The organism is Oribacterium sp. C9 (assembly GCF_002007235.1).
Lineage (GTDB): Bacteria > Bacillota > Clostridia > Lachnospirales > Lachnospiraceae > Oribacterium.
Genome location: NZ_MUHW01000010.1, coordinates 57,672 through 115,342, shown reverse-complemented (window position 1 = coordinate 115,342; position 57,671 = coordinate 57,672). Strand labels below are relative to the sequence as shown.

Sequence of the window (57,671 nt, the reverse complement as noted above, 5' to 3'; positions counted from 1 at the left end):
CTCATGTTAAAGGATGTTTCTTTATATGAGGCAAAGCAGTATAAAAATCAGATCGAAAAGATAGATGGTGTCGATCAGGTGGTTTGGTGTGATACTACTACTCAGATTTATGGCTCATCAGAATTCATCGATTATGACAAGATAGATGATTACTATGATGATGGATATGCGGTAATGGATATCACTTTTGTAGAAGGTGATACCTCAAAACGTACCCACAGAGCTATAAGTGATATAGATAAGCTCATAGAGGGCAGAGGCTCACTGGTGGGCATGTCCCCTACCAATAAATTTATAGAGGAAAATGTCAAGAAGGAGATGGCACAGATAATGGTCATCGTCGTTATACTTATCTTTTTCATCCTTCTTTTCACCACCACTTCATGGTTTGAACCGATTCTTTTCCTTACAGTCATAGGATGCGCCATAGTCATCAATAAGGGCTCTAATATTTTTCTAGGTGAGATATCCTATATTACAAACAATATCAGCGATATCCTTCAGCTCGCCACATCCATGGACTATTCGGTTTTCCTTCTTCATGCGTATGAGAGACAGAGAGAAGCAGGTCTCAATAAGGAAGAGGCTCTGAAGGTAGGTCTGATGGGAACCATAACCACCATACTCGCATCTTCACTGACAACTTTCTTTGGATTCATAGTTCTTGTTTTCATGAGATTCAGCATCGGATGGGATATGGGAATCGTTATGTCAAAGGGTATCATCTGCTCTTTGTTCATGGTCATATTCCTTATGCCGTCTCTTCTTTTGAGCTGGTCTGACAAGATAGATCAAATGAGACATAAGCCGTTTTTACCAAGCTTCCATGGTCTCAGTGTCGTAGTTAATAAGATAAGTCCGGTTCTTCTTATCGTTTCACTGGTGATCGCAGGTCCGATATATATAGCTCAGGGTATGAATGACTTTAAGTACGGTCCGGACGCCACAGGTGCAGGTCCCGGAACCTCAATGTATGAGAATTCTGCCGAGATAGATGAAAAGTTCGGTCGTTCAAACCTCCTAGTAGCTATCTTTCCTGACAATGACCGTATAAAAGAAAAAGAGCTATGCGATGAGCTTAAGGATCTCCAATATGTTAAGAAGGTAATGGGTATGGAATCCTATCTTCCGGAGGGTATGCCGGAAAACTTTCTTCCCGGTTCAGTTACAGAGCTGTTCCATAAGGACGGATACGCAAGACTTCTTATTTATATAAAGACGAAGCCGGAGTCAACAACTGCATTCAGATACAGTCAGGAAGTGTCAGATATTATCAACAGATACTATCCCGGAGAAGCATATATTACGGGAAATACTCCTACAACCATGGATATGGAGGAGGTACTTATCCCTGATTACAATCTGGTAAATGCATTGGCGATGTTAAGTATATTTATAGTAGTTGCTATTTCATTCAAGTCGGTGGTTATGCCTATAGTTGCCATGGTACCTATCATGATGGCCATATATGTTAACATGTCGCTCCCTTATCTTTCAGGAAGTGAGATAATATTTATCGCCTATGCTGTGGTGTCCTGTATACAGCTTGGCTCCACCATCGATTATGCCATATCCTCAACAGAAAGTTATCTTCAGTCCAGAGGAAGGGAGTCGGATAAGAGGATCGCGGCACGTATGATGACAGAACTCAGTTTTCCGTCGATACTCACTTCCGGAATCATCCTGATAGTATGTGGATATGCTATCAGCATCAAATCCTCCATTCCTGCCATAGGTCAGGTAGGACATCTGGTAGGAAGAGGCGCGATCTTCTCCGTGATATTTGTTACATGTTTAATGCCTACATTACTCAAGATAGCAGACAGACTTATAACAGGAACCTTCCTTTCCAGACATGAAAGACGTAAAAAGATGCTCAGGCAGTTTAAGCAGTACCTTCATGATAAGCGAGCAATGAGAAATGCTGAAAAGAACAAGTACAGGGAAGTTGAAGATATTTCGGAAGAAATGATGAGACAAAACAGACAGAAGAATAATGATTTTATGGAAGAGGAGTGAAGACAATGAGAAAGCATTTGACCAAAAAGAGGGTTAAAAGGATAGCGGCTGATGCTGTGCTTTTGAGCTGTCTTTCTACAAATATACTACTTACGCCTATGAAAGCTTATGCGGCAAGAGCCAGAGTAGAAGTGGATGAGACAATGTATCTGAATCTTGACCACTATGGTGCCGTGAATAAGGCCAATGTAGTTAAGGGGATAAATTTTAACGGAGTGGACAGCTATACTGACTTTGGTGATTATATAAATATCACCAACATGTCAGATGGACAGAAGCCGGATTTTAAGAATGGATCTGTAACCTGGCAGAAGTATAATGCGGGAAAATTTTATTTTGAAGGCACATTGAAGCCTGAGTCAGTGGAGATTCCGTGGAAGTTCGATATAACATATAAGCTTAACGGTGTAGTGACAGATGCAGATAAGATAGCCGGACAGTCAGGTCTAGTGGAAATGGATATAGATGCCTATCCCAATGACAAAGTGTCGGATTATATGAAGAATAACATGATGCTCATAGTGGCTGTGCCGGTGGATGTACAGAAGTGTTATTCGATTGATGCGCCGGATTCTCAGACAGCGACTCTCGGTCAGTACTCAGGTATAGTTTTCGAGGCATTGCCGGGCAAGGAGGGACACTTCACTTTAAGACTTGGCACAGATAAGTTTGAAACAGTGGGCGCCATCTTTATGATGAGCCCGGGAACAGTGGGAGATCTTTCCAAGATAAAAGAAATAAAAGAGATCAAGGATGATTTCAGAGATGATACCAATGCCATCATGGATGATTTTGATGATGTGCTGGATGGTGTGACCAATGTACAGTCACAGCTGGATCTCACCAATAAGATGCTTGCAAATCTTCAGTCAGGTAAGGATATACTCCATGACAATGTACAGGTTATCTTTAATGGCAATGATGTTGCGATACAGGATCTGAGAGATCTTCAGAGCACCCTTGAGCCTGTCAATGAGGATCTCAAAACCACACAGTGGATGGTCTATGATATCAATTCAAACCTGAATAACCTGGATAAGGATCTCATGGATGCAAGCTCAAAGCTCAATACCTTAAACAAACGTTTAAAGCAGCTAGGATCTTCAATGGGAGGATCAGGCTTATCTAATATGGAGATAGATGCTCTTTCCGAGGATCAAAAAAAGGCTGTTAACAGCCTTAATAATGTACTTAAGGGCGTCAATAAAGCAACAAATAATGCGACAGACCCTGATAATATGACACGGTTCAAGGCAAGTGCTTCCGAGATAGCCATAGATGCGGCAACGGACAATACGAATAATATCCATGGAATCAGTGGAACCGGAAGACTGAGTAGCAGTGAAAAAAGTCTCATAGCTGCAGTTTCCGAGGTCATGGGTGATAAGCTCTCAGGTATTGATGCTGAGAGTCTTGCATCAATAATAGCAGTGGCTGATTCTGCTGCAGTATCTGGTGATTCAGATAGTGAAAAAGCGAAATATATAGCATTTGTAAAAATGTATAAGGATCAGATTGCTGATCCTGAATTTGCGGCAAAGGCAAAAGAGGCGGGATATGATGTAAGTAAGGGTAAGAAATATGCCGATATAATGAAAAGCCCAACTGCTGCGCAGGCAACAAAAGCAACGACCTATGTCGATACACTTGATTCGCTTATTTCACTCAAGAAAAACTCAAAGACTCTTGCAAATGAGACTATAGCTACAGATGAAGAGGTCGGCAGTCTGGCCGAAAATCTGCATTCTCTTACAGACGCTATAACTGCACTTGAAGGAGCGGATAATGAGCTCTTCACATCAGATGAGGTGCAGCAGCTGATCAATGCGATCAATAATGTTATTTCGGATCTTGACGATATCATGAATTATGGAGGTGCTGTTGCATTTCAGGCTGCAAGGACTCTTAACACAGTAAGAACAACAATTGCCGATATAGACGGACTCATTGGAATCATGAATGCCTATTACGAGGATGTTCAGAAGACATTTGAGGATTCAGAGAATGTTATCATGCAGATGGAGAAGACTTCACAGGATGCGGCATCAGCTCTTCAGAATGTCAATAATGTCCTCAGGGCGGCAGAACCGGCACTTAATGCAGCAGCAGATGAAGGGCTTGAAGTAGGCAGACAGGCTGTTGAAAATACAAAGGATATTGTGGACAGCACAAAGCATCTGAAGACTACCGGTCGTAAGTTAAGAGATACCATCAACAATAAGCTGGACGAAGAGGAGGCTGATAACAATTTCCTGAATATGGATCCTGATGCTCCGAAGGTTTCACTAACAAGTTCAAACAATCAGGAGCCAACGTCCATATCCATCGTCTGTCGTTCAGAGGAAATCTCGGCAGATGATCCTGAGGCGAAGGTTCTGGATAGTGAGATATCTGATCCGGGAACAACACTGCTTCAGAGAATAAAGGCAGTATTTGCAAAATTGTGGAGCGGTATCTGCTCGGTTTTCGGAATAGAATAAGGAGGGCATGATGAAAAAGAGTTTACTTAGAGTAATGGGTGCGTGCATGGCTGTAAGCATTGGCACCGCCATCCCTGCATTTGCCATGGTGAAAAATATTGAGATCAATGCTGTTCTTGACTCGATTTCAGAGACTGATGCGGGAATATGCTTTTTTCCGGAATATGAAGTAAATGATGAGGAAGATGTAGACACAGTTATAGTTGCAGATGCCACAAGCATAAAGAATAATAATCCGACTATTCCTGCCACCATCAATGTGACTATAACAAGCGGCTCGGGTGCCCTCGACGATGATCTGAAGATCACAGGAACAGGTATAAGGACCACATATGTGGATACGGTTTCTGTAGACAATACAGAGGCAAGAGGCAGACTTCTGGTCTATCCTTTTTATGAGCTGACTGCTCCTCAGAATCTGATCATCGATACCACAAACAGTCAGGTGAGATGGGATGATGTCAAGTACGCAGGAAAGTATGAGGTGGTCATAAGCTATGTCGATAAGAATGGTAATGTTAAGACGAGCCATCATACAACATCCAAAACCTACTACAGCATAACAAGCGCGTTGACCGGGGCATATAACGGGCAGTTTGGTGTTGCCGTAAGAGCCGTTCCTACAGATGAGCAGGGATACATGGATGCGGTAATCGATGCTTCAGGCAGGGCCAATTGGACAGGTATGGATGTGTCACTGGCGGATGAGTATGAGGTTCGTATTAGTTATTCAGATGCAAACGGCAAGAAGATAACAAAAAAGTATCGTACATCTGAAACCAGCCATGATGTATCGGGATATGTAAATTCCGCACAGGCAGGAACACTTAAGGTTACTGTCAGAGCCATTCCAAAGAGAAATGATGCAAAGTATTACAATATAGCCATATCAAATTGGGCAAATGTCGGAAGCTATGCAGCGGATACCAGTGATTATGATGTGGATGACAAATGGGATTTCCTCAGTGATTACAAGTCAACTGTGGATGGAACTTTTGCTACCAATGTAAAGAGCAACGGAACATATAACAGTGTTCCCGCAGGATCAATAGGTTCCGGAGATGCCAATGCATTTTGGAAGAGAACCGCGTATAAATGGCAGTATATCGTTGACGGTGTGCCATTCAATCAGGGATGGAGACAGATAAACGACAGATGGTATTATTTCGATGCTGACAGCTATATGCATACAGGATGGCTGGAGCTGAACGGTGCGTGGTACTATCTTGAGTCCAGAGTTGGGGCTTCTGCAGGTGTTATGTGTACAGGTACACGGGAAATAAACGGAAAGACATATATTTTCGGAAGTGATGGTGTGTGCATAAATCACTGATTCCATAAAGAGTTCTCCTCACGGAATGACAAGGTGTCGAGTACTGAAAACAACTTAAAATATGAGTTAAAGGCATGGTGTCTGGATGAGATGTATCATCCGGCACCATGTTTTTTTATGATGGTGATGGTATGATCGTAAAGGACAAAAGAGTATCACAGAATTTCAGACATAATTTTTCACTATATAAATAATATTAACAATTATATAATTTAAAGATATACTAGTGTGGCTAGATATAAAAAAAGAAAGGGCAAAGGCGTCTGAAGAATATGAAAACTGAAAATAAGCGTTGGTTTTTAAAGGGACTGAAAAATGGAGTACCGATAGCGGCAGGATATTTTGCTGTATCCTTTGCACTCGGTTTTACTGCAGGAAATGCCGGACTTACGGTATTTCAGGCCACTCTTGCGAGTCTTCTTTGCAATGCTTCTGCCGGTGAATACGCCGGTTTTACAGTTATAGCATCAAAGGCCGGATATGTGACCATGGCGGTTATTACGGCCATCGTCAACGCGAGGTATCTTCTTATGTCTGCGGCGCTTTCTCAAAAGCTTCCGGAGGATACTAAACTTTCCCACAGATTATTAGTTGGTTTCTGGATAACGGATGAGATATTCGGAGCCTCTGTTACTGTTCCCGGAAAGCTCAATCCTTTTTATAATTATGGACTAGCCATTTGTTCTCTTAGCTTTTGGGCACTGGGGACAGGATCGGGAGTTATAGTTGGAAATATAGTTCCTCCTGATATAGTAAGTGCTTTGGGGGTACTGCTTTACGGTATGTTCCTTGCTATAATCATTCCACCTGCCAGAGATGATATCATCGTACGTGTGCTGGTATTTTTATCCATGGCTGCCAGTCTTATATGTTCAAAGCTTCCGTTTATTTCAGGTTTAAGTGACGGAACCAGAATAATCATACTTACCGTGATCATATCAGGTGCAGCAGCAGTACTGTTTCCTGTTAGGGACAGTGAGGATACAGAAGTTAAAGAGATTGAGAAGGCTCTGAATACAGAAAATAGTGGAGAAATGAGAGAAGACAGTACTTCCTATTTGAAAAATGAGATAAAGGAGGCAAAAAATGCATAACAACTATATATATATTCTGGTTATGTTCGGTGTATCATTTTTGATACGTGTGCTTCCTCTGACACTTATTCGAAAAGAAATAAAGAATGTAACTGTAAGATCCTTTTTATATTACGTTCCCTATGTTACACTTGCCGTTATGACATTTCCGGCTATCATGCATGCCACTGCAGAACCTTTGGCGGGGCTTGCGGCACTTGTTATAGGAATAGTCGTTGCGTGGTTCGGTGGAGGACTTTTTCCTACAGCCATCATATGCAGTCTTACGGTTTTTGTTCTTGAACATTTTATATAATGTTTCTCACGGAGGGATATGGCAGAAGAAATAAAAAAAGCTAAAAAAAAGGGGAGAGACGCGGGACTGGATCTCATAAGAGTGGTCGCCTGTTTACTTGTTGTAGGTACCCATGTTGATGTCATGGGAACAGGAGACAGTACGAAGCTTTTTATCAGATTACTTTTCGCAGATGGTGTGACCTTGTTTTTTATTCTCAGCGGCTTCTTTTTTTTCAGAAAGGGATTTGTTGAAACCTTGAAGAGGGCCCTGTCAAGCATAGTTTTTCCGGGTATCGCGGTCATGCTGTTAAGTTATCAGTTTTCTCCTTTTGTGAGAGATGAAGAGAACATAATATACTGTTTTACACACCTGAACTTTGATGTATGTGGATTTCTGACAGATCTTTTTTCCTGGGGAGGAAATATACGGGAGAGTATGGCGGCCCATTTATGGTATATATTTACCTATCTCCAGCTGGTGCTTGCATATCCGTTATTGAAGCCTTTATATTCAGAGAATGTCAGAGGAATAGACATTAACGAAAAAGACAGGTTCAGGAAATACAGATGGTTCATCATAGGATTTATCTTTATTAACCAGATCCTGATGGATCTCAATATGACCGGACTTATCAGTTTTTCACCGGTACAGATCTCACCTTTTATGCTTTACACCGCACCGGCTATGCTTCTTTTGACAGGGGCTGAGATAAAGGATCTAAAGAGATATTTGGACAGACCTGAGGCAGTACAAAAAAGAAAGCAGGTAAGGATCATATCAGCGGCTGTGCTGGTTATCGCATTTGCATCGAGATTTTTCTTACAAAGACAGGTATTTATCCTGAACAGTTCACAGGATTTTTATTTATACTGGAACTGTGCCTTTGCAACCGTGCAGAGTACGGCATTTGTGATATTTATTCTGAGCTTTGATTATGAAAAAAATAAACCGGTGAATTTCATCGCGAGAGCAGGAAGATACACCTTCTGGATATATCTTCTTCACTATGGAATCTACTATTTTATCTTTTTCAGAAAGGGACAGGATTGGAGCTTCGGTATCATTGATATGACGAATGGGTATGATACCATTTGGAAAGAAATACTTCATATACTGATACGTGTTCCTACTGTATTTTTACTGTCCCTTCTGGCTAGTTATGTTATCGAAAATATAAAGAGGATGATACAAAAGCTCCCATGAAGTTAACAACTTAGCTTCATGGGATTTTTAATTTTAAGTATTTATCAGGTTTTTAACTGGGTATATATATCACGTTTTGACACTCCGCGATCCTTTGCCACAGCCTTCATGGCATCCTTTTCAGATAGACCCTGTTTGAGATAATGCTCCATATGTTCCTCCAGCGGCATCTCGTTCCAGTTTGCCTCCGATTCAGCTGCTATGTCAGAGGGATCACGCCCTTCGATGACAAGTACATATTCTCCTCTGGGATCTTCAGTTTCGTATTTTGCTACGGCTTCGCCGATGGTGATCCTGATGGCTTCCTCATGTTTTTTTGTCAGTTCACGGCATAAGGAGATGCGGCGGTCATCCCCAAGAGTCTTTGAAAGATCCTTAAGAGTGGCCTTTAATTTGTGCGGAGCTTCATAGAGGATCATGGTACGTGTCTCGGTGCGAAGCTCTTCCAGTATCCTTGCTCTCTCTTTTTTATCTGCTTTTTCTGTAGGGAGAAATGCCTCAAACGCGAATCTTCTGGTGGGAAGGGCGGATATGGTCAATGCTGTGATCGCAGCAGCGGGACCAGGAAGTGAAGTGATGGTGATGCCGGCTTCAGCAGCCTGATGAACAAGTTCCTCGCCCGGATCGGATATGCATGGTGTTCCGGCATCTGTGATTATGGCAACATTTTTACCGTTTAGCATATCATTTACAAGGGCTTTTGCCTTGTCGTATTTGTTAAACTCATGATATGCAGTCATGGGAGTGTGGATGTCGAAATGATTTAAAAGCTTTATAGAATTTCTGGTATCTTCAGCGGCTATGATATCTACCGATTTAAGACAGTTTATGACTCTGAAGGTGATGTCTTCCAGATTTCCGATGGGTGTTGCGCACACATATAGTGTTCCTGCCATAGTTTTTTCTCCTATAATATAAGAATCTCTAAAGAATAGAGTAACAAGCATAAATACCTTTTAAGCATAGCACATAAACTAGGATTTTTTTGCGTAAAGATTAAGATTTACGCACTGTACTTGAAATTGCAATAAAGCTTTGATATATTACAGTCTGTATTTTTTGAGAGGCTCGAAAGGGTCTTTCATTTTATATTGTAAAAAAGATATAAATATTAATCGGTTTGTTTGAGGAGATTAATTTATGAAAAAGTTTATTGCTATGATTATGCTTGCAGCTACAGTGCTTGCTGTTGTTGGTTGTGGTAGTAAGTCAAAGAATGATAGAGAGTCAGCTAAGACAGAGACGGCACCGGATGGAAGTGTTGTTCAGGAGACTACAATGGAGGAAACAAATCCTGAAAACGGTCTTCCTCTTTCAAAGCAGCCGGATCCTAATGCACCGATTTATGATACAGTTGTTGTTTACGCTATAGTTAATCAGAAGATGTCACAGGTCATGGATTCTGTAGACGAGCTTACAGAGCAGTCACTGCTTGATAAGCTTATTGAGCTCGGAACAGTAGGTGCCTCAACAAAGCTTGTAAGCTTTGAGACAGAGGAGACCGGTGAGACTCAGGAAGCTGGACCTGGTGCAGAGGCATCTACAATTGCCATCAAGAAGGGTACACTTGTACTCAGTGATTTTTCAGCAGGTGAGGGTCTTGATGAGGAGACTGCAAAGCAGGCTGTGGCTGATACATTCACACTTAACTTTGAACTTTCAGGCTGTGATGTTACAATTCAGTAAATAAAGATAAAGCTCGCAGAGGCATCCCAATAAGGGGTGCCTCTTTTCACGTTTCTACGAGCGATCTATTTTAATAATAGCGCGACAGCGCGAAATCGAATCCACTAAGTGGGTGAGATTGCAAAGAACATGGACCATACCCGCACCTCCGGATGGCCAAACTTGCTTTTTAAGGATTCATAATTTATATTTATAAAGTTAAGGCATTGATGTGCATGACACATTAAATAATATGATCAGGCCGCCTTCCATTAGGGCTGCCGGAAAGAGTGAATTATGGAAAAGAAACCGTACTATATTACTACAGCCATTGCTTATGCATCAGGAAAGCCACATATCGGAAATACATATGAGATCGTACTTGCAGATGCAATTGCTCGTTATAAAAGATTTCAGGGCTATGATGTAAGATTCCAGACAGGAACAGATGAGCATGGTCAGAAGATCGAGTTAAAGGCTGAGGCTGCAGGAATTACACCAAAGCAGTATGTTGACAATACAGCAGGTGAGATAAAGACAATCTGGGATCTTATGAATACTTCCTATGATAAGTTCATCCGTACAACTGATGAGTATCATGAGAAGCAGGTTCAGAAGATGTTCAAGAAGATGTATGACAAGGGTGACATCTATAAGTCTGAGTACGAAGGATGGTATTGTACACCTTGTGAGTCATTCTGGACTGATTCTCAGCTCGTGGATGGAAAGTGTCCTGACTGTGGAAGAGATGTGGAGAAGGCACGTGAAGAAGCATATTTCTTCAAGATGAGCAAGTATGCTGACCGTCTTATGAAGCACATAGAAGAGCATCCGGAGTTCATTCAGCCTGTTTCACGTAAGAATGAGATGGTAAACAATTTCCTTAAGCCGGGTCTTCAGGATCTCTGTGTATCCAGAACATCCTTTAAGTGGGGAATTCCTGTAGATTTTGATCCTAAGCATGTGGTTTACGTATGGCTTGATGCCCTTACAAACTATATTACAGGTCTCGGATATGATGTAGATGGTAACAATGATGCCATGTTCGCAAATTACTGGCCATGTGACCTTCATCTTATAGGAAAGGATATCATTCGTTTCCATACACTTTACTGGCCTATCTTCCTTATGAGCCTTGATCTTCCGCTTCCTAAGCAGGTATTCGGTCATCCTTGGCTTCTTACCGCAGCAGGTAAGTCACAGGAAGGGATAAAGATGTCAAAGTCCAGAGGAAATGTGATCTATGCCGATGATCTTGCAAGACTTTTCGGTGTAGATGCAGTACGTTTCTTCGTTATCCATGAGATGCCTTTCGAAAATGACGGTGTTATTTCATGGGAGCTTATGGTAGAGCGTTACAATTCAATGCTTGCCAATATTCTCGGAAATCTCGTAAAGCGTACGATCTCCATGTCAAACAAGTATTTTGACGGAGTGGTAGAGAACAAGGGTGTGGTCGAGCCTGTTGATGAGGATCTCAAGAATGTTATCCTCAATGCCGTAAAGACAGCAACAGAGAAGATGGATCAGCTCAGAGTAGCCGATGCCCTTACAGCTGTATTTGATATTTTCCGCAGATCCAATAAGTATATCGATGAGACAGAGCCATGGGTTCTTTCAAAGGATCCAGAGAAGGCTGATCGACTTAAGACAGTTATGTATAATCTCACAGAGGCTCTCAATATCGGTGCATCTATGCTTGAAAGCTTTATGCCTGAGACAGCCGGGTCTATCCTTAAGGAGATCAATGCTGAGAAGCGTGAGCTTTCAGATATGGATAAGTGGGGACTTTTCAAGTCAGGAACAAAGGTTACAGCAGAGCCTGCAACACTTTTCGAGCGTAAAAAGGAAGAGGATGTTATGCAGGAGGTAGAGAAGATCGAGGCTGCTCAGATCGCTGCTTTTGAAGCTTCACAGGCAAAGGAGAACGGTGGAGAGGATACTTCCTCAGAAACATCCGATACATCAGAAGGTGACGGAATGCCAGAAGATATAGATGAGAACGGTGACTGTCTCCCTGATACAAGGATCGCTGATTTTGAAAAGAAGCCAGAGATTACTTATGATGATTTTGATAAGATCGAGTTCCGTGTGGGAAAGATCCTTCATGCAGAAGAGGTAAAGAAGTCAAAGAAGCTTCTTAAGTTCAAGGTACAGGTGGGATCAGAGACACGTACCATTCTGAGCGGTATCAAGAAGGCTTATAATCCTGAAGACCTTGTAGGAAAGCGTGTGATGATCGTAGCGAACCTTGCACCTCGTGCAATAGCAGGAGAGGAATCACAGGGAATGATCATAGCTGCAGAAGATAATGATGGAAATATCGCTCTTATGACACCTATGAGCAAGATGCCATCAGGTTCTATCATCTGCTGATAAAAGATAGTTGGATTATGGCAACTTATCATAGTGTACTCAACAGTAAAAAAAAGAATATCGGTATTTCCGGTGGGACACTGAAGTTTATGGCTGCTTTAATGATGACCGCATATTATTTTGCGGTCGTCATTATCCAGAATGGTAAGCTCTATGGATATGTAGATGAGTATTATCAGATGGCAATAGCCACCGAAGAAGGTGCCAGATGGCTTAAGCTATTCGATATTCTCATAACATTCCGTCATTTCAGTTTTCCGTTCTTTGCTTTTCTTTTGGTGGAAGGTTTTATAAACACCTCCAATTTCTGGAGATATTTCCTTAGAGTTTTTATTTTTGCGATCATTTCCGAGGTTCCATTTGATCTCTGCATGTACAATGAGACTTACAACTGGGAATTGCAGAATCCGATGTTCACATTGGCTATTTCTCTTTTGGCGATGCATTTCATGTATAAGTGGAGAAAGAATATGGTTTTGAAATGGCTGACAGTCATAGTCACTGCAGTGATAGCCTATTTTGGCCATTTTCAGTTCGGACTGTATGGTGTGCTGAGCATCGCGCTCATGTACAACTTCCATAAAGAAAAGATATTACAGATTGGAAGCGGTGTACTGGTGACGGCATTGGGAACTTTGTCTTCATATTTCCTTCCGGTACTATGCTTCATACCTATCTGGTTCTATGACGGAGAGAGAGGAAGCTTCAATCCTAAGTGGTTGTATTATATCTATTATCCGCTTCATCTTTCGGTGTTTTATATGATGATTTATATTGGAGCAATGATTACCGTATGATAGATGTAACACGAATTTTTGATACGCATGCCCATCTCAATGATGAAAGCTTTTCAGAAGACAGGGACACTCTTATAAAGGGGCTGGAAGCTTCAGGAGTAACAGCTTTTACAGAGATAGGATATGATATGTCTTCGAGCCGTATGGCACTGGAGCTTGCAGAGAAGTATGCCAATGTTTATGCGGCGGTCGGGTTCCATCCGGATCACAGTGATGTTTTAAAGGATGAAGACATTGACGAAATACGTGAGATGGTGGAAAAAGACAGGGCAGGATGTGCAAACGGAGATTTCACTGCGGGGCGCAGGATCGTTGCTATAGGTGAGATAGGACTGGATTACCACTACACCAGAGACGGTATCATAGCAACTGCTCAAAAGGCGGGAAAGGAGCCGGACCCGGATGCTCTTTCAGGAGCTGATCCGGATCCTGAGATTCAGAAGGATACCTTCAGGCGTATGCTGAAGCTCGCTGCTGAGCTTGAGATGCCTATAAATGTACATTCCCGTGATGCTGCCAGGGAAACATACGATATGATCGTTTCTGAGGGAGGATATAAAAACGGAGGAATCATACATTGCTTCGGCTATTCCCTTGAGATGGCAAAGCTTTATGCGAAACTTGGGATGTGCGTAGGGATCGGCGGAGTAGTTACTTTCAAGAATTCAAAGAAGATCAAAGAGGTAGCAGAAGCTCTTCCATTGGAAAATATTGTTCTGGAAACGGACTGTCCATATATGGCGCCTGTTCCTCTCAGAGGAACACGGAATGATCCTAGAAATCTAATATATGTTGCAGAAAAGATAGCCGAGATTAAGGGTATGAAGACTGAGGATGTAATACGCATCACTACTGAGAATGCCAAAAGAGTTTACAGGATCCCGTGACATATATTTGAGAAGATCTTTTATCTACGATACAGAAAAAGCGACTGTTACATCGCATGGAACGTGTAATAGTCGCTTTTAAATTTAAATAAAAATACCCCGGAGTTGAATAGGTGTATCCACGTCACATGGGAGGATCCTCTTAGTGCTGCTACGTTCCCGTCCTGACACGATTCGAGGGACCCATTGCGTGGGGCCCAGACAACTCCGAAGCAAGTGAAGTATACATGAAAAAAGGTAAAATGGCAATAGCTAACATGCTGTGGTATAATGAAGCCATTATATTGAGGTATGTGCTTGGTTGACCGCAATCTTTAGTGATTGTGAGTTGGTTTTATTGAATAGGTTCACAGAATATGAGTTTTACAAGTCTGTTTTTTGTGACGGTCTTCTTTCCTGTGTTTCTGGTGGTTTATTACATATTACAGGGGATGAGGGCCAAAAATGCATGGCTGCTTATAGGATCGCTGGTTTTCTATGCTTTTAGCGGGATAAACTGTCTGATCCTTATACTTGTTATGGCAGCATTTGCATGGATAATCGGAAGGATGATTCAGGCTGCTGTTGACAGAGCGGAATGCGAGTCTCCGGATCATCAGGCCGGAGATGAGGAATTTATGAATCCTACAGCTCAGGATGCCTATGAAAAGAATCATAAAATAGCAAGGATATGGCTTTTTTTAGGTGTTTTGGTACTAAGTGCTGTCCTTATGGGATTTAAGTACAGTAATTTTCTTTTAAATGAATTTGATGTATCTGCTCAGGATGAAATTAAAGAAGGCATCATAAGACTGGGTATGCCTCTTGGTTTATCGTTTTATACATTTAAGCTTATAAGCTATGTAGCAGATGTTTACAGGGGACGGGTAAAAGCAGGAAGCTTTTTTGATGTCATGCTTTATACTGTCATATTTCATCAGGTGACACAGGGACCTATAGTCAGGTACGATGAGATGGTCTCGCAGTTCACTGAAAGAAGTGTTTCTTATGATGGAGTATCAGACGGTATCTGGAGATTCAGTATCGGTCTTGCAAAAAAGACACTGATGGCTGATCATTGCGGAAAGCTTGCCGATGCGTTTCTGCCGCTTGCAGGAAGCGGAGAATACTCTGTATTTGGGGCATATGCAGGTTCTTTATGTTATATGTTGCAGATCTATCTGGATTTTTCCGCTTATTCTGACATGGCGCTGGGGCTTGGTCAGATGATAGGCTTTAAGTATCCGGAAAACTTTAATTATCCATATGTTGCTGTTTCCGTAAGAGATTTCTGGAGAAGATGGCATATATCACTCAGCAGTTTTTTTAGAGATTATGTTTATATTCCGTTAGGTGGAAGCCGAGTTAGATTTTCGAGGATACTGCTTAATCTTCTGGTTGTATGGATACTGACGGGCATTTGGCATGGTGCGAGCCTGAATTTTATCCTGTGGGGAATCTACTTCTATATCTTTATAGTGTTGGAAAATCTCATAAAGAAATACGGTGAAAAGCTCAAGCTGGATCGTATAAATGGTGCCCTTTCGGAGACTTTATTGCATATTTACACATTAGCGGTAGTGTTTTTTGGCTGGGTTTTGTTTAGGATCTCTGACTTTGCAAAGCTATCAGAAGTATTGAGAGCTATGCTTTTTAGAAGTGAAAGAGCTCTTTACAGTACCTCAGAAATACTGACCTTTCGTGGAAATATTTATTTTCTGATTTTGGCCGTGACGGTATGTACACCTGCATGGAAGAATCTGGGAAACCTGTTGAGTGAAAGACTCAATCACAGCTTCATAAGGGAAGCGCGCGAAATAACAAATCTGGCTAATGAGAGCTCGTTATATGAGCAGGAGGTCACCAAGGATCAGGTGCTGGTGGAGAAGTATGCCCAGAGCAACAGTGATATCCTTAATGAGGTAAGGCAGCAGGATACGGAAAATCACCAGCGTATGATCAATCGTCTTGAGAACAGGCTAAAAAAGAGAAAAAGTGAAAGAACAAAACTGGAAATAGTATATTACGGAGTCCGTATGGTACTGATGCTCATATTCCTTTATATTTCTATTTTGTCCATGGTAGGAGCCAGCTATACACCGTTTTTATATAACCAGTTCTGATTCTTTGGGTCGATATTTATAAAAATGATTGAAGAAAATGAAAAGAAGGAAAATAGAATAGGTGCATCAGAAGACTTTGAAATAATCAGAAAGCTGGCAAGCTCTCTGAATGTAGGGGATACTTCCGGTGCAATAGAGGGTAATGGTGAGGGAATTACGGAGACTGAATCTGAAGAAAGCATAGTTTCGGATACTATAGGGGCTGATGCAGAAGGAGACATAGCTAATGATTCTATAGAGTTTCAGGAAAATGAAACCATAGTTGAAGAATCTACGGAAAATAATGCAGAAAATATTCCGGTTGAAGTCTTTTCAAGTGAAAACAGGGAAACTGAATGCAAAAACGGGACTGAGTCAGTTGAGCATGAAGAAAAGACTATAAAAAGTTATGGTGCTTTGTTTATGACAGGAACCTCCCTTGCTCTTTTTGCTGGCATTTTTCTGGTAGGTACGTTTGCGACCAGACCTGTTTATTCAGAGTCGGAGAAACGAACACTTGCAAAGAAACCTGAGTTCAGTATGATCGGGGCTATGAATGGAAGCTATTTCACGGAATTGGATAAGTGGTTTTCAGACACATTTCCATTTAAGGAAGAGTTACTGAATATGGAATCGAAGCTGGAATCCTTTTACGGTGCCGGAGGTGAATCATATTATGGTAACAAATCTGATATCGTAGAGGATACTGTACCTGAAAACTCTGAAACCCTGGCACCTATTGTGGAGTTGAAGCCCAGGGAGCAGGAACAGAAGGAGACCGAGGATATATATCAGTCGCTGGTGGAAACAAATGCTGACGGAACACTCAAGGTGGATACCGAACCAAAAGAGAAAGTGGATGTCACGGGAGAGCAGGCAGGAAATATTTATGTCAGCAATAATAAGGCATACGAGATCTTCTATTATAATCAGGGTGGTTCCGTGAAGTATGCTTCAGTACTGAACACGGTAAAGTCCATGCTTCCGGATAGTAATGTATATGACATACTTGTTCCAAATAGTTTTGGAGTGGAGCTGGATCCTTCTTTGCAGGAGGAGCTGGGATCAGGAAATATGCAGGATGTGTTCAATTACATTTTCAGTATGATGGATCCGAATATTCACAGGCTATCTGTATTTGATACCCTATATGCTCACAGGGATGAGTATGTTTTCTTTAATACAGACCATCACTGGACAGGACTCGGAGCCTATTACGCTTACAGAGAATTCTGCAAGGAAAAGGGCATAACTCCTCATGAGCTCGGTGATTTTAAGTATGTTGATTACAGTGGATTTTACGGGACTTTTTATTTTGCAACAAATCGTAATGAGTCGCTTAAATCGAATCCTGACCATGTTGAAGCCTGGATCCCTATGGGAACAAATGAAATAGTTGCTGTTGATGAAAATGGACTGACATACAATGCGAATGTTATAAATGATGTTACGGAGTCAAATGCAGGAAGAAAGTACAACTGCTTTTTAAAGGGCGATAATGCTTTTACCACCATTAAGAATCCTGAGATAAAGGATGGATCAAGCTGCGTAGTTATAAAAGAATCCTATGGCAATGCTTTTGTACCGTTTCTTGTGGATCATTATGAAGATGTATATGTTGTGGATTATCGTTATTACAAAGATAATCTTACCCAGTTCATCTTGGATAACAAAATACAGGATGTTATTTTTGTGAACAATGTTCAGGCTATAACGGAGAAGGTTTCTGATGAAATACTCAGTATATTTTCATGAAATAATTGTTCATTAAAATTTAATAGACTTGATGAACTTACTGTGTCACAATACATCAGCATGAGGATTTGTCATAAGGCAGTTGCAAAAATGGCATCCTTCAATTATAATCTCTAAGATTATGTAAAAAGGTTTAGTGCGCTCTTTTGCAGATTTGTGCACTGACTCAAGGAGATATATGGAACAGTTTATCATGAAAGGTGGAAAACCGCTGAAGGGCGAAGTCGTTATCGGCGGGGCAAAAAATGCCGCATTAGGCATTATTGCCGGAGCACTTTTAACAGATGACAATGTTACAATAGAAAATCTGCCGGATGTACGTGATATTAACGTTATGCTGGAAGCGCTCAAGGAAGTTGGAGCTACTGTAAAACGTATTGACCGCCACACTGCCGTAATTAATGCTGCTGATGTGCAGGACGTTTCAATCGATGATGAGTATATCCGAAAGATAAGAGCATCATACTATTTTATTGGTGCATTGCTTGGAAAATATCATAAAGCGATAGTCCCTCTTCCGGGGGGATGCGCTATCGGATCAAGACCGATAGATCAGCATATTAAGGGATTCAGGGCCCTTGGAACAAATGTTGAGATCAAAAACGGATGTGTTCAGGCTGAAGCACCGGATGGACTCAAGGCTGCACACATCTATCTGGATGTGGTTTCTGTAGGAGCGACCATAAACATTATGCTTGCTTCTGTTCTCGCAGAGGGCAGAACCATAGTAGAGAATGTGGCAAAGGAGCCGCATATAGTAGATGTAGCGAATTTCCTGAATTCTATGGGCGCTAACATAAAGGGTGCAGGTACAGATACTATTCGAATCAAAGGCGTAAAGAAGCTGCATGGAACAACATATGCGGTAATTCCTGATCAGATAGAAGCAGGAACCTTCATGTGTGCAGCAGCGGCAACAAGAGGAGATGTTCTTATCAAGAATGTTATCCCGAAGCATCTTGAGTCTATTTCTGCAAAGCTTCTGGAGATGGGTAATACGATTTACGAGTATGATGAGGCTATACGTGTTATAGGTGCTGATGTTCAGCATCCGACAGATGTAAAGACGCTTCCTTACCCGGGATTTCCGACAGACATGCAGCCGCAGATGGCAGTGACTCTGGCTCTTGCAGAGGGTACATCTGTTGTGATCGAGTCCATATTTGAAAACAGATTCAAATATGTCGATGAGCTTGCGAGAATGGGCTCCAATATCAAGGTTGAGGGTAATGTCTCTGTCATAGACGGAGTCAAGGGCTTTACAGGTGCAAGTGTCAATGCACTGGATCTTAGAGCCGGAGCTGCGCTTGTTATAGCCGGCCTTTGTGCTGAAGGAATTACTATTGTAAATGAAATAGGCTATATCCAGAGAGGATATGAACATTTTGACAAGAAGCTTCAGACTTTGGGCGCAGATATCGCTATGGTTGATTCTGATCGTGCGATTCAGAAGTTCAAGCTTAGAGTCGGTTGATTAAGAGTATTACAAGAGATTGATGATCAGTTCATCAGTCTCTTTTTTTATGCAGTAGATTGACAAAAAAATGTCAATAATATATTGACAATAAATTATCAAAGGCATATACTAGCGATATCGGAATTGATAAAAAAATAACGAAGTCAAACAAGCCCGATTATTTCATTTTTTGTTGCCACAGAAAAGAGGAAATCACATGAGTAAATTAAAGAATCCGGTAATCGTAAAGGATATGGAAACTCTGGAAGCCAAGATACAGGTGGTTCGTGAGGCTCAGGAGAAGTATGCTTCCTACAGCCAGGAGCAGGTAGATAAGATTTTTAACGCAGCAGCCACAGCAGCTAATCAGATGCGCATACAGCTTGCACAGATGGCTGTTGAAGAGACCGGGATGGGTGTAGTAGAGGATAAGGTCATCAAGAACAACTATGCGGCAGAATATATCTACAATAAATATAAGAACGAAAAGACCTGTGGAGTCATAGATTCGGATCCAGCTTTCGGAACAAAGACCGTGGCAGAGCCGCTTGGACTCATCGCTGCAGTTATTCCTACAACAAATCCGACATCCACTGCTATTTTTAAGACTTTGCTCTGTCTGAAGACTAGAAACGGAATCATCATAAGCCCGCACCCGAGAGCGAAGAAGTGCACAAGCCTCGCTGCAAAGATCGTACTTGATGCGGCGGTAGCAGCAGGAGCTCCGGAGAACATCATCGGATGGATAGATGAGCCTTCACTTGAGATGACATCCGAGATCATGCGTTCAGCAGACTGTATACTTGCTACAGGTGGTCCCGGAATGGTAAATGCAGCTTATTCATCAGGAACACCGGCGCTTGGAGTAGGTGCAGGAAACAATCCATGTATCATAGATTCTTCAGCTGACATAGAGAGTGCTGTTTCATCTATTCTCCACTCCAAGACATTTGATAATGGTATGATCTGCGCTTCAGAGCAGTCAGTGACTGTTGTTGCCGACATTTACGATAAGGTCAAGAAGGAATTCGAGCTGAGAGGCGCATATTTCCTCAACAAAGAGGAGCGTGAGAAAGTAGGAAAGACCATCATTATCAACGGCTCCCTAAATGCAAAGATCGTAGGTCAGCCCGCATGGAAGATAGCTGAGCTTGCAGGTGTTAAGATTCCTCATGACAAGAAGGTCATCATCGGAGAGGTTTCCGACAACACAAAGGCAGAGCCTTTTGCACATGAAAAGCTGTCTCCGGTTCTCGGAATGTACAAGGCAAAGGATTTCGATGCAGCCATCAGGAATGCGGAGATCCTCCTTATGGATGGAGGTCCGGGACACACAGCTTCTCTTTTTATCGACCCTCGTGAGACTGAAAAGATACATAAGCACGCAGTTGCCATGCATGCCTGCAGAATACTTCATAACATGCCTTCTTCCCACGGCGGTATAGGTGACCTCTACAACTTTAAGGTTACTCCTTCACTCACACTGGGATGCGGTTCTTACGGCGGAAACTCTGTTTCAGAGAACGTAGGTATCAAGCATCTTTTGAATTACAAGACAGTTGCAGAGAGGAGAGAGAACATGCTTTGGTTCAGAACACCTGAGAAGGTTTATTTCAAGAAGGGATGTATGCCTGTTGCTCTGAATGAGCTAAAGGAGGTATATGACAAGAAGAAGGTATTTATCGTAACAGACTCCTTCCTTGATTCAGCAGGTTATATCAAGCCTATTACAGATAAGCTTCATGAGCTTGGAATAGATTACAGGGTATTCTCACATGTACAGCCGGATCCGACTCTTGCCAATGCTGTAGAGGGTGCTGAGCAGATGTCCCGTTACAATCCGGATACCATCATCGCCTTCGGCGGCGGATCTGCAATGGACGCAGGAAAGATCATGTGGGTTCTTTATGAGCATCCTGAGGTTAAGTTCCAGGATATGGCTATGCGTTATATAGATATCAGAAAGAAGGTTTATCAGTTCCCCAAGATGGGCACAAAGGCGCTTTTTGTAGCTATTCCTACATCATCAGGAACTGGTTCCGAGGTGACACCTTTTGCGGTTATCACAGATCAGGAGACAGGCACAAAGTATCCTATCACTGATTATGAGCTACTTCCAAACATCGCAATCGTGGATACGGATAATATGATGACACAGCCTAGAGGACTCACAGCAGCATCGGGTATCGACGTACTGGTACATTCGCTTGAGGCATATGCAAGTATGATGGCAACACCGTATACAGACGGTCTTGCTCTTCAGGCTATGAAGAGAGTATTTGATTATCTTCCGACAGCCTATAACGAGCCTACAAATATCAAAGCACGTGATGAGATGGCCAATGCTTCATGCATGGCAGGTATGGCCTTTGCCAATGCTTTCCTCGGAATCTGTCACTCCATGGCACATAAGCTCGGAGCATATCATCATATTCCGCACGGACTTGCCAATGCGCTTCTTCTTAATGAGGTAATAAGATACAACTCTTCAGAGCATCCGGAAAAGATGGGTACATTCCCACAGTATGAGTATCCTCATACGCTTAAAAGATATGCAGAATGTGCACGATTTGTAGGCATTAACGAGGCAGACGACAAGAAGGCCGTAGACAAGCTCTGTGACAAGATAACTGAGCTTAAGAAGACAGTCGGAGTAAAGGAAAGAATACAGGATTATAATGTTACGGAAGAGGATTTCCTCAAGACTCTGGATGAGATGAGCGTTAATGCTTTTGATGATCAGTGTACAGGTGCGAACCCTCGTTATCCGCTGATTTCAGATCTCAAGGAAATGTATAAGCTTGCATTCTACGGAAAGAAGTATGAGAAGAATGAAAAGACTCCGATTGAGATAATGGACTGTGTTAAAGAGTATACAGAATAAGACTACAGGATGATGGACCTGATTTGGATATTTAACCTTAGAGATAGTATAGAGTAAAAAGGATCCGGGAATGCAGGTTGTGTTCCCGGATCCGGTTAAAAGACGTGAACCTTGTGGCAGCAAGTTCATATAAAGGAAGATGTGAAAGGATCATAGAACTTTCACATCTTCTTATTTTTAATGGTAAATGCGTGAGATCACCCGAATAATACGCAGTGATATACAATTTAGGCATATCTATTATTTTATATTTACTCAAAAGTTATGACGTGATATAGTGGCTGTGTTAATCACAGAGATTCGGAGCCAATGGGGGCGCCTTTCAGGAAAGAGGGCGTAGTCTGTCCTGGCATCCGGATTTTTTTATTAATAAACGTTTCCTGAAGGAGGAAAATCTTATGTCTTATGTTGCAGAAGTATTTGAAAATTTAAAGGCTAAACATCCAAATGAGCCGGAGTTCCTTGAGGCTGCTGAGAGAATTCTCAACTCTCTTGATCCTATCGTAGAGAAGAACGAAGATCTTTACAGAAAGAATGCTCTTCTTGAGAGATTTGTAGAGCCTGAGAGAATCGTTTCTTTCAGAGTACCTTGGACTGATGACAAGGGAGTTAACCATGTAAATCTCGGATACAGAGTACAGTTCAATTCAGCAATCGGACCATACAAGGGCGGTCTTCGTTTCCATCCTTCAGTTACACAGTCAATTCTTAAGTTCCTCGGTATGGAGCAGATCCTGAAGAATTCCCTTACAGGTCTTCCTATCGGCGGAGGTAAGGGTGGTTCTGATTTTGATCCTCATGGCAAGTCAGATGCAGAGGTTATGCGTTTCTGCCAGAGCTTCATGACAGAGCTTTTCAAGTATATCGGAAAAGATACAGATGTTCCTGCCGGTGATATCGGTGTAGGCGGACGTGAGGTGGGATATCTTTACGGACAGTATAAGAGACTTACAGGTCTTTACGAGGGTGTTCTTACAGGTAAGGGCCTTTCTTTCGGCGGCTCTCTTGCGAGACCTGAAGCTACAGGATACGGTCTTGTTTACATAACAGATGAGATGGTAAAGGCTGTAGGAAAGACTCTTCAGGGTACAACCATTGTTGTATCAGGTTCAGGAAATGTTGCTCAGTATGCTATCCAGAAGGCTACACAGCTTGGTGCAAAGGTAGTTACATGTTCTGATTCAAACGGATACATCTACGATCCAAACGGAATCGACTTTGATGTACTCGTACAGATCAAGCAGGTGGAGAGAGCAAGAATCAGCGAGTATGCTAAGCGCGTACCTGGTTCAGAGTACCATGAGGGTGAGAAGCCATGGGGTGTTAAGTGTGATATCGCTCTTCCTTGTGCAACACAGAATGAGATCAACGGAGAGGCAGCAAAGACTCTTCTTGCGAACGGATGCTGGGCTGTAGCAGAGGGTGCAAATATGCCATCTGATTCAGATGCTATCGATGCTTACCTTGCAGCAAAGATTCTTTACATGCCTGCCAAGGCTTCAAATGCCGGTGGTGTTGCGGTTTCCGCACTTGAGATGTCTCAGAACTCAGAGAGACTCAGCTGGACCTTTGAAGAGGTTGACGGTAAGCTCAAGGATATCATGACAAACATCTATAAAAATGTTGCTGCAGCAGCAAAGAAGTACGGTCATGAGGGTGATTTCGTAGTAGGTGCCAATATCGCAGGTTTCGAGAAGGTTGCCGATGCTATGCTCAGCCAGGGACTTGTATAAGTGATTGCATTTAATAAGTGGTTATAGTAAGATACGGGAGTCAGGTGGTCTTTCCACCTGACTTTCGTTGATTTAATACAGAGGTTTGCATAGACAGTAAAGAGGTATTCATGCATAAATTTCTGAGAACAATCGGTTTTTCTAAAATTCAAACAGATATGCAGCTGGAGCCGCTTATAGAACGTGCTGTAAATGAAAAGAATAAAACATTGGTCATAAACGGCACCGATGGTTCGGTTATAGAACAGTATCAGCTTCCTGTAGCTCCATCCATGGGAATCGCTGTGGTTGGTGAGAGAACCGGCGACGGAGTATTCCACAGGAACTATTATTTCCCATATATGCAGTCTTATGACGGAACACTGACAGAAGCAGGATCCGTGGAGAGACATCTGGAGAAAGAGACCTATGCGGGAGTTCTGGAGGATTTCAGATCCGGTATAACACTTATTTTTTATCTGACAAATTCAGTTCAGCTTCGTGAGCTTGTAAAGATGCAGATGCATGTGAAAGCCCGTCAGGCATTTCTCACAGGTCTTGCAAGCGAGGGTAAGATACTTCTTCCTATAGAAAAGAAGGAAGATGTAGAGACACGTAAGAGCAGGAGTAATGAACGTAAAAGTCTGGTGGAAGCAGCACGTCAGGGTGACCAGGAGGCTATCAATATACTTACAGAGACAGACATCAATATGTTCAATGAAGCTCAGCATCGGCTTTTGACTGAGGATCTGTACTCTATAGTAGAGACGAGCTTTATGCCCACAGGGGTTGAATGTGATATCTATTCCATTCTTGGTGAAATAGTATCCCTCAGGGTGAAGGAAAATGTCTATACGCATGAAAATGTGGTGGATATGAAGATCAACTGTAACGATTGTATTTTCCATGTTGCCATCAATGAATCTGACCTAGAAGGTGTTCCTGCAGTGGGAAGAAGATTCAAGGGTAAGATATGGATGCAGGGAAATCTTGAATTCGTGGAAGATGAGAAAGAGAATGAAGAATGATCCGTAGTTTCCGTAAGGATCGAAGGAAGTTATTCTTTATTTTGTATGACAGCTTAAGGAGAGATATGCAGATTCTTTATCGGTATAGTAAGGGGACTGTATGTTTTCTCTGGGAGCTGTTTTTTTATTGCGGTCAGTTTAGTGATTTATCATTGCATCTGGCTAAAGCGTTTTGTATAATCAAAAAATGTTACCGGAAAGTTATTAGAAAATCCAATTGCTCAGGGTTTTTGATGAATTTTAATTTTCGCAATAGGATTAAAGACTTTCAAATATATTAATCGGAGGAATCACTGTGTCAATTTCACAGATTATTTTGGAATTATTTGAAGGACTACTGGTATCGGTTCAGATTTTTGCGATCACTTTGCTGTTCAGTCTTCCGCTGGGACTAGTTGTAGCATTGGGACGCATGTCAAAGAACAGTACAGTAAGCGGCATTACAAAAGTGTACATTTCAATCATGCGCGGTACGCCGCTTATGCTTCAGCTCTTTGTGGTATATTACGGACCTTATTATCTGTTTAATATCAAGCTGAATCCTACCTATAGAAACATGGCAGTGTATATAGGCTTTATAATAAATTATGCAGCCTATTTTGCCGAGATCTACAGGTCGGGAATACAGTCTATGCCGGTTGGGCAATATGAAGCTGCGGACATACTTGGATATAGTAAGGTTCAGACATTTTTCAGCATCATCATGCCTCAGGTTATCAAGCGTATACTTCCATCTGTTACAAACGAAGTTATAACATTAGTAAAGGACACATCCCTTGCCTTTTCGATTTCTGTTATGGAGATGTTTACAAAGGCAAAGGCGCTGTCATCCAGCCAGACTTCCATGACTCCTCTTATAGTTGCAGGTGTTTTCTATTATGTGTTCAATTTTATAGTTGCTTATATGATGGAAAAGGCAGAGAAGAAGCTGGATTACTATAAATAAAAGCGGTATTTCCAGTTTTTGGATGTACACCGGCATGGGGACATGCCTGTGCTTAAGATAACAAATAATCAGACCGGAGATAGTAATGAATCTGTTAGAAATGAAAAATGTAAAGAAGAGCTTTGGAGATCTCCAGGTTCTCAGAGATATAAGCCTTGAAGTGGGAGATGGAGAAATAGTATCCATAATAGGACCTTCAGGCTCAGGAAAGTCCACACTTCTTCGCTGTGCAACCCTGCTTGAAAATATGGATGCGGGAATGCTTAAGTATGAGGATGAGATAGTTGCAAAGGATGATCCGAACGGGAAAGCAGTTTATGCGGATAAGAAGACAATAAAGAGGATAAAGTCAGTCTATGGTCTTGTGTTCCAGCAGTTTAATCTTTTTCCGCATTGGAATGTTCTCAGAAATGTAACAGATGCAGTTATAAATGTTCAAAAAAAATCAAAGTCAGAGGCTGAGAAGATCGGTAAAGAGCTTTTGGATAAGATGGGACTTCTTGATAAGGCTGAGTATTATCCATATCAGTTATCCGGCGGACAGCAGCAGAGAGTTGCTATAGCAAGAGCGCTTGCACTTAATCCTAAGGTTCTTTTCTTTGATGAGCCTACCAGTGCGCTTGATCCCGAGCTTACAGGAGAAGTGCTTAAGGTTATCAAATCTCTTAAGGATCTTCATATCGCCATGGTTATAGTTACTCATGAAATGGCTTTTGCGAGAGATATTTCAGATAAGGTCATATTTATGGCAGATGGTGTTATAGTTGAACAGGGATCAGCGGAGGAGGTATTTAACTCTGAAAATGAAAGAATGAGACTGTTCCTTGGAAGGTATAAGGATATACTTTAAAAGTCCGTAGAGGATGGCTGATCAAAGATCAGAAATACACATTTTTATCAAAGCACAACTTTAAAATGTGGATAACTTCATTATTTTTTTCAAATAACTGAAGATATAACATGTGAATAAGGTTGATAAAATCCTTAAAATTAAAGTAAAATAAGGGAAAAGACGTGATTCTTTAAGATTCACGTCTTTTTTTGTTGAATGAGGAAAAATCAATGTGGAAAAGTGTAAAAATCTGTGGATAAGTTGAAAAATGCCATGAAATTTAATGATTCAATGGAAAAGAGAAAATTTAAGGATTATAAAACGGGAAATAAATGTTTACTTTATGGGAACAAGAGTGGTATTTGTTGTGGAAGTTTCATAACCAATTACTATTTCAAACTTAATATTTTTTTATATAATTTGCCAGTAATGACTTGCCACATTCAAAAACCTCGGATATACTTTCTTAGGTTTTTATAGACAGCATTATAGCTGTAATTATTTACGAAGAAGCAATTGCTTCAATCGAGGAGGAAAATATGAGAAAATCCATTTCTGTACTTCTTTCCGCTGTTATGGCAGCCACAGCACTTGCTGGTTGCGGATCAAGTTCAACAACAGCAACAACAGCAGCCGCAGCAGCAGAGACAACAGCTGCAGCGGGAGAGTCAGCTGAGGAGACAACAGTAGCAGCTGCAGATGCTAAGGACGTTGATGTTCTTAATGTTGCATTCGTACCATCACGTGAGCCTGAGGAGATCGTTACTGCTACAGAGCCTCTTAAGGATATGATCAAGAAGGAGATGCTTACATTCGGTTATAACATCAAGGATGTAAACATCACAGTAGGAACAAGCTTTGAGGCTGTTGGTGAGGGTCTCGCCGCAGGAACAATCGATGTTGGATTTATTCCTGGAAACACATACATCCTTTATGATGAGGATGCAGAGGTTCTTCTTACAGCAACAAGAGATGGACTTTCTATTGATAGTGATAGCGCAAAGGATTGGAACGATCAGAAGCCAACTGAGCCAACTGAGAATCAGGTAACTTTCTATCGTGCACTTATCGTTGCAGGACCTTCAGATGCCGGTAAGGCAGTAGCTGATAAGGTAAATAACGGAGAAGAGCTTACATGGGAAGACCTCGACGGTCTTAACTGGGGCGTTATGGGTCCTACATCTCCAGCTGGTTATGTATACCCTGCACTTTGGATCCAGAAGAACTTTGGAAAGAACATCACAGATCTTACACATGTTGTAGAGTGTGATTCATACGGTACTGCTTTTGCCCGTCTCGCTCAGGGTCAGATCGACGTACTCTGCACATATGCTGATGCTCGTCGTGACTATGTTGAGAAGTGGAATGCAGAGTATTCAATGCAGAATTCTATCTGGGATGATACAAATGTTATCGGTGTAACAGAGGGAATCTACAATGATACTATTTCTGGTTCTAAGGTATCAACTGTAATGATGGATGAGGATTTCAAGACTGCTTTCAAGCAGGCTATGATCAATATCGGAAACTCTGATGAAGGTAAGGAAGTTATCAACATCTACACTCACAAGGGTTATGTTGAGGCTCAGGATTCCGACTACAATTCAGCACGTGATGCTCAGAATCTTATCAAGGCACTTCGTCTTGGTCAGAACTAAGTATTCAGCTGTATAGCGGTACATCAATAATTTTGGGAAGTCCGCTGAATGCCTTGCATTCATGCGGACTTTCTTTTACTCTTAAAGAAGCGGTATGTAAGGTCGGGGATGTTTATCAAATATCGATATATAGCCGAAGTGCATATTAAATTCAATATTCTATGCGAATGCTTAAGCCATTAAACATTCACATGAAACATTGAGTTTTTTGCTCATATATACAATCAAAACAGAAAAGGAAAAAGCAATGATTAAGTTTGAAGATGTAGGGAAGAGATATCCTAATGGCTATGAAGGTCTGAAGCATATAAACCTTGAAATCGGACAGGGAGAGTTTGTTGCGATCATAGGTCTGTCAGGTGCAGGTAAGTCTACATTGATCCGAACCATTAACCGTATGCATGATGTTACAAGTGGAAGTCTTACAGTAGATGGAACAGATGTAATGTCTCTTTCAGGAAAGAGCCTTCGTCGTTTCCGCAGAAAGATCGGTATGATCTTCCAGTCCTTTAACCTAATTACACGTACAACTGTAATTAAAAACGTTCTTACAGCCTTTGTACCGGATATGCCATGGTACCGTTCACTTTTCGGAATCTACAATGAGGAAGAGAAGATGAAGGCTCTTGAAGCTCTTGACAAGGTTGGTATCCTTAATAAGGCTTTTGTACGTGCAGACCAGTTATCCGGCGGACAGCAGCAGAGAGTTGCTCTTGCGAGAACTCTTGCCCAGAGTCCACAGATCATTCTTGCGGATGAGCCAGTAGCTTCTCTTGATCCTGTTACTGCAAAGCAGGTTATGAATGACTTCAAGCGAATAAATCAGGATATGAATATCAGCATCCTCATCAATATCCATCACGTGGATCTTGCTCTTAAGTACTGTACAAGAGTTATCGGTATCAGTGCCGGAGAGATAGTTTATGATGGTCCTTCTGACAAGGTAGATAAGGCTATCCTCAATCAGATCTATGGGGGAGGACAGGAGGAAGAAGTATGAGTATATACGATAAAATCTTCCCGCCTAAGAGATACACTCTGGACAACGGAAAAGAGGTTCAGCAGAAGCGTTCAAGGGCACCTATCTATGTGATAGTGATCCTTATTATGAGTATAGTTTCCATAAAGGTTACCGGATTTGATCCTAAGGTTCTGGCTACCAGAGGAAACCAGTTCTTTGTGATCCTGAATAGAATGTTCCCTCCGGAGCCATCCTACTTCGGTTCTATAGTCACTCCTATACTGGACACTATAAAGATGTCACTTCTCGGTTCAGCTATAGGTTCTTTGCTGTGCATTCCTTTTGCAATGCTTGCATCGACAAATGTTTGCAAGAACCGTGTGATCGTGGCTGTCATGAGACTTATGTTCAGTATAGTACGTACTCTTCCTACGCTTGTCAGTGCCCTTATTGCCACATTTATATTTGGACTGGGAACCATCGCCGGAACAACAGCTATCGCTATATTCTCATTCTCATATATCGGTAAGATCATGTATGAAGAAATAGAGACTGTCGATATGGGAGCGTTTGAGGCCATGGAGGCAATGGGATTCACCAAAGGACAGGCGTTTATACATGCCATAGTTCCACAGGTCATGCCGGCATTCCTGTCTAACAGCCTTTACAATTTCGAGGGTAATGTACGTTATGCTGCGGTCCTCGGATATGTAGGTGCAGGTGGAATCGGTCTCATTTTAAATGAGCAGCTCGGCTGGAGAGAGTATCCTAATGTAGGAATGATACTTCTTGTTCTGTTCGTTACTGTATTTATCATCGAGTCAGTCAGCCGCTGGGCTCGTAAGAAGCTTGTATAAGGAGGAGCTCATATGAATGATAGAATTAAAAAGGCATATGAGAGCCGTCCGAAGGACTGGATATGGCATCTTGTTATCGCAGTTATTGTGATAGGTCTTCTCATTTGGAGCCTGGGCGCTATGGAGACTTCCGGATCTACAAAAAACGGCGGAAAGATGGCGCTTAGCATACTTAACGGTATAGTTCATCCGGACACTGAGCTGCTTTTCAATCTCAGTAAAGAGGGTGTTCTTTATCTCCTTCTGGAGACTATTTGTATCGCTTTTATGGGTACAGTTGTCGGTGCGATTTTTTCAATTCCTCTGGCTTTCCTGTCAGCAAACAATCTGTCACCAAAGCCTATCGCATTTATCGGTCGTATACTTATTATGATTATTCGTACTGTGCCTGCGTTTGTTTACGGTCTTATGTTTATCAGAGTGACCGGACCTGGACCCTTTGCAGGTCTCATGACCATGTCTGTTACATCCATAGGTATGGTTTCTAAAATGTATATTGAGGCCATCGAGGATCTGGATACTAAGATACTTGAGTCTCTTGATGCCATGGGATGTTCAACATGGCAGAAGATATTATATGGAATACTTCCTCAGCTTATGCCTAATTTTGCATCTACAGCTATATATCGTTTCGATATAAATCTTCGTGATGCAACAGTTCTAGGTCTTGTAGGAGCCGGTGGTATAGGTGCACCGCTTATTTTTGCCATGAATGCATATCGCTGGAATGAAGCAGGTTCCATACTTATCGGTCTTGTTGTTCTGGTTCTTATAGTTGAGTGGATCAGTACTAAGATTCGTGTGAAGTTAACCAGAGGTTGATGATAAAGGACGGAGAATTTTTCTCCGTCCTTTGCAATTTAGAGAACTTCTCTGAGGAAGGCCGGATATTTTCAAGTATCCTGCAGGATTTGAAGATCAGTGCAAAAAATAGAAAAGAGATTATTGGAGATTATGAAAAAATTTGAGATCTACTATACATCGGATACCCATGGAAAGGTGATGCCGGTCGATTATACGACAGGAGAAAAGAAAGCCTGTGGATTGTTGAATATAGCAGCAGAGCTTCAGCGTAAAAAAGCTGAGGAATCAAGGATAAGTGGAGATGCTGAAGGTGCCGGTGAAAATACCGGTTATGAAGCTGCTCCTGCTTTAAACTCCGGAATTTGTGATATATCTGAAAATGAAGTTAAGAAGGATTCAGATATTCTTGTGATGGATGGAGGAGACAGTCTTCAGGGTACACCCATGATCGCCTACTATCTTGAGAACAAAGAGAAATTTTCAGTACATCCTGTTGCGGAAGCATTTAACGCCATGGGGCTGGATTTTTATACGCTGGGAAATCATGATTTCAACTTTGGTTACGATGTAATCAGAGATTATACTAGAGCTATGGAAAGTACTCTCCTCATTGCCAACCTGGAGGATCTCAGAGGAGAGATAGAATACAAAAGATATGTTATATGTACTTTGAAGAACGGACTCAGAGTAGGTATAACAGGAATAGTAACAGACTATGTTAATGTCTGGGAGCTTCCGGAGCATCTTACAGAATTAAAGATCTCAGATCCCCTTGAAGCAGCCGGGGAAGTTTACAGGGAGATGAGAGATAAGGGATGTGATGTTACTGTTTGTATATATCATGGCGGCTATGAGGAAGATCTGAATACTCATGAAAAGCTCGCGGATACAAGGGAAAATATTGCCTGTGAGATAGCAAGAGAGCTTCAGTTCGATATACTTCTTACAGGTCACCAGCATATGCCTGTAGCGGGAATTGAGCTGGATGGTACTTGGAGCGTACAGCCGCCTGCAAATGCAGAGCAGTATATATATCTTAAGGGAGCATACGGGGATGGAAAGCTCCTGTGCAGTTCCGAGCTTAGGTTTACAGGGAATGAGACCAGAGAAGATATTAAGAGTCTGATAATGCCTCTTGAGAAAAGTGTTGCGAAGTGGCTGGATGAGCCTGTAGGTGAATTTGAAGAAGACATACTTCCGGAGAATAAGCTTTATATCGCTCTTCATGGCAGTAAGGTGGCATCACTGTTTAATCAGGTTCAGCTCGAATCGGTTGAAGCGGATTTTTCATGTACCAGCATAGGAAATACAGAAATAGGATTTAAGAAGCAGGTAAGTATAAGAGACATATATGCAGCATATCCGTTTTCTAATACTTCACAGGTAAAGGAAGTTACGGCGGATGTACTGAAGGAGGCATTGGAAAGATGTGCCCAGTACCTTGAGCTGGATGGTGATGGAAAGCCGTATATTTCAGATGTTTTCATGAAACCGAAGGTTGAGCATTATAATTATGATTTTTATGCAGGACTTGATTATGCCTTTGATCTGAGAAGACCTGTGGGAGACAGAGTTGTACGTATGAGGATGCTGGATGGTACAGAGCTTGTACCTGGCAGAAAGTACAGACTTGTAACGTCCAATTACAGAGCTACGGGAACCGGAGGATATGAAATGATAGGAACTTCAAAGACTGTGTTCTCATCAGCGGACAATGTTCAGGATCTGCTTGTTGATTATGTACGGAAGCATCCGAAACTGGCAGTAGCAGATAACTATAGATTTGAGGTTATATATTGATCAGGGAGGATCATGGGAGTATGAAAAGATCCGGTTTCAGTTCCTGTGATTCGCATATATAGAGAAAAACTATGCAGACGACAGTCGCCTGCATAGTTTTTTATTTTGGGTTTTTTAGCAGATTCCGGCAGCTGACATCCTTGTAAACGCATATCCCGTAAGAGCTTTTTTCCAAATGTCATAAGCTTCCGGAGTAAGGTGCATAAAGCTGTCGCTACAGTAGGAAGGCTCGAGATCGCCGTTCCTGTCAGCCAAGAGATCTCCCAGGTTCACGTAGCCCCATCCGTATGTATCTGCGTAGCTCTGCATCTTTAAATTTAGAGCCTTTATATTGGAGCTGGTATACGGTGCACCGTTTTTTCCCGGATACATGTAGCTGGCGCCCAGGATGGTCACATCTGAATCCGGAACATACTGCTGAAGAGTTTGAATGAGCTTTACATAAAGTTCAGGAGTATCAGTCCATTTTTGATCTTTATAGCCAAAATGAAGATAGATATGGGTTGTTTCACCGGGGTGATCCGCTGCCATGAGCTGCAGAGATTCCCAGACCGGACGCTTGGCACCTCTGTACATGGGGGTACCGGCATCTTCTATGGATGCGTCAAAGGCTGAATGTACACAGAATCCCGGGAAGGCAAGGCTCTGGAAATTTCCCATCACGGGATCGGAAGAATTCTTGATACACTGTATACCCCATCCGGCGCCTATGGAGTCACCTATAATGACAGAGTTTTTAAAATACTGATATAAAAGCTGGCACTGCTCCAGAGTTGGTGTTTCTGTATATAAATAGGTGGCTGTGGGATTTGAAGATGCTACTGTGGCTGAAACAGAAACATCACCTACTGAGGCAGAAGGTGTGAGAACTGAACTGTTTTTCTCAGCAAAAGCTGAAAAACATGACATGGTAACCATGACGGAAATGCTCAGTAATGAAGTGAGACAATGTTTGAGAGATCTTTTCATAACTACTCCTTAGGCAGATAATAAAGCAATTGTACCAAAAATTACCGCGTGTACATCGACTAATATAACAAATGTTATAATTTGTGACATTAATTGTAAATACTCCGCTATAAATATTAATGACATTAATGTTATAATTCCCGTATAAAACTACTTTTTGAAGGGGTGAAAGATGAGTAGAAGATCTAAATTGTATTCTGCAGGACTGGCGCTGGTGATCGCAGCCAATATAAGTGGGACCGCATTCGCAGGTACCAGGTTTCCGGGAGCTCTTCCCGAAACAGTAGATACAGTTCAGTGGGGACCGGGTGCGGAACTTGTTGGAAATACTGTAAAAAAAGAAAGTACAGACTCAAAATCTGAAGAAACCTCCTTATCAGTGCCAGGTGATTCACAGGGACCCGTGGCAGGAGATGTTATGTCATCAACGACAGAGAATAGATCTGATTACTATAGAAATCTGGATGTGTCACTTCTGGATGCAGAACATCTTGGTATCCTGGGAGAATACTTTAAGGATTCAGTGATCATAGGTGATTCTGTAGCTGAAAATTTTCAGAGATACAATCTGAGCACAGGAGTTGGAGATGTGGTAAGCGATAATTTTACATCTCTTGCAGTGGCAGGATACAGTATAAAGAAAGCCCTGCTTCCTAATGACGGCTCAAATATTCATCCGATGATAAAGGGAAAGAGGTATCGTCTTCCGGAGGCTATCAGTCTGACAGGCGCAAAGCATGTGTATAGTTTCTTTGGATATAAGGACCTTAATGATACTGAGGCAGCGGATAATTATGAGAAGCTTCTTCAGGAGATAAAAGCGTCGAATCCTGATGCTGATATCACGGTCATCAGTACTACCTATATGACAAAGGCATTCCAGAATGAAGAGTATAATAATGATAAGGTTCGTGCCCTTAATGAAGCCATGAAGCAGAAGTGTTCAGACAACGGGTGGGGATTTATAGATGTCCAGGATATAATGAGTGATGGAGAAGGAAATCTTCCCGAGGAGTGGAGTATAGATAAGCAGATACATTACAACTATCAGTATTATATCTACTGGGTGAATGAAATGAAGAGATCAGCGCTTGAAAAGCTGGGAATCTGAAGGTTAAAAGAGTAGAAAAAGAACTCCCCGTTAAAATGTATTTTCTGCATATGGATAATACCGGGATATATTTTAACTGTATTTTTTTATGATTATACAGGGATAAAACAGTAAGAAAAGAAAACTCCGTTTCCAGAGGAACGAGTCAGTTTCAGGCTGACAGCGTTTCCATTGGAAACGGAGATTTTTTATACCTTTAAATATAAATCAGTTATCGCTTGCATCGTCCTCTGAAAGAGTGAAGGTAAATCTCTTCTTGATCTCTTCGTCAGAAGCAAGATACTCATCATAGGTAGTCATCTTATCGATGAGGCGACCGTCGATGATCTCGAAAATACGGTTAGCTGTTGTCTCAACTACCTGATGGTCACGAGATGAGAAGATGATGACACCAGGGAAGTTCTTAAGGCCGTCGTTAAGTGCCGAGATAGACTCCATGTCCAGATGGTCGGTAGGCTCGTCAAGGATGATTACATTTGATCCTGAAATCATCATCTTACTGAGCATACATCTTACTCGCTCTCCTCCGGAAAGTACGTTTACCTTCTTGAGACCGTCATCGCCCTTGAAGAGCATACGTCCAAGGTAACCACGAACAAACTGGGTATCCTTGTCAGGGCTGTACTGGGTGAGCCATTCAACGATGGTATCCTCAGACTTGAACTCAGGAGTATTATCCTTAGGGAAGTAGGACTGGCTTGTTGTAACACCCCACTTGTAATCACCACTGTCAGGTTCCATCTCACCGGAAAGGATCTGCATGAGAGTTGTCTTTGCAAGCTCGTTAGGACCAACAAGTGCGATCTTATCTGTACGGTTAACGATGAAGGAAATGTTATCGAGAACCTTTATGCCGTTTATAGTCTTTGAAAGATTCTTTACTTCGAGAACATCGTTACCGATCTCTCTGTTAGGCTTGAATACGATGTAAGGATACTGTCTTGATGATGGCTTGATGGTATCGAGCTCAATCTTCTCGAGAGCACGCTTACGGGAAGTTGCCTGCTTTGATTTGGAAGCATTGGCAGAGAATCTCTGAATGAATTCCTGCAGCTCCTTGATCTTCTCTTCCTTCTTTCGGTTAGCTTCCTTCTGCTGACGAACGATGAGCTGGGACGACTCAAACCAGAAGTCATAGTTTCCTGCAAATACAGTGATCTTACCGTAGTCGATATCCGCGATATTGGTACATACCTTATTAAGGAAGTAACGGTCGTGGGATACGACAATGACTGTATTCTCGAAGTTGATGAGGAACTCCTCGAGCCACTCTATGGAGTTGAGATCCAGATGGTTAGTAGGCTCGTCCAAAAGAAGGATATCAGGATTACCGAAAAGCGCTTTGGCAAGGAGTACCTTTACCTTCTCAGAACCCTTAAGCTCTTTCATGAGCTTATAATGAAGATCTGTTGAGATGCCGAGACCGTTAAGCATGGTCTCGGCATCAGCCTCTGCGTTCCAGCCGTCCATCTGAGCGAACTCTGCTTCAAGTTCAGCAGCTCTCATTCCGTCCTCGTCGGAAAAATCAGGCTTTGCGTAAATAGCATCCTTTTCTTTCATGATGTCATAAAGACGCTGATTTCCACGGATAACAGTATCAATAACAGTGCAATCGTCATACTTGAACTGATCCTGCTCGAGGACACTGAGACGCTGTCCCGGAGTTTTAGTGATCTCACCGCTTGTCGGCTCAAGAGCGCCGCTCAGGATCTTAAGGAAGGTTGACTTACCTGCACCGTTGGCACCGATGATACCGTAGCAGTTTCCCTCGGTAAACTTGATGTTAACATCTTCAAAGAGTGCCTTCTTGCCTACACGAAAGGTTATATTGTTTGCTGCAATCATTCGCTTCTCCTTTAAATTAAAATAATATGTAAAAAAAGAGTGGCTCGGAAGCCGCTCTTAAATGTCATTAACCTTTAGAATTATATCCGAGGAGCCTCATAAAAGCAAGGTGTTTCGGGAAAATGAGCTATAGTGTGAGGGTTGCGTACAAGAAAAATGAGTGTTGTAGCTTTGAGCATGGATCGAAAATATAAGATTTTGGAGAAAAACGTAAATTTTTTGAATCAGTTATAGTAATAAAACATTGAGATTTCTGATATATACTGAAACAGTGATAGCCGGAAGGCTGTGAGATGGAGGCTGTTATTTATGTAAGGCCTGATTTTTGACAGAGAAATAATCCTTTTGCAGGTTTTGCAGGCATAGTTTGATGCTATTATGAAGGGTGAAATATTTTATAAAGGTTCAAGAGGTGACGAATGAAATCAAAGAGAATTAAGCAGATCATAACTGCGTCATTAACAGGCGTTCTGACCATGTCAATGGGAGTGAATGTTTTTGCATTTTACAACACAGCCGAAAGCATAAAGGGTATACATTCATCCCATGTGAATATGGTGGATGACATGGTGGCACTGGGGTGCAAGCAGGTGATTTTTCAGTTCAATTCAAGCTTTGTAAAGAATGAACAGCAGATGAAGGCATTTGATGCACTTATTGATGCTTACAATGCAGCAGATCTCACTGTGACTATGGGAGTCATGAATGATTATCAGGAGGGGGATGAGATATGTCCTGTATCATCACCAGTTTCAAATTTATATCAGTTCAACACACTGACAGAGGTGGGCAAAGAAAGAACCAGACAGGTAGCAGAAGCCCTCGCCTACAGATATAAGGATACAGTTTCAAACTGGGTCATAGGAAATGAGATCAATAATCAGAGGGAATGGAACTATCTCGGAGTTTCGGATTTGGACACCTACACAAAGGCTTATGCGGATGGTTTCAGGATATTCTATGATGCGATAAAGACATATAATCCTGATGCCAGAGTGTTCATACCATTTGATTATAACTGGACACAGTCCGGAGGTGACATGTACTTTTCATCAAGAGATATGCTCGCTTTGCTTAATACTTATCTTTCGGACACGGATTATGGCATAGCATGGCATCCTTATCCTCAGGATCTCAGTAATCCTGATTTTATGAATACTTCTCCACTGGCAACGGATGATCCGGAGTCAAAGATAGTGAACCTTAAAAATCTTCATGTACTGACAGACTATATGCAGCAGACTGAAATGCTCAGTCCCTTCGGATCTGTCCGTCATCTTATTCTCTCTGAGCAGGGATTCAGCTCGGTGATGGGAGAGGATGCCCAGGCACTGGCTCTTATGCAGGGCTGGGATAAGGTTAAAGAAAATCCGTATGTGGAGGCATTTCTCTTAAGCCGTCTGGTCGATGCTCCAAGTGAAGTGGCTCAGGGCTATGCATTTGGACTTTGGAACTCAGACGGAGTCAGTGAGACACCTACTTCCAGAAAACAGACATGGTACTACTATCAGGCTTTGAACTGAAGTGATTATTAACTGAAGTATCTTTTTAAAAAGAAGATTCAGATGATTGTTGATAAGATAAATGCCGGCAGAACATATCGATAAGAATGGATATGTTCTGCCGGCGTTTTTATAGCTTAAAGCAGTCCTTTTTTTACTAACTTTTCCAGTTCCTTCATTTCATCAGTGACCCATTTATCTTTGTGATAGAAGATCTGACGGTACATGGTCAGCTCGAAATCTACAGGTTTGACTTCACGAAGTTCCTTATTCTTTATGGATTCCTGTACAGAGAATGCAGGCAGGAAAGTCACACCTCTGTTTTCCTTTACCAGACGAATCAGGACTTCTGTATTGCCTGTTTCGAAAAATGGTCTGATCTGCATGCGATCAGCTGCAAGATCCTGTTCGAGTGCATATCTGTAGTTGGAATTCTGTTCTGTAAGGAAGAATGGCAGCTTGATAAGTTCACTCATATGCACATGTCCGGTTTTATGCTCCTCTCCGGGAATTTCCAGATCCGGACTTGCTACGAAAATAATAGGCTCAGGTTCCTCGAGTATCTTGATCCAGTTTGAGTCATATACGCGCCTGTCAAGAAAATAAACCATATCGATGAGGTTATGTTCAAGCATATCAATGAGTTCCTTAGGAGAACCTGTCTTTATTTCCAATGTTATCTCCGGATGATTGTCATAAAAATATTTAACAACATTCGGGATTTTATAAGTAAGAAGGGATTCGAGAGAGCCGATACGAAGTTTATGCTCCTGCATTTGAGGATTGCCGAGTGCTGTATGAACATCATCCACACGTCTCAGAATCTCGTTTGCGTACTGAAGAAATTCTCTTCCCGGAGGTGTCAGGACCACATGTCTTCCTACTCGATCGAAAAATTTTGTATTGAATTCCTGTTCAAGCTGTCTGATCTGTATAGTTACGGCAGCCTGTGTATAGCCCAAGGCTTCGGCAGCTTTGCTGAAGCTCTGCATCTCAACTATTTTGACAAATGAATTAAGTTGTCTGATTTCCATATTTTCTCCGTTCACTGCTTAATAAAGCATGAAATAGTATATATAAAGAAGTAATTGTAAGCAATTACTTTAATAAATTTTTTTTATAAATATATAAATGACTATAAACTAAATTTTGCCATTAGCTATATTTGATTTTCACTATTGACGAAGAAAAATTCGATGATAAAATAATAAAAAATCATGTAAGGGATTCAATTTAAGATGAGTATTTTCATTTGGAAAATGATATAGATATGTTTAAAGCACGCAAGGAGGAAATATTTCCTCCTAAGCGTGCTTTTTCTTTGTGGTAACACAAAGAAGGCTGCTTTCACTTTTCATAGTGGGTATTTTCTTAAAGCTGAATCTTGAAACCAAGGAAGGGGTTTATAATGAGTAACGAAAAACTTAAGATTGGTGAAGATGGAATCTATGATGCCAGACAGCTGGGAACAGGAAAGGTACTTGTACTTGGCTTTCAGCATATGTTCGCCATGTTTGGATCAACAGTTCTGGTTCCGCTTCTGACCGGACTCAGTGTTTCAACAACACTGCTTTGGGCAGGACTCGGAACATTATTGTTCCATCTTATAAGCAAGAAGAAGGTTCCTGCATTTTTGGGATCATCCTTCGCATTTCTTGCAGGATATGCAGCCATAGCTCCTAACGGTGAGCCTGATCTTCTCAGATACGCATGTTTCGGTGTAGCCTGCGCGGGTCTCGTATATCTGGTTCTTGCAACGGCATTTAAGGCTTTTGGAGAATCAAGAGTAATGCAGTATTTCCCACCTGTTGTAACAGGACCTATCATCATAGCCATCGGTCTTAATCTTTCAAAGTCAGCTATAGAGAACTGTGCAAGCAACTGGCCGATTGCTCTTGTTGCTATAGTGATCGTTGTAGTCTGCAATATATGGGGAAGAGGCATGGTTAAGATCATACCTATCCTTCTCGGTGTAGTGGGATCTTATCTCGTTGCTGCAGTGTGCGGAGTTATTGATTTTTCAGCGGTAGAAAATGCTGCATGGCTCGGTGTTCCCGTAAACTACAACCGTACAGTATTTTCATTATTTACTGACGGAACGCTTGATACTTCACTCCTTATTACATCAGTTATAACAATTGTACCTATCGCCTTCGCCACAATGATGGAGCATATAGGTGATATTTCAGCTATTTCATCAACTGTAGGTGAGAACTTCATCAGGGAGCCGGGTCTCCACAGAACACTTACAGGTGATGGTACAGCAACAGCTCTGGCTTCTCTTTTCGGTGCTCCTGCCAATACAACATATGGTGAGAATACAGGTGTGCTTACACTTACAAAGGTTTACGATCCTATGGTGATCCGTCTTGCTGCATGCATAGCCATCATTCTCAGTTTCTGTCCTAAGTTCGCAGCTCTTATCGAGGTAATGCCTTCGGCCACAGTTGGTGGTATCTCTCTCGTGCTTTACGGCATGATCTCTGCTGTAGGTATCCGTAACGTGGTTGAGACCAATGTTGACTTTTCTCAGACAAGAAATGTTATCATCGCAGCTCTTATCCTGGTTCTTGCAATAGGCGTTAACTATTCCACTGCAGGTGCCATCATTATACCTCTTGGCGCAATGACGATTAATTTCTCCGGAATCGCTACAGGTTCTCTTGTGGGTATCATTTTAAATGCCATACTTCCAGGTAAGGATTATAAGTTTAACGACAGTGAGCCTAATAAGACAGGTGTAGATCTTGAGATCGCTCAGGGAGAGTCTCTGGTATGGCAGCTTGCTAAGAAAGCCGGAGCAAAGAATATGGTGGAAGATGGATCCGAGAAGGTAAAGAACTGATTAATCTGACATATTTTTTAAGGATTTATGAGGACGGTCATAGGACCGTCCTCTTTTGATATAATGATAACAGTATAGTAGGTCTATAGTGATACAGGAGTTGAACTTGGATAAAGAAAATACTCATAAAAAGGGAAAATCCAGAAAAAGAACGGAAAAGGAACATTCCGAGATGCATTGGGAAAGCTATAATCCTATCCGTATGAACAGGCGAAACGTAAACCAGAATATCGCGGAAAAGAAGGGGATTATCAGAAAGCTGTTTAGTGGATCCTTTATTAAACCCATGAGCTTTGTTCTGGCGGGAATCGTTTTTATAGCTGTTTTTATTTTTGTGTGTATCAATATAGGAAAACAATTTAAGAAGTTCAGATCAGAGATCAGCACTACCACATTAGATGAAACTACTAAAAAAAATGGTGAAAATGTGGAGCTGGATGATGAACCGGAAGAAACAACTGTAATAGCAGAATCGGTGTTCCCGGAAAAGAATATTAAAGAGCTGGATGTTATAGGTGGAAATGGAGAACTCATAGGTTTTTCTTTTCCTGATCAGTATAGTAAGAAGTGGCTTCTTCTGAAGAGCTATTTTGAAGATGCCATGAATAATGCGGGATATAAAACAGAATTCAAATATGCTGAAGAAGTTTTGGAAGACGATTCTGAGCCTGATGGGGATTCTGTTAAGGCAGATCAGATTTCGCAGCAGATCTCAGATATAAGAGAGCTTGCGGAGGATGGCGCAAAGATCATATTTGTTGCACCTGTGGATGTAACCTCTGAGGAGCTGGGGAATCTTCTAAACGATGTGAAGAATAACGGGACATATGTCATTGCGTTGGATCATGTCCCTATGAATACATCAGGTGTAAATTATCTTTTCGGATATGATGATTATCATGTGGGAGAAACTATAGGAAAGTATGTAGTAGACAAGCTGGAATTGGATTCTGCCACTCCTGAAGAGCCTAAGACTGTTGAAATATTCACAGGGGATATAACTAACGACACACTGTTGTTTCTATATCCCGGACTGATGGAAACATTATTCCCGTATATTGATGGTGGAACGCTTCTGGTAGGCTCAGGTCAGCTTGAACTGGAACAGGTAAGTGTTATGGAAGGCAGCGGAGAGTCGGCCTATGATCGCATGAATACCATGATGAATCTGGTATACAGAAACAGAAATCTTGATGCGGTCATATGCACTGATGATGTTATAGCGGGAGGAGTATCGAAAGCTGTTGTAGAGGCTGTGCAGCAGGGGATTTATGGTGGAAAAATGCCTGTCATAACAGGAGATGGGTGCGATGATGCAGCTCTAGACAGGATACTTCAGGGGACTCAGACCATGTCTTTGTTTCACGAGCCAAAGGACTATGCCTACAGAGGAACGGAGCTTACCGATGCCATAATACATGGAGGTGCGGTTGACGTTATCGATTCCGATATGTATCAGAATGGAAAACTGGTGGTTCCTGCCTGTGAGCTAAATCCTGTTGTGGTAGATGCAGAGAATTATAATGAAATGATAGTGAAGAGAGGATACCTTCAGACTTCTGTGCTTTTGGATTGATGGCACATAATTAAGAAGTGTATCAGTCATATATAAATTGAGAATCAGGCAGTATCATAAATACGTGATATAAGAACAAAAGACCTCCATGACCGAAGCTACGGTGCAGGGAGGTCTTTTGTTCCCGTTTTCAAAAGAAACGGGAAGATTCTTATCTTATGATTTATGACCCGGGTACGAATCAGCAGGCATCGCTCATCATAAATGAAACAACCTTCTTCATATCTTCAGGATCTGAAACAAAGAGCTCAAGCTCTTTGATGGTGGCCTGATTAAGGAGCTTTGCGGTCATAAGCATCTGGCTGAGCTTTGACTTAAGATTGATTCTGTCGCCTTCAGCAGAAACAAGCTCGATAGTTCCCTGACAACTGTTAAGAACTTCAAAAAGTCCATCAACATTTTTTACATTTTCAAGTTTCATTTTATAACCTCCTGTCTGAACTGATAAATAAGGGAATAATAATCATACCTATAGAGTAAGTCATCGGCTGAAATACTCGTAAAAGTAAGAGTTTAAGCAAAAAATTCAGTAAATTTCTGTGATATATTCAAGTTGATCAGTATGATATGGCAGGTTGTACAAAAATACAAGTAAAAAATTGGTGAAATATACAGATGATATTGAGATATTTTGATATTGTTCATTTAATACGTTTATCCCTCTTTTGTTGAAAATGTGATATACTTCATGCGAAATGAAAAGGATATTGTTTAATGTTTAACAATATCTAAGGGTATACCACCATTCAGGAAGCTGATATTTTTTTGTCAAATTATCGGCTGAAGAACGTGCATTAAATTAAAAAGTACGGTTCTAAATTAAAAATCTAGGAGAAAAATGATGAAGTTAGTTATCGGAAATGATCATGCAGCAGTAGACATGAAGAATGAGATCAAGCAGTACCTTGAGGAAAAGGGAATCGAGATCGTTGATGTGGGAACAAATTCTACAGACAGTTTTAACTACCCTGTCTCAGGTTATCGAGTTGGAAAGATGGTTGCAGAGGGTAAAGTTGATGGTGGTATAGCAATCTGCGGAACAGGTGTTGGTATAAGCCTTGCCTGCAATAAGGTAGACGGAGTACGCGCATGCTGCTGCAGCGAGCCTTATTCTGCCGAGATGAGCAAGCGTCATAACAATGCCAATGTTGTTTGCTTCGGTGCAAGAGTTATAGGTATAGAGACTGCAAAGCAGATCGTGGATGCATGGATCAATGCAAAGTTCGAAGGCGGACGTCATGAGAATCGTGTTAACATGATCATGGAAATTCAGGATACACAGCAGCTTAGAGCCGCTGAAGAGGCATAAACCGGATATCAGGACTCAATGTCTTCATGATGCGGAATGCTTTATTGTCGGCATGGGTTATCATGATGCCGACGTGGTTATCAGTTCATTACATTTAAAAAAGAAAAAGCAATATTCCATGGTACTCCTCAAGGTGAATGATCATGGAATATTGCTTTTTTATTATGTAAGGTCCGTTATCCCTGAGCGCTTAAGTGCTTCAAGGAAGGATTTTTTATCACGGCTTGCTATAAGCTCTTCCGGGAATTGAACCTCTTCAAGAAGTTTTTTCGTCTCTTCAAATCTGCCGATGAGGCATGAAATGTGAGCATCAGTAGCCACTGAGATATGACACCCGGTTTCGGCACAGGCTTCAAGAACCTGTTTGCAGCGATTTCTCGATAAGTCATCCTTTCTTCCACCATCGAAGGAAAAGCTGTGTTCATTTATCTCTATAAGTTTGTTCATTTCCTTTGCAGCTGATGCAATCGCACGGAAATCCACATCGAGACCACTTCTTCCGATATGACCAAGGATAAATACCTTTTCCTGCTGAAGGGCTTTGATATACATTTCTGTCATTTGTGCGGTGGTCGCATCCTTTACAAAGGCTTTTCCGTGGACACTGGCTATGACATAGTCCATATTCTTTGTCGTATGATCGTAAAGAGTTGTAGGGACTTTAAAAGGATCTCCTACTATTGATTTATCTACAGGAATATCCAGTCCGAAAAGCGAACCATCCAGTCCGACGATATCCGCTTCACAGCCTGAGAGGAGAGTCACGCCCATCCATTCTCTCGGCCATGTCATTGGAGAGGTGAAGAGATACTGGTAATGTTTTGTGCTCTCATAATCCGGGAACAGCATAGCTGAAAAGTGGTCTGTAGATACGAGAAGCTCCAGCCCCATATCAGAAGCCTCTTTGACATTTTCCTGAATGGTAGAATAGGAATGTCTACTGAATAAGGTGTGGGTATGTGTATCACATTTGATATCGTACATGGTAAACCTCCGAATGATGAAACATATAACACAGGCAGAAAAAATGTTTCCGAAAAATACGTTATTCTGACCTGACATATACATTCCGTGAACTGCGGACGAAAAAGCTGATCCGTTTATGTTTCACAGCGAAATACTGTATAAAATTTAGTTGCAATAATAACACATATGTAATAAATTTCAAAAGCAAACACGATAAATAAAATGTGGCAGGCGTGTTCGAAGATATGTCTGATTGTTTTTCGAACTGCAGGATGAACCTCGAGGCAGAAATCCGAAGCTGCGTTCTGTAGTTCTTAGTTTATAACAGAAAGAGAAGGATATGAGTGAATCATTGGTTTCAAAAGGTAAAATTGTTCTAAAAAAGGGTGAGGGCCGTACCATCAAAGCCGGCGGAGCCTGGATCTATGATAATGAAATCGACAGGTATGAGGGAGAATATGAGAACGGAGACATCATAAGTGTGTCTGATTTTGATGGATTCTTCATGGGTTATGGTTTTATCAATCATAATTCCAAAATAAGAGTCCGCATGCTTTCAAGATGGAGAAAGGATCCTATAGACAGGGAATTTCTTCGTGATAGGGTAAGGGAAGCTTGGGAATATCGTAAGACTGTAGTGGATACGAGCTCATGCCGTATCATATTCGGAGAGGCGGACTGGCTTCCGGGGCTTACAGTTGACAAGTATGAGGATGTTCTGGTGGTTGAGTCTCTTGCACTGGGAATAGACAGGCTAAAGGATATGATACTTGAGGATCTAAAGGAGATCCTGAAGGAGGATGGCATCAGCATCAGAGGTATCTATGAGAGATCTGATGCGCCTGTAAGAAAGAAGGAAGGCATGGAGCAGTATAAGGGCTTCATAGGTCCTGAGTTCGATACCAATGTTCTCATAACAGAGAATGGTGTTAAGTACATGGTTGATGTTGTAAACGGACAGAAAACCGGATTTTTCCTGGATCAGAAGTACAACCGTCTGTCCATACAGAAGCTTTGTAAGGGAAAGAAGGTGCTGGACTGTTTCACCCACATGGGAACCTTTGCGCTTAATGCGGGTATAGCAGGAGCAGCATCCGTAGAGGGCCTCGATATATCGGAGCTTGCGGTGCAGCAGGCTACAGCCAATGCTGAGAGGAACGGCCTCTCGGATACAGTTCATTTCCGTACAGCCGATGTTCTGGATGAGCTTCCGAAGCTCAACAAGCAGGGAGAGAAATATGATGTGGTCATCCTCGATCCACCGGCGTTTACCAAGTCAAGGGAGGCAACAAAGGCTGCAATCAGAGGATATCGTGAGATAAACATGCAGGGAATTAAACTTGTGAAGGATGGCGGTTATCTTGCCACCTGTAGTTGCAGCCATTTCATGACTCCTGAGCTTTTTACAAAAACTATTGCCGAAGCAGCAAATTCCGTACATCGCCGTCTTCGTCAGGTGGAGTACCGCACCCAGTGTTCTGATCATCCTATACTCTGGGCTAAGGATGAGAACAGCTACTATTTAAAGTTCTACATCTTCCAGGTGTGCGATGAGAAGTAAGGCTGGGAAAAGGACAGATATATAAAAGAAGCAATATACTCCTGAGCAATTCACCGGGAATGCTCAGGAGTATATTGCTTCTTTTATATCACAGCTTTGCCACTTCACCATCATTTTTCGGTAATTTGAAATAAACTGTCACCAGCATGGTGCTGAAGGCTGCCACACCTCCGATTACATTGGAGATCGGTTCTGCCGCGAAGACACCGTCAACTCCCATGTAAAGAGGAAGTATCAGAGTCAAAGGCAGGATAATGATGATCTTTCTCAAAGTAGAAAAGAATATAGCTTTCCTTGACTGTCCCAAAGCGGAGAAAACCGATTGTCCGCAGAACTGTCCCATCTGGAAAATAAACGCCATAAGATATAAACGAAGACAATGTGTACCTATACTGATGGTCTCCGGATCTCCTGAAAAAATGCGTATACAGAAAGCCGGGAAAAGAAGTATTAGTACCCACACCACAAGAGCATAGGAGCTTGCGGCTACCGAGGCAAAAATGATTCCTCTTTTCAGTCTGCTATACTTTCTTGCTCCGAAATTGAATCCCAGAACCGGCTGTGATGCATGGGTGATGGCGGTTCCCGGAAGTGTGATGAAGTCTCTAAGGGAATTAATGATGGTAAACACGCCAATATACAGGTCACCACCGTAATTCCTTAGGGTAATGTTGCAGGCTGCCTGTGTTACTGTGTTGGTGGATTTCATGAGGAAATTGGCAAATCCCAAAGTAATTATCTCACGGGCTATAGTCCGGTCAAATCTTATACGCTTAGGCTCGAGTCTGAACAGAGCCTTTTCGGAAAGGAGGAATCTGATGACCCAGATCGCACTAATTGCCTGAGAGATAACAGTTGCGATGGCCGCTCCCACAACGCCCCATCCGAAAACAAACATGAAGATAGGATCAAGAATTATGTTTAGAAGAGCACCGATCGCGGTGGTTATCATACCGATTCTGGGAAATCCCTGAGCGCTTATGTAGTAATTCATACCGGAGCCGGTCATAAAAAACACAGTCCCCGGTATGTACACAGTAAAATAAGCGTGGGCATAGCTGTAAGTGGCATCACTGGCACCCAGGGCATAAAGCATTGGCTTCATAAATATAAGGGTCAGTATGGTAATGCTTATGGATGAAGCTATAAGAAGAAAGGCGCTTTCTGACATAATATTCAGGGCTCTTTCGTTTTTTCCTTCTCCTCTGGCTATGGAAAAAAGAGGGGTACCTCCTATACCGAACCAGTCTGTGAAGGCGGTTATGAGGGTTATGATTGGAAAGCAGACTCCTACACCTGTGAGGGCGAGACCGTTTGCTCCCGGGAGATGACCGATGTAGATTCGGTCAACTATATTATATAGAAGCTGAATGATCTGGGCCACCAGAAGAGGTACCGTCTGAATCATGATGGCTTTTATCACAGAGCCGTTTGAAAAATCTGTTGCTTTTGCTGCCAAGAGAACCTCCAGATGAGATAAATCATTTCGAATACGTATTGAGTGTAACACCATGAAACTATATGGTAAAATACTTAATTATCATGTTGGATATAGATGAATCGGGATGATATATCTCTGATTCTGTATGATAAACAGTCCGTAAAAGTTACGGAGGAATGGAGAGATTTGTATGAAAAAAATGATTTCCTGGAATGTTAACGGCTTAAGAGCTGTTATGGGTAAGAACTTTATGGAGGAATTTCAGAAGCTGGATGCAGATATATTCTGTCTTCAGGAGACCAAGCTGCAGGAAGGACAGATAGAACTGGAGCTTCCCGGTTACCATCAGTACTGGAACTATGCCGTAAAGAAAGGATATTCAGGAACAGCCCTGTTCACAAAGGAAGAACCCGTAAATGTTACCTATGGTATAGGAATAGAGGAGCATGATCAGGAGGGAAGAGTAATAACAGCAGAATTTGAGGATTATTATGTACTGACTGTTTATGTTCCCAATTCTCAGGGTGAGTTGAAGAGACTTCCGTACAGAATGGAGTGGGAGGACGCCTGGAGAGAGTATATTAACAAGCTCAATGAGAAGAAACCGGTCATATATTGTGGAGATCTTAATGTGGCTCATGAGGAGATAGATATCAAAAATCCTGCGACAAACCACCATAACGCAGGCTTTACGGATGAGGAGCGTGCAAAGTTTTCGAGACTTCTGGATTCAGGGTATGTGGACAGCTTCCGTATGCTGCATCCTGAAGCAAGGGATGAATACAGCTGGTGGTCGTACAGAATGAAGGCAAGAGAGAGAAATGTAGGCTGGCGTATAGACTACTTTGTGGTGTCTGAAAAGATAAAGGAAAAGATAAAGGATGCAGGAATACATCAGGAGATATTCGGTTCAGACCACTGTCCTATAGAGCTGGATATTGAATTGTAAAATTATTTTCCGGCATATTGCGACTTTTGACGTTTGAATGATTATTAAAGACAGATGATGTGTAAAAGATTCACATAATAAGCAAATATAATATATGAATTTAAGTATTTTTGACCGTTACATCCCCAATCGGATGTAACGGTTTTTGTGTATTTATGTTATACTGAAACCAACTATATACAAAAGTTGATTTATCCGATCCCCATACGCACCATTGGGAGACAAGAGCAGGGGCAAAATGTTTGGATTAAAAAAAGAAAATAATATATATGTATTTGAAGCAGTTGTTCATACTGAACAGCTGTATCTTAATCTCTATGAAGGTAATAAAAAGGTCCGTCAGATCGCGTTCGATCCATCGGAAAGGATAGGAGATGTCTGGAGGCTTGAGGTAGAAGAAGATATCTCCAGGCTCAGCTATTGCTATGAAGCAGACGGGCAGGTCTTCACTGATCCAAACGGAACAGTTTTTGAGGGAAGAAAGAAGTTTGGGTTTCTGAAGGATGGAACCAGGATACTGAAAACTCCTGTGTCAGAGGCTGTGGCTGTACCTGATGAGAGCGCGGAGTGGCTTAAAGACAGACCTCTCGACATACCTTATGACGAAACCATAGTTTACCGTCTTCATGTAAGAGGCTTTACAGCTCATAGTTCCTCAGGGGTGAACAAGGATGTCAGAGGAACATTTCAGGGGGTCATCGAGAAGATACCTTACCTTGTTTCTCTAGGCATAACAGCGGTGGAGCTTATGCCTCCATATGAGTTCAATGAGGTCATGCTTCCGGATTACGGAAGTCAGAATCCCTACAAGACAGAGCTTCGTCCTACAGGACGTATAAACTACTGGGGATTCACAAAGGATGCTATGCAGCTGGCGCCTAAGTCGAGTTTCACCTCGGATCACAAAAACCCAAGAAATGAATTTAGAAAATTAGTATATGAACTGCATCGTAACAGGATAGAGGTTATAGTAGACCTTTATTTCACATACGAGACTTTGCCTGACTACATTACAACTGTCATGCGTTACTGGAGAATCAATTATCATATTGATGGAATTCATATGATAGGTTCCGCACCATACAGTGTTATAGCCAGAGATCCGTATCTCAGCAGATTCAAGATCTGGGCCGACAGCTGGGAAGGGCAGATGCATGAGGGAGACCGATTCGGTGGAGCATACAGACATTATTCTCCCAGATATCTTGCTGATTACAACGACGGCTTCCAGAACGATATGCGCCGAGTCCTGAAGGGTGACGAGAGCATGCTGGGCACTCTTATGAACAGAATAAGATTCAATCCGGCGGACAGAGCAAATATTCAGTACATGGCCAATGTTTCCGGCATGAGTCTTATGGATGCCCTTTCCTATGACAGAAAGCATAATGAAGAGAATCATGAGGATAACCGTGACGGTACCAATCAGAACTATTCCTGGAACTGTGGTGAAGAGGGACCGAGCCGTAAGAAATCTGTGAAGTTACTTAGAAGAAAGATGTGGAGAAATGCCTATCTTCTGCTTATGCTCAGTCAGGGAACGCCGCTTATTAATTCAGGAGATGAATGCGGACAGACAAGGCTGGGAAATAACAATGCCTATTGTCATGACAACACACTTAACTGGATGGACTGGCATCTTATGGAAAAAAACAGTGAGCTTTACGAATTTGCAAAGGGCGCGATCGCTTTCCGTAAGAAGCATAAGGTTTTCCATCAACCGAAGGCTCTCAGGCAGCTTGATTACAGATCTGTAGGTATACCTGATCTCAGTTTCCATGGTGAAAATGCCTGGAGACCTGATATGGAGAACTTCAGACGTCAGCTTGGGGTTATGTATGCAGGCGAATATGCCGATGATGATACATTTCTGGTTCTTTATAATTTTCATTGGGAAAAACATGATTTTCTTCTGGCCCATCCTCCGGTAGGAAAGAAGTGGGCGGTAGCCATAGATACGGCGGCGGACGAGGAAAACGGCATGTATCCAGAAGGACTGGAGCCGGAGCTTGATATATATGAACGGATAGTTGAGCCCAGATCCATAGTTGTTCTTAAGGCTGTGAAGGATAAGTCTTACAGACCTAAGCGGCGCAGAGTGGTACGTGGCAATAAAGAAAAGAAGAGCACAGAAGATAAGCTTAAATCTGATGCTGAAGCATCATTGATGAAAAATAAAGAAGAGATCGTGAAAACGGGCGTAGATATCAAAGCTAAAGCGACCGTAACCGGACACTAAGGAGGAACTTATGACCGAAAAATTATATGATGTGATGAATTGGGCAGATGTGGAGGATGTGACTTATGCGGAGACCGGTGATCCGAAGAGCGTTCTTGGAGCTCATGTAATTCCGGAAGGTCTTCTGATTCAGACATTCATACCGACAGCTAAAGATATCGAAGTTAAGATCCAGGGTGACAAGGTCTATCAGATGGAGCTTGCGGATGAAAATGGTTTTTTTGCCGTACTTATTCCTATGAAAAAGAAGTGGGAAAAGGAGCTGCCCAAGTTCTCTTATCTCATAACATATGACAATGACACAACTACGGAGTCTGAAGATCCGTATACATTTGCATCTATCTATACAGATGAGGATATAAAGAAGTATCAGGCAGGTATCTGGTATGATATCTATAACAAAATGGGTGCACATCCTATAACCATAGACGGGGTTGACGGTGTTGTATTCTCAGTCTGGGCTCCAAATGCAGAACGAGTATCTGTAGTTGGAGATTTCAACCTCTGGGACGGAAGAAGAAATATGATGCAAAGTCTCGGCGGTTCCGGAATATTTGAGATTTTCATACCTCATCTTACTCCGGGAACTGTTTATAAGTACGAGATCAAGTGCCGTCACAAGGAGCCTTTCTTAAAGACCGATCCATACGCCAATGCCATGGAGATGCGACCTAACAATGCTTCCATAGTTGCTGATCTCAGTAAATTCAAGTGGACCGATAAGGAGTGGGAGGATAATAAAAAGACACTTAAGTCATCAGGTCTCAAGGAAAGACCTATGAGCGTTTATGAGGTGCATCTTGGATCCTTCGCAAGGAAGCAGTCACTCGTTAATGAAGATGGAACCTCGGTTGACGGTTCTGAATTTTATAATTACCGTGAGCTTGCAAAAAAGCTTGCAAGCTATGTAAAGAAGCAGGGATATACTCATGTGGAGCTCATGCCTGTCATGGAGCATCCTCTTGATGCGAGCTGGGGCTATCAGGTGTCAGGATACTATGCACCTACAAGCCGTTACGGTTCTCCGGAAGATTTTATGTATTTTATGAACTACATGCACAATGAGGGAATCGGAGTGATTCTTGACTGGGTACCTGCACATTTCCCAAGAGATTCATGGGGACTTGCTCAGTTTGACGGTACAGGACTTTATGAAAATCCGGATCCTGTACTTGCCAGCCATCCTCATTGGGGAACACTGACATTCAACTATCGAAAGAATGAAGTTTCCAACTTCCTTATCGGAAGTGCCATGTACTGGGCAGATAAGTACCATGTGGATGGACTCCGTATGGATGCTGTTGCCTCCATGCTGTATCTTGACTATGGTCGCCAGGGTCAGGGAGCACCGAGGAACATGTACGGTGGAAATGAGAATCTCGATTCCGTAGAGTTTTTGAAGCACCTTAATTCACAGTTCCATAAGATGTTCCCGGGAACATTGCTTATAGCTGAAGAGTCTACAGCATGGCCGAACATCACAGGTTCGGTAAAGGATGATGGTCTCGGATTCGACATAAAGTGGAATATGGGATGGATGAACGATTTCCTCGGTTATATGCAGACAGATCCTTTCTTCCGAAAGGGAAGCTATAACCAGCTTACATTCTCTATGATCTACAATTATTCAGAGGATTTCATGCTTGTGTTCTCTCATGATGAGGTGGTTCATGGAAAGCGTTCACTCCTCGGAAAGATGCCGGGACATACATTTGAAGAGAAGGCACGCAACCTGCGTACTGCTTACGGCTATTTCTGGACACATCCGGGAAAGAAGCTGCTCTTCATGGGTCAGGATTTCGGACAGTATGATGAATGGTCAGAAAATCAGGAGCTGGAATGGAATCTTCTGGAGTATCCTGTGCATAAGGAAATTCAGGATTACGTGAAGGATCTCAATACTGTCTATAAGGAGCATCCAGCTCTTTGGCAGCTTGATTACTATCCTGATGGATTTGAATGGATCAACTGCAGCTACAGCGATCTCTCCATGGTGATGTTCATACGAAAGACGGACAAGCCGGAGGAGACTGTACTGGTAGTTACGAACTTTGATAATATCGCACATCCCAAGTTCAGAGTTGGTGTACCGTTTATGTGTAGCGCCAAGGCACTTCTTTCAACAGATGATGAGAAGTACGGCGGATTCGGTATGGTGAAGCGTACGAAGATCCAGGCAAAAAAGGTTTCATGGGATGAGAGAGATTACGCCATAGACATTGACATCCCATCCATGTCTACGACCATCTATCAGCTCACTCCATGCGAAGAGCCTGAGGAGAAGGCGGCTGTAAAGAGAAGCACTTCAAGAACTACAGTTAAAAAGACAGCCGGTAAGGCTGCAAAATCTGCTTCCGTAAAGAAAACTGATGAAAAAACAAAGACCGGAAGCAAGGTGAGTGCCAGAAAGCCGGTGGCCCCAAAGGCACCGAAGAAAGCTTCCGGAGTTGCCCGCCGCAGAAAAGGATGAATAGAGCTTAATAAATATATGAACTTATGTCGAAATAACCTTAGGGTAGAAACATAAGCGTACAGTTATTTTAGCTTATGACACAGACCCATGGTTTCGGAGCTTCCGGAATAATGGGTCTTTATTTTAGGCTGATTTTTGGAGTATATGATATGAAGAAAGCGGGAATGCTGATGCCTGTGTTTTCCCTTCCGGGAAAATACGGCATAGGAACATTGGGTGAGGAAGCATATAAGTTTATAGATATGCTTTGCGATACTGGCAATAAGATATGGCAGGTCCTTCCTATGGGACCAACGGGATTCGGAGATTCTCCGTATCAGGCATTTTCTGCATTTGCAGGTAATCCGTATTTTATTGATCTTCCGATGCTTGTTGAAGAGGGGCTGTTGTCCGAAGAGGAGCTTGCGGAGTTTGACTTCGGGGATGGTTTGAGACCCGGGCTTGATGCCGGAAACAACGGGAACCATCAGGAGGACAGCCCGTTTGCGGTTAATTATGGAAAGCTGTATGTCAGTAAGACAAAGGCGCTTAAACTGGCTTATGAACATTTTCTGAAAAATGGAGGAGATGTTCCGGGGCTTTGTGAGGATCTGAGGCCGGAAACATTGGAATACTGCCTTTTTATGGCGATCAAGGACAGCTTTAAGGGCGCGAGCTGGGATGTTTGGCCAAAAAAGTTCAGGAACTGTGATGCTAAAGAGCTGGAACTGTTTAAGAAGACACATAAAGAAGAGATCGGCTTCTACGTCTTTTTACAGTACCATTTCATGAAGCAGTGGGGAAAGGTCCATGAATATGCAAAGATCAGGGGGATAGAGATAGTTGGAGATATCCCGATATACTGTGCGCCTGATTCAAGTGATGCCTGGGCACACAGGGAGCTTTTCCAGTATACAAGTGATGGAGAGCCGAAGAAGGTTGCGGGAGTTCCGCCAGATGCCTTTTCTGCCACAGGTCAGCTTTGGGGTAATCCTCTTTATGACTGGGATGTGCATGCTGAGAACGGATATGAGTGGTGGCTCGACCGTATGGATTACTGCTTTGAGATGTATGATATACTGCGGGTTGATCACTTCAGGGGCTTCGAGTCATACTATGCTATTCCATTCGGTGACAAGACTGCTGAAAACGGTGAGTGGGTAAAGGGGCCCGGAATGGGGCTTTTCGAAGCCATGTATAAGCATTACGGAAGAAAGGATCTGCCCATCATTGCAGAGGATCTCGGTATCATCACAGACGAAGTAAGAGAACTTATGGCTGAAGTGGGGTTCCCAGGAATGAAGGTTCTGCAGTTCGCGTGGGATTCAGGTCCGGACAATGCTTTCCTCCCCAATAGTCTGGTGACTACTAACTGTATCTATTACACGGGTACTCATGATAATGATACGCTTCGTCACTGGTTTGAAACACTTCCTGACTGGCAGAGGGAATATATATATAAGTATATGAGCCGTTCTGCAAATGACTGGAATTCTATGCCTGAGCTTCTGATCCGGCTAAGTATGAGCACTATAGCGGATACGGTTATCGTTCCGGCAGCAGACTACCTTGGGTATGGAGCTGACGGAAGGATCAATTTCCCGGGTACTTCGGGAGATAACTGGATGTGGAGACTGAAGGAAGGTGCTTTTACAGACAGTATAAAGAATGTTATAGCTGAGATCGTTGGGGTTTACGGTCGATATCAGAAGGCTTTACCGAAACCGGAGCCTCGTGAAGAAACAGAGATTGCTAATGATAAGGATATCAAGGATGATCCGGATGCTGAAGATCCTGAGATCGTAACAGAAACAGATCAGGGCGCTGTATGATGTTCATACAGCGCCTGTTGTAATAAAAGAAAAACCAGAGGCTTATGCGCCTCTGGTTTTTTGCTGCTTTTAAGCATGCAATGATGTGAATGTCAAACGCTTCTGTACATCTCAGGATCAGTTAATAGAGAAGTTTGCCTGTGCCTGATTCTTTGCAAGATCACTTACATAAACGGTGATGGAATCCGCCGCCATGGAGAAGGTCACTTTTCCAGTGGTCTTGTTAACATCTGTAGGCTTTAAATTGTTTCCGAGACTGTCAACGGCGTAAATGGAATCCCAATCGACACCGGACTGAGTGTCTGAAACTTCAAACTCCAGATATCCGGCTCCGAGAACAACAGAATCCTCGTCAATAACGGGATTTGCTTCATCAAGAAGGTTTATCTGTATGTTCGTGGATTTCGTCATGCTGTTAATAGCTACCGCGGTTACTGTGAGATTACCGTTGTTAGTGAGTGAACACTTATAGCTTGAACCGGTCTTTTCCAAAGGAACTTCCTGTCCTTCTATTGTAGCGGTGACGGATTTCAACGGGATAAGAGAGGAAACCTTAAAAGAAACCTCTGCATTCTGATAATCCTTTGTATCAGGTTCAGAAGCCTCAATGGAAGGGGCCTGAATAACAAAAAGAAGTATGAGACCGTTTATAACTACGTATGGAATCAAAAATCCTAACAGAAAACGGATAAGTCCTGAATGATTAGCCTTAGGCTTCGCGTAATTGCCGTGAGCGGCATAACGTGAGGCGTGTCTATCTGAATAATTTCTTGCCATAATTACCTTTCCAATACTTATATTTTAGCCATAATTCGCGATAAGTATAACAAAATGAAACTTGCGTTACAAGAAGCTTGTTGTTATACTTACTTAATACTTAATTAAATTTTCTAGAAAATTCATTCTTGGGTTCCAGAGTTTTTTCCAATTTTTATAAAGTAAAAAAAGTATATTGAACATATCATAGTACTCTTTCGTAAGTAGTAAATTTGTAATTTGTGCCGCTTTAAGGAGGTTACATGGCAGACGAAAAAGATGAGAAAATGACAGCTGACGAAAAGCCTGTTGTGAAGAGAACAAGAGCTAAGGCGGTCAAAAAAGAGGATTCTTCAGAAGGTGCGGAGAAAAAGACTGTAAGAAAGCCTCGTGGAAGAGCTGCGGCTAAGAGCAGTGAAGTAAAGACTGATTCCGATACTGCTGAGATCAAGTCCGGTGCAGACGCTGAGGAAAAGCCTAAGAAGCGGACAGTGACACGTCGTACGACCAAAAAGACAGAAGAGTCGGAGATTAGAGAAGAAAACACCGAGGTTTCCGGTACTTTAGAAAAGACAGCTGAAAAATCAGACGCAGAAAGACCTGTTCGTAAAAGAACTTCGGGAAGAAAAAGTATATCCAGAAGCAAGGTGGATTCAGAAGCTTCAGGTGAAGATGGAGTATCAAAGACACCCGATACAAAACCGGAGCCTGCAGAAGGGATGGCAGAATCAGCTTTGGAGACAAAAGAATCAGCTATAACCGAGGTTTATGCAGAATCTGCTCCTCTCGCTGAGACAGCTCCTCCGACAAGGACAGATGATCAGAAGGCTGTTGAAAACACAGAGGCAGTTTTTGACAGAGGACAGGAAAACAGAGCAAATCCTCATCGTAAGTCCATCGTTGTGAACAGGAGAGGCATTCATGGAGTGAAGCCTGTCAGAAGCAACGATCATATATCAAGAACAGATGGCATGCAGAGACAGGAACGTTACGTCCGACAGGAAAGAGGTTCAGAAACTGTTGAGCGTGAGCTCAGATATGACAGAGCTGATGCAGGTATCGTACAGGAATATGCATCTAAGGATAGTATGGGGGTGTTCCGACAGGATATACCTAATAAGGATGTACGCCGTATCGAAAAGGAAGCAGCAGACCGCACAGATGAGGATATGGCCAAGAGAGATGCCGAGATAGCCAGAGCAGCGGAGAATGAAAAAACCGATGAGCTGGACAATGAGACTCAGAAGGCTCCTACAGGTAATCCTTGCGGCGGTATACTTGAGGTTATGCCGGACGGATTCGGATTTACAAGATCAGCCAATTTCCTTCCCGGAGACAGTGATGTGTACGTAAATCCTGCCATTATTAAGAGATACAGACTTAAGACCGGAGACGTAATAAAGGGTCTCTACA

At 42.2% G+C, this 57,671-nt stretch carries 42 protein-coding genes, 1 other RNA gene and 1 pseudogene (2 of these 44 cut by a window edge); 35 read left to right on the top strand and 9 right to left on the bottom strand.

The genetic code is table 11. From position 1 onward, the window contains the following. From BXO88_RS07980 to BXO88_RS07955, 6 genes are all read left to right on the top strand, one after another. On the top strand, positions 1-2,019 hold the 3' portion of the coding sequence (locus BXO88_RS07980) for an efflux RND transporter permease subunit (RefSeq protein WP_242945180.1). Its footprint begins 279 nt before the window's first position; only the last 2,019 of its 2,298 coding nucleotides appear in the window; its start codon lies off the left edge, out of view; the stop codon is at positions 2,017-2,019. 5 nt (positions 2,020-2,024) lie between these two features. Further along, entirely contained in the window at positions 2,025-4,499 is a 2,475-nt protein-coding gene (locus BXO88_RS07975; protein WP_078037211.1) for a hypothetical protein, read from the top strand. 10 nt (positions 4,500-4,509) lie between these two features. Then, the gene (locus BXO88_RS07970; protein ID WP_168171651.1) at positions 4,510-5,832 is read left to right on the top strand and encodes a hypothetical protein; all 1,323 of its coding nucleotides are present in this window, start codon (positions 4,510-4,512) and stop codon (positions 5,830-5,832) included. 272 nt (positions 5,833-6,104) lie between these two features. Then, positions 6,105-6,926 (top strand): AzlC family ABC transporter permease, encoded by an 822-nt coding sequence (locus BXO88_RS07965; RefSeq protein ID WP_078037209.1) that lies wholly within the window; start codon positions 6,105-6,107, stop codon positions 6,924-6,926. Next, the gene (locus BXO88_RS07960; protein ID WP_078037208.1) at positions 6,919-7,221 is read left to right on the top strand and encodes an AzlD domain-containing protein; all 303 of its coding nucleotides are present in this window, start codon (positions 6,919-6,921) and stop codon (positions 7,219-7,221) included. The genes BXO88_RS07965 and BXO88_RS07960 overlap by 8 nt, the downstream gene beginning before the upstream one ends. Before the next feature lie 18 nt (positions 7,222-7,239). Next, the gene (locus BXO88_RS07955) at positions 7,240-8,406 is read left to right on the top strand and encodes an acyltransferase family protein (RefSeq protein ID WP_078037207.1); all 1,167 of its coding nucleotides are present in this window, start codon (positions 7,240-7,242) and stop codon (positions 8,404-8,406) included. A gap of 44 nt (positions 8,407-8,450) precedes the next feature. Here BXO88_RS07955 and rsmI read toward each other — a convergent pair whose 3' ends face one another. After that, positions 8,451-9,302 carry a 16S rRNA (cytidine(1402)-2'-O)-methyltransferase gene (rsmI, locus tag BXO88_RS07950; protein WP_078037206.1) on the bottom strand — a complete coding sequence of 284 codons (852 nt, stop codon included), beginning with the start codon at positions 9,300-9,302 and terminating at the stop codon, positions 8,451-8,453. Between the two features lie 244 nt (positions 9,303-9,546). Between rsmI and BXO88_RS07945 the strand changes: the two genes are divergently transcribed. From BXO88_RS07945 to BXO88_RS07930, 4 genes are all read left to right on the top strand, one after another. Continuing rightward, positions 9,547-10,092, top strand: coding sequence for a hypothetical protein (locus tag BXO88_RS07945; RefSeq protein WP_078037205.1), 546 nt, complete (start codon positions 9,547-9,549; stop codon positions 10,090-10,092). 276 nt (positions 10,093-10,368) lie between these two features. Then, a complete protein-coding gene (gene metG / locus BXO88_RS07940; protein WP_078037204.1) occupies positions 10,369-12,447 on the top strand; it encodes a methionine--tRNA ligase in 2,079 nt (692 codons plus the stop codon). Positions 12,448-12,464: 17 nt separating this feature from the next. After that, complete coding sequence (locus BXO88_RS07935; RefSeq protein WP_078037203.1) at positions 12,465-13,244, top strand: TraX family protein; 780 nt, start codon at positions 12,465-12,467, stop codon at positions 13,242-13,244. Beyond that, positions 13,241-14,131: a TatD family hydrolase gene (locus BXO88_RS07930; protein ID WP_078037202.1), complete on the top strand. Its 891-nt coding sequence runs from the start codon at positions 13,241-13,243 to the stop codon at positions 14,129-14,131. Before BXO88_RS07935 ends, BXO88_RS07930 begins: the two co-directional genes overlap by 4 nt. 104 nt (positions 14,132-14,235) lie before the next feature. On the opposite strand, the gene ffs is transcribed toward BXO88_RS07930, so the two are convergent. Beyond that, positions 14,236-14,334: signal recognition particle sRNA small type (ffs, locus tag BXO88_RS07925), an RNA gene on the bottom strand. A gap of 153 nt (positions 14,335-14,487) precedes the next feature. Here ffs and BXO88_RS07920 point away from each other — a divergent pair. The 14 genes and pseudogenes from BXO88_RS07920 to BXO88_RS07855 all read left to right on the top strand — a co-directional run bounded on the left by BXO88_RS07920 (position 14,488) and on the right by BXO88_RS07855 (position 32,905). Further along, complete coding sequence (locus tag BXO88_RS07920; RefSeq protein WP_078037201.1) at positions 14,488-16,233, top strand: MBOAT family O-acyltransferase; 1,746 nt, start codon at positions 14,488-14,490, stop codon at positions 16,231-16,233. 24 nt (positions 16,234-16,257) lie between these two features. Then, positions 16,258-17,967 carry a DHHW family protein gene (locus tag BXO88_RS07915; RefSeq protein WP_078037200.1) on the top strand — a complete coding sequence of 570 codons (1,710 nt, stop codon included), beginning with the start codon at positions 16,258-16,260 and terminating at the stop codon, positions 17,965-17,967. Positions 17,968-18,145: 178 nt separating this feature from the next. After that, positions 18,146-19,441, top strand: a complete 1,296-nt coding sequence (locus tag BXO88_RS07910; RefSeq protein ID WP_078037199.1) for a UDP-N-acetylglucosamine 1-carboxyvinyltransferase — start codon at positions 18,146-18,148, stop codon at positions 19,439-19,441. Between the two features lie 199 nt (positions 19,442-19,640). Continuing rightward, a pseudogene (adhE, locus tag BXO88_RS07905) lies at positions 19,641-22,241 on the top strand (bifunctional acetaldehyde-CoA/alcohol dehydrogenase); the annotation flags it as partial. Positions 22,242-22,705: 464 nt separating this feature from the next. After that, a complete protein-coding gene (gene gdhA, locus BXO88_RS07900; RefSeq protein WP_078037196.1) occupies positions 22,706-24,040 on the top strand; it encodes an NADP-specific glutamate dehydrogenase in 1,335 nt (444 codons plus the stop codon). Positions 24,041-24,150: 110 nt separating this feature from the next. Beyond that, positions 24,151-25,047: a DUF3881 family protein gene (locus BXO88_RS07895; RefSeq protein ID WP_078037195.1), complete on the top strand. Its 897-nt coding sequence runs from the start codon at positions 24,151-24,153 to the stop codon at positions 25,045-25,047. A gap of 295 nt (positions 25,048-25,342) precedes the next feature. Further along, positions 25,343-25,993, top strand: coding sequence for an amino acid ABC transporter permease (locus BXO88_RS07885; protein WP_330395109.1), 651 nt, complete (start codon positions 25,343-25,345; stop codon positions 25,991-25,993). A gap of 85 nt (positions 25,994-26,078) precedes the next feature. After that, positions 26,079-26,843, top strand: coding sequence for an amino acid ABC transporter ATP-binding protein (locus BXO88_RS07880; protein WP_078037192.1), 765 nt, complete (start codon positions 26,079-26,081; stop codon positions 26,841-26,843). Positions 26,844-27,364: 521 nt separating this feature from the next. Then, positions 27,365-28,483: a phosphate/phosphite/phosphonate ABC transporter substrate-binding protein gene (locus BXO88_RS07875; RefSeq protein WP_078037191.1), complete on the top strand. Its 1,119-nt coding sequence runs from the start codon at positions 27,365-27,367 to the stop codon at positions 28,481-28,483. Between the two features lie 247 nt (positions 28,484-28,730). Then, the gene (gene phnC, locus BXO88_RS07870) at positions 28,731-29,483 is read left to right on the top strand and encodes a phosphonate ABC transporter ATP-binding protein (protein WP_078037190.1); all 753 of its coding nucleotides are present in this window, start codon (positions 28,731-28,733) and stop codon (positions 29,481-29,483) included. Beyond that, positions 29,480-30,301 (top strand): phosphonate ABC transporter, permease protein PhnE, encoded by an 822-nt coding sequence (gene phnE / locus BXO88_RS07865; RefSeq protein ID WP_078037189.1) that lies wholly within the window; start codon positions 29,480-29,482, stop codon positions 30,299-30,301. The genes phnC and phnE (BXO88_RS07865) overlap by 4 nt, the downstream gene beginning before the upstream one ends. A 12-nt stretch (positions 30,302-30,313) precedes the next feature. Further along, positions 30,314-31,123 (top strand): phosphonate ABC transporter, permease protein PhnE, encoded by an 810-nt coding sequence (gene phnE, locus BXO88_RS07860; RefSeq protein ID WP_044996102.1) that lies wholly within the window; start codon positions 30,314-30,316, stop codon positions 31,121-31,123. Then, complete coding sequence (locus BXO88_RS16510) at positions 31,123-31,269, top strand: hypothetical protein (RefSeq protein WP_168171650.1); 147 nt, start codon at positions 31,123-31,125, stop codon at positions 31,267-31,269. Before phnE (BXO88_RS07860) ends, BXO88_RS16510 begins: the two co-directional genes overlap by 1 nt. Further along, a complete protein-coding gene (locus BXO88_RS07855) occupies positions 31,256-32,905 on the top strand; it encodes a bifunctional metallophosphatase/5'-nucleotidase (protein ID WP_078037188.1) in 1,650 nt (549 codons plus the stop codon). The genes BXO88_RS16510 and BXO88_RS07855 overlap by 14 nt, the downstream gene beginning before the upstream one ends. A 114-nt stretch (positions 32,906-33,019) precedes the next feature. Here the strand turns inward: BXO88_RS07855 and BXO88_RS07850 are convergent, their stop codons facing one another. After that, positions 33,020-33,874: a GDSL-type esterase/lipase family protein gene (locus tag BXO88_RS07850; RefSeq protein ID WP_078037187.1), complete on the bottom strand. Its 855-nt coding sequence runs from the start codon at positions 33,872-33,874 to the stop codon at positions 33,020-33,022. Between the two features lie 172 nt (positions 33,875-34,046). Here BXO88_RS07850 and BXO88_RS07845 point away from each other — a divergent pair, with 172 nt between their 5' ends. Continuing rightward, positions 34,047-34,985, top strand: coding sequence for a GDSL-type esterase/lipase family protein (locus tag BXO88_RS07845; RefSeq protein ID WP_078037186.1), 939 nt, complete (start codon positions 34,047-34,049; stop codon positions 34,983-34,985). A 207-nt stretch (positions 34,986-35,192) separates the two neighbouring features. On the opposite strand, the gene BXO88_RS07840 is transcribed toward BXO88_RS07845, so the two are convergent. Beyond that, positions 35,193-36,830, bottom strand: a complete 1,638-nt coding sequence (locus tag BXO88_RS07840) for an ABC-F family ATP-binding cassette domain-containing protein (RefSeq protein ID WP_078037185.1) — start codon at positions 36,828-36,830, stop codon at positions 35,193-35,195. Between the two features lie 419 nt (positions 36,831-37,249). Here BXO88_RS07840 and BXO88_RS07835 point away from each other — a divergent pair, with 419 nt between their 5' ends. Then, positions 37,250-38,353, top strand: a complete 1,104-nt coding sequence (locus BXO88_RS07835; protein WP_078037184.1) for a DUF5722 domain-containing protein — start codon at positions 37,250-37,252, stop codon at positions 38,351-38,353. Positions 38,354-38,469: 116 nt separating this feature from the next. On the opposite strand, the gene BXO88_RS07830 is transcribed toward BXO88_RS07835, so the two are convergent. Continuing rightward, complete coding sequence (locus BXO88_RS07830) at positions 38,470-39,366, bottom strand: LysR family transcriptional regulator (RefSeq protein ID WP_078037183.1); 897 nt, start codon at positions 39,364-39,366, stop codon at positions 38,470-38,472. 374 nt (positions 39,367-39,740) lie between these two features. Between BXO88_RS07830 and BXO88_RS07825 the strand changes: the two genes are divergently transcribed. Continuing rightward, positions 39,741-41,177, top strand: coding sequence for a uracil-xanthine permease family protein (locus BXO88_RS07825; RefSeq protein ID WP_078037182.1), 1,437 nt, complete (start codon positions 39,741-39,743; stop codon positions 41,175-41,177). Between the two features lie 106 nt (positions 41,178-41,283). Next, positions 41,284-42,753, top strand: a complete 1,470-nt coding sequence (locus BXO88_RS07820; RefSeq protein WP_078037181.1) for a substrate-binding domain-containing protein — start codon at positions 41,284-41,286, stop codon at positions 42,751-42,753. Positions 42,754-42,934: 181 nt separating this feature from the next. Here the strand turns inward: BXO88_RS07820 and BXO88_RS07815 are convergent, their stop codons facing one another. Next, on the bottom strand, positions 42,935-43,174 hold the full coding sequence (locus BXO88_RS07815; protein WP_078037180.1) for a polya polymerase: 240 nt from the start codon (positions 43,172-43,174) through the stop codon (positions 42,935-42,937). A gap of 420 nt (positions 43,175-43,594) precedes the next feature. On the opposite strand from BXO88_RS07815, the gene rpiB reads away from it, so the two are divergent. After that, on the top strand, positions 43,595-44,062 hold the full coding sequence (rpiB, locus tag BXO88_RS07810; RefSeq protein ID WP_078037179.1) for a ribose 5-phosphate isomerase B: 468 nt from the start codon (positions 43,595-43,597) through the stop codon (positions 44,060-44,062). Between the two features lie 162 nt (positions 44,063-44,224). Here the strand turns inward: rpiB and BXO88_RS07805 are convergent, their stop codons facing one another. Further along, complete coding sequence (locus tag BXO88_RS07805) at positions 44,225-45,046, bottom strand: PHP domain-containing protein (protein WP_078037178.1); 822 nt, start codon at positions 45,044-45,046, stop codon at positions 44,225-44,227. Between the two features lie 322 nt (positions 45,047-45,368). Here BXO88_RS07805 and BXO88_RS07800 point away from each other — a divergent pair, with 322 nt between their 5' ends. Continuing rightward, positions 45,369-46,589 carry a class I SAM-dependent rRNA methyltransferase gene (locus BXO88_RS07800; protein WP_078037177.1) on the top strand — a complete coding sequence of 407 codons (1,221 nt, stop codon included), beginning with the start codon at positions 45,369-45,371 and terminating at the stop codon, positions 46,587-46,589. An 88-nt stretch (positions 46,590-46,677) separates the two neighbouring features. Here BXO88_RS07800 and BXO88_RS07795 read toward each other — a convergent pair whose 3' ends face one another. Then, on the bottom strand, positions 46,678-48,048 hold the full coding sequence (locus tag BXO88_RS07795) for an MATE family efflux transporter (RefSeq protein ID WP_242945179.1): 1,371 nt from the start codon (positions 48,046-48,048) through the stop codon (positions 46,678-46,680). Positions 48,049-48,220: 172 nt separating this feature from the next. Here BXO88_RS07795 and BXO88_RS07790 point away from each other — a divergent pair, with 172 nt between their 5' ends. The 4 genes from BXO88_RS07790 to malQ all read left to right on the top strand — a co-directional run bounded on the left by BXO88_RS07790 (position 48,221) and on the right by malQ (position 55,502). Beyond that, complete coding sequence (locus BXO88_RS07790; protein ID WP_078037175.1) at positions 48,221-48,979, top strand: exodeoxyribonuclease III; 759 nt, start codon at positions 48,221-48,223, stop codon at positions 48,977-48,979. Positions 48,980-49,217: 238 nt separating this feature from the next. Continuing rightward, entirely contained in the window at positions 49,218-51,218 is a 2,001-nt protein-coding gene (locus BXO88_RS07785; RefSeq protein ID WP_078037174.1) for an alpha-amylase family glycosyl hydrolase, read from the top strand. Positions 51,219-51,228: 10 nt separating this feature from the next. Next, entirely contained in the window at positions 51,229-53,688 is a 2,460-nt protein-coding gene (glgB, locus tag BXO88_RS07780; RefSeq protein WP_078037173.1) for a 1,4-alpha-glucan branching protein GlgB, read from the top strand. A gap of 152 nt (positions 53,689-53,840) precedes the next feature. Further along, the gene (malQ, locus tag BXO88_RS07775) at positions 53,841-55,502 is read left to right on the top strand and encodes a 4-alpha-glucanotransferase (RefSeq protein WP_078037238.1); all 1,662 of its coding nucleotides are present in this window, start codon (positions 53,841-53,843) and stop codon (positions 55,500-55,502) included. A 117-nt stretch (positions 55,503-55,619) separates the two neighbouring features. On the opposite strand, the gene BXO88_RS07770 is transcribed toward malQ, so the two are convergent. Beyond that, on the bottom strand, positions 55,620-56,279 hold the full coding sequence (locus BXO88_RS07770; protein ID WP_078037172.1) for a hypothetical protein: 660 nt from the start codon (positions 56,277-56,279) through the stop codon (positions 55,620-55,622). Positions 56,280-56,521: 242 nt separating this feature from the next. Here BXO88_RS07770 and rho point away from each other — a divergent pair, with 242 nt between their 5' ends. Next, a protein-coding gene (gene rho, locus BXO88_RS07765; protein ID WP_330395107.1) for a transcription termination factor Rho crosses the window boundary here: on the top strand, positions 56,522-57,671 show its 5' portion. Its footprint extends 1,022 nt past the window's final position; only the first 1,150 of its 2,172 coding nucleotides appear in the window; the start codon lies at positions 56,522-56,524; its stop codon lies off the right edge, out of view.

What these genes read in the sequence shown, in the direction of transcription:
- BXO88_RS07975 (WP_078037211.1), top strand. Translation starts at nt 2,025, where the DNA reads ATGAGAAAGCATTTGACCAAAAAGAGGGTTAAAAGGATAGCGGCTGAT.
- BXO88_RS07970 (WP_168171651.1), top strand. Translation starts at nt 4,510, where the DNA reads ATGAAAAAGAGTTTACTTAGAGTAATGGGTGCGTGCATGGCTGTAAGC.
- BXO88_RS07965 (WP_078037209.1), top strand. Translation starts at nt 6,105, where the DNA reads ATGAAAACTGAAAATAAGCGTTGGTTTTTAAAGGGACTGAAAAATGGA.
- BXO88_RS07960 (WP_078037208.1), top strand. Translation starts at nt 6,919, where the DNA reads ATGCATAACAACTATATATATATTCTGGTTATGTTCGGTGTATCATTT.
- BXO88_RS07955 (WP_078037207.1), top strand. Translation starts at nt 7,240, where the DNA reads ATGGCAGAAGAAATAAAAAAAGCTAAAAAAAAGGGGAGAGACGCGGGA.
- rsmI (WP_078037206.1), bottom strand. Translation starts at nt 9,302, where the DNA reads ATGGCAGGAACACTATATGTGTGCGCAACACCCATCGGAAATCTGGAA.
- BXO88_RS07945 (WP_078037205.1), top strand. Translation starts at nt 9,547, where the DNA reads ATGAAAAAGTTTATTGCTATGATTATGCTTGCAGCTACAGTGCTTGCT.
- metG (WP_078037204.1), top strand. Translation starts at nt 10,369, where the DNA reads ATGGAAAAGAAACCGTACTATATTACTACAGCCATTGCTTATGCATCA.
- BXO88_RS07935 (WP_078037203.1), top strand. Translation starts at nt 12,465, where the DNA reads ATGGCAACTTATCATAGTGTACTCAACAGTAAAAAAAAGAATATCGGT.
- BXO88_RS07930 (WP_078037202.1), top strand. Translation starts at nt 13,241, where the DNA reads ATGATAGATGTAACACGAATTTTTGATACGCATGCCCATCTCAATGAT.
- BXO88_RS07920 (WP_078037201.1), top strand. Translation starts at nt 14,488, where the DNA reads ATGAGTTTTACAAGTCTGTTTTTTGTGACGGTCTTCTTTCCTGTGTTT.
- BXO88_RS07915 (WP_078037200.1), top strand. Translation starts at nt 16,258, where the DNA reads ATGATTGAAGAAAATGAAAAGAAGGAAAATAGAATAGGTGCATCAGAA.
- BXO88_RS07910 (WP_078037199.1), top strand. Translation starts at nt 18,146, where the DNA reads ATGGAACAGTTTATCATGAAAGGTGGAAAACCGCTGAAGGGCGAAGTC.
- gdhA (WP_078037196.1), top strand. Translation starts at nt 22,706, where the DNA reads ATGTCTTATGTTGCAGAAGTATTTGAAAATTTAAAGGCTAAACATCCA.
- BXO88_RS07895 (WP_078037195.1), top strand. Translation starts at nt 24,151, where the DNA reads ATGCATAAATTTCTGAGAACAATCGGTTTTTCTAAAATTCAAACAGAT.
- BXO88_RS07880 (WP_078037192.1), top strand. Translation starts at nt 26,079, where the DNA reads ATGAATCTGTTAGAAATGAAAAATGTAAAGAAGAGCTTTGGAGATCTC.
- BXO88_RS07875 (WP_078037191.1), top strand. Translation starts at nt 27,365, where the DNA reads ATGAGAAAATCCATTTCTGTACTTCTTTCCGCTGTTATGGCAGCCACA.
- phnC (WP_078037190.1), top strand. Translation starts at nt 28,731, where the DNA reads ATGATTAAGTTTGAAGATGTAGGGAAGAGATATCCTAATGGCTATGAA.
- phnE (WP_078037189.1), top strand. Translation starts at nt 29,480, where the DNA reads ATGAGTATATACGATAAAATCTTCCCGCCTAAGAGATACACTCTGGAC.
- phnE (WP_044996102.1), top strand. Translation starts at nt 30,314, where the DNA reads ATGAATGATAGAATTAAAAAGGCATATGAGAGCCGTCCGAAGGACTGG.
- BXO88_RS16510 (WP_168171650.1), top strand. Translation starts at nt 31,123, where the DNA reads ATGATAAAGGACGGAGAATTTTTCTCCGTCCTTTGCAATTTAGAGAAC.
- BXO88_RS07855 (WP_078037188.1), top strand. Translation starts at nt 31,256, where the DNA reads ATGAAAAAATTTGAGATCTACTATACATCGGATACCCATGGAAAGGTG.
- BXO88_RS07850 (WP_078037187.1), bottom strand. Translation starts at nt 33,874, where the DNA reads ATGAAAAGATCTCTCAAACATTGTCTCACTTCATTACTGAGCATTTCC.
- BXO88_RS07845 (WP_078037186.1), top strand. Translation starts at nt 34,047, where the DNA reads ATGAGTAGAAGATCTAAATTGTATTCTGCAGGACTGGCGCTGGTGATC.
- BXO88_RS07840 (WP_078037185.1), bottom strand. Translation starts at nt 36,830, where the DNA reads ATGATTGCAGCAAACAATATAACCTTTCGTGTAGGCAAGAAGGCACTC.
- BXO88_RS07835 (WP_078037184.1), top strand. Translation starts at nt 37,250, where the DNA reads ATGAAATCAAAGAGAATTAAGCAGATCATAACTGCGTCATTAACAGGC.
- BXO88_RS07830 (WP_078037183.1), bottom strand. Translation starts at nt 39,366, where the DNA reads ATGGAAATCAGACAACTTAATTCATTTGTCAAAATAGTTGAGATGCAG.
- BXO88_RS07825 (WP_078037182.1), top strand. Translation starts at nt 39,741, where the DNA reads ATGAGTAACGAAAAACTTAAGATTGGTGAAGATGGAATCTATGATGCC.
- BXO88_RS07815 (WP_078037180.1), bottom strand. Translation starts at nt 43,174, where the DNA reads ATGAAACTTGAAAATGTAAAAAATGTTGATGGACTTTTTGAAGTTCTT.
- rpiB (WP_078037179.1), top strand. Translation starts at nt 43,595, where the DNA reads ATGAAGTTAGTTATCGGAAATGATCATGCAGCAGTAGACATGAAGAAT.
- BXO88_RS07805 (WP_078037178.1), bottom strand. Translation starts at nt 45,046, where the DNA reads ATGTACGATATCAAATGTGATACACATACCCACACCTTATTCAGTAGA.
- BXO88_RS07800 (WP_078037177.1), top strand. Translation starts at nt 45,369, where the DNA reads ATGAGTGAATCATTGGTTTCAAAAGGTAAAATTGTTCTAAAAAAGGGT.
- BXO88_RS07790 (WP_078037175.1), top strand. Translation starts at nt 48,221, where the DNA reads ATGAAAAAAATGATTTCCTGGAATGTTAACGGCTTAAGAGCTGTTATG.
- BXO88_RS07785 (WP_078037174.1), top strand. Translation starts at nt 49,218, where the DNA reads ATGTTTGGATTAAAAAAAGAAAATAATATATATGTATTTGAAGCAGTT.
- glgB (WP_078037173.1), top strand. Translation starts at nt 51,229, where the DNA reads ATGACCGAAAAATTATATGATGTGATGAATTGGGCAGATGTGGAGGAT.
- malQ (WP_078037238.1), top strand. Translation starts at nt 53,841, where the DNA reads ATGAAGAAAGCGGGAATGCTGATGCCTGTGTTTTCCCTTCCGGGAAAA.
- BXO88_RS07770 (WP_078037172.1), bottom strand. Translation starts at nt 56,279, where the DNA reads ATGGCAAGAAATTATTCAGATAGACACGCCTCACGTTATGCCGCTCAC.